Source organism: Brucella sp. HL-2, assembly GCF_025846885.2.
Taxonomy (GTDB): domain Bacteria; phylum Pseudomonadota; class Alphaproteobacteria; order Rhizobiales; family Rhizobiaceae; genus Brucella; species Brucella quorumnocens.
The window spans coordinates 1-57,443 of record NZ_JAOYTK010000018.1 but is presented as its reverse complement, the minus strand read 5'-3'; the positions used below and the strand labels follow the sequence as shown (position 1 = coordinate 57,443).

The window sequence follows — 57,443 nt, the reverse complement described above, 5'->3', positions numbered from 1 at the left end:
CTTGGCTGAACTTGGAGAAGTTGTCGGTCATCTGGCCGCGAGACGCGGTAAGGAAGCTCGCAAGGCGGCCGCGTATCATGTGATGAATGCGGGTAAGGTGGCAATTGCCATTCTACGTGAACGGCTGGCCGAAGAGGCTGACGCTTGATTGAGAGCACATCCCGACAAGTTTAAAATGGTTGTCGGGATGCGGCCTTATTTCTAGGCGTGATTATACTGCAAATTCTGCAAAAACTTCTATTGTCGCCGATTGTCATTGGCGAATTGCTTTTTGGGACATATGAACCAGGGGTTGGCCGTTCGCGGATTTGTGTCCGCTCGGCAATCTGCACATCGACATGTATGAGGGGCGCTCTGTACGGTCAGAAAATGTGTGCGATCTGGAGAAGCCGGGCTTATCTATGGATGGGCTAGTGTTAAATTCTGCCTAAACTAGAACCATGACTTTGTCTCGCTCTGACTCGATTGCTAGACGGAAATCGGTATTCTCAGCGTGAACAGTAGCTTATTTTCTTTATAATTCCTCATTCCATTTGGTAACTTTCCCAATCCTCAGCTGAAATTCCCACAACGTTCTTGCGATTTGATATAATGAAGTCCGCCCGACATTTTTCGGGCACATTTGTTGGTGAACAGCCGCGCTCCTTATCCGCCACCATCCGGTGAAGCGCATGGAACGCCAACAAACAAAGGCTGGAGGCAACATGGACCAATCAGCAGATGCCGTGCATAAAGCAGCGGTCGGACACATACCCGTATTTATAACGTCCCCGGGACAAACCGATGTGCTTTTGAACATCGTCATTATTTTCCTTATCTGCGTGGTTTTCTTAACTGGAATTCTCTATCTGAGACTTCATGCTCTCCCTGAGCACATCGCTCATAAGACCAACAAAATTCAGCTTCAGCTTGTTGCTGTATTGGGTTTGATAGCGCTCTTCACCCACAATCAGCTCTTCTGGATTGCAGCGCTTTTGCTGGCAATGACGGATCTTCCGGATTTTCTGTCGCCGGTAACATCCATGGCAAGGTCTCTGCGTACCATTGCACGGCGAGGGCTTCACCTGACAATTCCGCCCTCTGATCCAGCGCCAACTGTTGGCGGCAGCGATAATGTTGCACCACAAACGATATCGCCGTCCTCGCAAAGCGTGACCTCGTCAACAGTTGTGCCCGACACGGCATTGCCCCTTGATCAGAACAAGCAGGAGCAGAAATAATGTTTGAATTCCTGCTTTGCTCAATGATCACTATCTTTCCGGATTATCTTTACCGCCGGTATCGTCAGGGAAAACGGATCGGGCACGAGATCACGATCTACTCCATGTGGTTCGAACTCAGGTGGGGGATCACTGCGTGCCTCATCCTCACAATTTCCCTGATCACGATGATCTTCTATTATCATCCGTCTACATCTAACGTAACGGCTGCATTTCGAACCGTTACCATCCTTCCGGAAATAGGTGGACGTGTTGATGAAGTGTATGTCTCGCGAAACCAGAAGGTGAAAGCTGGCGAACCGCTCTTCAAACTCGATGACAGCAAACAAAAGGCTGCGCTGGAAACAGCCCGTAAACGCATTGCGGAAATCGACGCCGAAATGGTTGTCGCCAAAACCGATCTTGTGGCTGCCGATGCCCGGATTAAGCAAGGTGAGATTGCGTTCGTTCAGGCACAGAACGATGTAAACACGCAACTCGAGCTGCAGCGCCGCAACTCAAACATCGTCGCCCGTAAGGATACTGAACGTCTGCAATCCATAGCCGATGGCAAAGGTAGCGAACTGGCAGCAGCAACCGCCAGCAAGCAGACGCTCGAAACCAAAATCACCTCATTGCTTCCAGCGCAGAGGGCAAGCATTGAGGCTGCAGCTACCGAGGCGGAAGTTGAACTGAATAAATCGATCGTGAAGGCGGGCGTTTCAGGAACCGTTCAACAGTTCACGCTGCGTGCCGGTGAAGTTGTCAATCCGTTGCTCCGCCCGGCCGGCATATTGGTGCCGGAAACGGCAGGCCGAACGGCCCTTATCGCAGGCTTCGGGCAGATCGAAGCGCAAGTCATGAAGCCCGGCATGATTGCCGAAGCAACATGTATCGGTAAGCCATTCACGATTATTCCGATGGTCGTAACTGAAGTGCAGGATGTTATTGCAGGCGGGCAGGTACGAGCCAGCGATCAACTGGTCGACATCCAGCAATTGGCAAAACCGGGAACAATCACAGTTACCCTGGAGCCTCTCTATGAAGGGCAACTTGCAGGCATTCCCCCCGGCAGTAGTTGTGTGGCCAACGCGTACACAAGCAATCATGAGGAATTGGAATCCGGTAAAGCGGGTACGCTGCGGTCTATATTCTTGCACGCCGTCGATGCAACCGGCCTCGTTCACGCCATGATCCTGCGAATACAAGCCGTGATGATGCCAGTGCAGACACTTGTCCTATCTGGGCATTAGAGCGTGTTTTGATCTGATTGAATCAGATCTGCGCTCTAATATTTCCCAATAAATCATGAAATAGGGGGCCGATTTAGGATCCCTATTTTCCTCGGGCGTTTAACGCCGCTGTCATATCCCCGGCGTTGCGCCACCGTCCACATTAATGACCGTTCCATGCACATAGGCAGCGGCCGGGCTACACAGGAAGCGCACAACGTCAGCAACTTCATCTGCCTCGCCATAACGTTGTATGCCTTGGGCTTCGCGAATTTCTTCGCGCGCAGCTTCAATGGAAATATTGCGTTCTTTTGCCAATACTTCTATCCGGCGCCCGAGGCGGTCAGTCACGATATGACCGGGACAGAGCGTGTTGATCCGCATGCCTGTTCCCTGCGCACGCTTGGAAATCGCCTTTGTAAAGTTGATGAGCGCCGAATTAACCGATCCACCAATGGTAAAATCCGGCTCAGGCGTATGCGCTCCAACGCCCGATATGTTCACAATAGTACCTTTGCTCTGAGACAAGGCATCCCATGCAGCCCGACAAAACCGAACGGTCGCATGGAACTTGAGTGCAAATCCCTCATGAAAATCTTCGTCGGTCAGCGATAAGAAATCACCTCGTTTGGTTGCGCCAGCGTTGTTGATCAGGGCATCAATTTGTCCGGTCGCGGCGAGCGTTTCAGATACGACTTTTTCAGCAGCTCCCGCCTTAGACAGATCGGCGGCAATGAGAATGATCTGAGGCGAACCTGCCGCGCTGGCGAGTGCTGCAGTCTCTTCCAACGCCGCCATATCACGAGCACAAAGGCTCAGTGCGAATCCGTCTTTTGCCAGTCCAATGGCAAAGGCCCGACCCAGTCCACGGCTTGCTCCAGTCACAATTGCAGTGCGCATTTTTTACTCTCTCGTGGATGCTGCTGACGCAATCTTAGATTTTTCTATTTAAATACAACGAATTAAGAGAATAATCGTAAAATCGCCCCGAGTTGATTTTTCATTATTGTATTACGGTATGATCATGCTATCGTATTCTCGCGCTGTCAATCGGGGTTGCGGTTTTTGAATTACTGGGGTCGCGTGAGCGATCTGCTTCAAAGACCGTCCCTTCCGGAACTGAGGAGTCAGATGCAAGGCTGTGGTGGATTAAAAATCAGCCGGAATGGGTTCCGTTACGAGGCGGTGCATCGGGTTGTCGTCGCGACTGCTGCGCAGCGCAAGCGGATTGGATCCGGACTGACGCCAGCACGGCGTTCCATAGGAATTTCTGCTCGGGTTGCCCAGTCACTGCCTTTGTGGCCGCACCAGATGCGCTGCACTGCCATTTCGTTACCCACTGAGTTCAGCTGGAAGACATTGCCCGTTTTTACGTCGACGCCAAAGCTGAATGATCGGCTGGCGCCGGGGCTGACTTCACCAAGGTCGGCTGAAAACCAATGCGCGATGGAAGCAGAGCATACCAATGCGGTTTTGCCACTGTTTTCGACCGTAATATCAAGCGACTGGTCGTTAACCGCAGCAGATGCTGCGTTTAGGCCAAGAATTGCTGTAGCAAGAAAGGTGAGGTGAGTTTTCATTTTGAATTCTGCTCCGGGTTATACTTCAAAAATCATCCGGTATTGAGTAAATAGTCAATAAAAATCTATAAAAGGGAACAATAAAATGAGAAAAAAAATAACAGGAACAGTCAGTGGTGCTGTGCTGGCTCTTGCCTTTAGTGGTTGGATGGCAAGCCGTGCTTTGGCCGAGGAGATTACATCCATCGCCATTCTGGCCCCGGAAATGGGGACCGATATGGGCTGGAACCAGCAGGGTGTCGATGCTGCGAAGGCCGCAGGTGAGGCCGCTGGTGTAAAGGTGGTTGTTGCTGAAAATCTGGGTTATGGCGATGTTCGCCCGACGTTGCGCGAGCTTGCTGAAGATGGCGCTGGTCTGTTGATTGCCCACGCATCCGGTTACAACACAGCCGCACCAGAAATCAGTGCCGAAATGAATATTCCAGTCGCTATCGTCGACAGCCCGGACAAGCTTGCTGAAGGCAAGATTGCTGATTACACGGCGGCTGGCAGCGACGGTGCTTATCTCGCAGGACGACTGGCCGCCAAGACGAGCAGAACCAAGGTTGTTGGTATTGTGGTATCCGGTGAGCCGCCATCGTGGAACAATATGTCGGTTGCTTTTGCGCAAGGCGTGAAGGCAGAGAACCCAGCCGTTGAAGTTCGCTATGCCGTGATCGGACCGGCTGCTTATGCTGATGCCGCCGGTGGTAAGCGTGTGGCTGAAACCGTTATAGCCTCTGGTGCCGACATTATCTTCGGACAGGGCAACGGTTCGAGTTTCGGCATGTTGCAAGCCGTTGAAACGACGCCGGCCACCGATGGCGGAAAAGCCTATTTCATCGATGTTATCGGCGATAAGACGTCAATTGATAAAGGCAATCTTCTTTCATCCGTTATCTGGGATCTGACGCCGGTTTACGTCGACATGATCAAGGATCTGAAGGACGGAAAGTACGGTAGCCGCAACTATAACATCAAACTCAGTGATGGTAGTCTTCGTCTTCTGAAGACCAAGAACATACCGGATGATGTCTGGAAAGAAATGGAAGCCTTGCAGGCCGAGGTTGTTTCTGGAGCCATAAAGGTAGAGCCGAAGTTTGATGCGGACAGTGTTCATGCACTGGTAAAAACTGTCGCCTCCAAGTGAGCCAGCCTGCTCTTAAACCCGTCTCATTGCGTTCGCCATACTGCCATTAAAATGGGTCGAATGATGGCGTGCGCAATTCACGAAAACCGTGTTGGATCGCATTTTTAGTTGATCCAACACGGTGTGATGAGGCTGATTTGCATGAAGGATATTGAAATGCAGACGTCAGTGACAAACGCGGCCTTTCCTCCGAATTCCAGTACAAAGCCATTTGTTGGGCTGCGTGGTATTACCAAGCGCTTTCCCGGCGTTATAGCCAATGACAATGTCAGCACAGATATTTGGCCGGGCGAAGTTCATGTTCTGCTTGGCGAAAACGGTGCTGGAAAATCTACATTGGTCGGCATGTTATCGGGGCTTCAGCAGCCAGATAACGGCTGTATCGAGATTGATGGTTCAGCCGTCAATATAACGTCTCCCCGCTATGCCCTCGCATTAGGAATAGGCACGGTGTTTCAGCATTCGATGCTGGTGCCAAGCCTGACGGTTGTCGATAATTTCACCCTTGGTGGGGTATGGTGGCGTAAGCCGGATCGCAGCGGCATTGCAAAGCGTATAGATGAAACTGCAAGCCGCATTGGTCTGCGCGTTGATCCTTTTGCGCTGGTCTCCAGCCTTTCCCTAGGTGAGCGTCAGCAGGTCGAAATTTTGCGCGCTTTGATGCGCGGCAGCCGGTGTCTTATTCTTGATGAGGCGACCGCTATGCTGACCCCCAATGAGGCTGTTTCTCTCGGAGAGTTAATGCGCCGACTGGTTGCCGAGGGGCTTGCGGTCATTTTCATCACGCATAAGCTCAACGAAGCACTGGCATATGGCGACAGGATTTCGGTGTTACGCCTTGGTAAAAATGCCGGCGCTATTACACCTGACGAACTCAATGCGAATAGCGATCAGCGGAATACGGCCAATATAATCCGTTTGATGTTCGGCCAGTCTGCGACTGATGATAGCGCCAGCGACTATCGCGCCACCCGTGAATTGGGTTCCGTGGTGTTGGAGGTTTCAAAGCTAAATTCGAATGCGGGACGTATTCCAGTTCGTGATGTTTCAATTGCGCTGAGATCGAAAGAAGTGCTCGGCATTGCCGGCATCGATGGCAATGGTCAGAAAGAGCTTGCGGAAGCCTTGGCCGGGCAGACGCCTTCCTCGGGAAGTGTGAAGCTGCATGGTGCCGAAATCGGTTCTCTTACAGTGGGAGAACGCCGCGCAGCAGGGCTGCGTTATGTAACTGACGATCGGTTGGGCGAGGGTACTGTCGGTGCATTCTCCGTCGCGACTAACTTTTTGCTCAAGGATATTGGAGCCTCACCTTTCTGGAAAAAAGGTATCGAAAAGCCGCAATCCATTCGTTCGCAGGCTCAGGAACATGTGCGGAATTTTGATATTCGCACGCCGGATGTCCAGACGCCCGTAGGAACATTGTCTGGGGGAAACATTCAGAAAGTTTTGTTGGCGCGTGAGCTGACCGGCTCGGCGGAGGCGGTTATTTTTGCAAAGCCGACTTACGGTCTTGATGTAAAAAATATTCGTGCCACCCGCCAGCGTATCAGCGATGCAGCAGACGCAGGCAAAGCAGTTTTGCTGATTTCGACAGACCTTGATGAGCTGCTTGAACTTGCTGATCGGGTCGCTGTGATTGATCAGGGCAGGTTGGTAGGCACGGTTCAAAATGGTGTGGGCGCACGAGATGCAATCGGCCGCCTTATGAGTGCCGGAGAAGAAGAATGAGCGACCAACAGGCTGGTACGGCGGGAGTGGCGAGCCCGACTATCCGTTCGCCCTTTGCGGCCTGGGGCAAAATACTGACTGTCAGCATTGGCCCACTGATTGCCGCGCTGGTTTTAGGAGGGCTGATCCTTCTTGCCATGGGCGTCAATCCCCTGAGCTACTATGCCTATGTTGTGGAACGGGCAATATTGTCGCCGTCGGGCCTGTCGGCAACGCTGACCCGTATGGGACCGTTTCTCCTGATCGCAGCGAGCCTGATTGTCGCTTTCCGCGCGGGCATCTGGAATCTGGGCGGTGACGGGCAATTTTTGCTGGCGGCTGTTATTGTTGCCGCCACAACGCCGCTGATGCATGCGGCAGGCGTTCCGATCTGGCTTAATCTGGCGCTTGGTCTTCTGATAGGATTGATTATCGGCGCGCTTTGGGGGCTGCTCCCCGCAATGCTGAAAGCCTGGCATGGCATCAATGAAATCATCACAACATTGATGATGAGCTTTCTTGGTGTCTCGCTCGCCAATGTGCTGGTGAAGCTGGCATTTCTCGATCCTTCAACCACCACACCGCAAACCCGTACATTGCCAGTGGATGCGCGACTGCCAAAACTGTTTGATACGACTATCTCTTCGGGGCTGATTGTTGGTTTGGTTGTCATCATTGCCATGCACCTGATGATGACCAAGACCTCTTTTGGCATGAAACTGCGTCTGGTTGGTGCTAATCCACGAGCTGCCGTTCATGCGGGTCTGTCAGTGCCTAAGCTGACGATTGCGGTCTTTGCCATTTCGGCCGGGTTGGCCGGTCTTTCCGGTGCGGTCGATATTCTGGGCACACAAGGCAATGTACGTGCAGACTGGAACCCGGCTTACAGCCTTACTGTCGTGCCTCTGGTGTTTCTTGCCCGGCTTAACGGCTTTGGATCAATCGCCTATGTCTTCTTGTTTTCTGCGCTGACGATTGGCGGCGAGAGTGCCGCACGTCGTCTTGGAGTGCCGAGCTTCTTCTCTCTGGTCATCGTGGCCCTTCTGCTGATCACGCTGGCACTGGCTGAGTATTTCGATAAAAACCGCCAATACCGCGCGGAAATCTGAGGAGACGACAATGTCACTTTTTACCGAAAGTTTCATCATCACCTTGTTCCTCGGAGCGATTGCTGCGGGAACGCCGCTGCTGTTGGCAGGGTTAGGTGAGCAGCTTTCCGAGAAGGCCGGTGTGCTCAATATTGGCCTTGAGGGCATGATCCTCGCGGGCGCATATGCAGGCTTTCTCGTTGCATGGAGCACCGGCAATATGGGGCTTGGCTTCATTGGTGGGGCTCTGGCTGGTGCCTTTGTTGCGACATTTATGGCTCTGCTTTGCGTTCGGCTGGGTCTCAATCAGATTGTTATCGGCATCGCGCTTACCTTGGCGGTGCAAGGCCTGACTGCACTTCTGCATTTTGTGCAGTTTTCAAGCAGTTATCCTCGCCTTGATGGTGCTGCCAAATGGCCGATCTGGCCCTTGTCTGAGATTCCAGTGGTAGGCCCAATCCTGTTTAACCACAATCCGATTGTCTATCTGGCTGTTGCGCTGGTGGCTGTTTTTGCCTGGATTTACAGAATGACGCATTGGGGCACGGCATTGCAGGCGGCGGGTGATAAACCAGCGGCTCTGGATGCAACGGGCGTGGACGTCGTGCGCACCCGTAGCACTGCAGTATTGATAACCGGAGCACTTGCCGGACTTGGCGGAGCCTTCATGTCTGTGGCAGTTGCCGGTGTATTTATTCCGTTCATGAGTCACGGCAATGGCTTTATCGCGATTGTGCTTGCAATGCTGGCACGTGGTAAGCCTCTTTGGGTATTGGGAGGAGCCCTCATATTCGGCGTAAGTCTCTCTCTGGCAACTGCCTTGCAAGTCGCAGGTGTCAATGTACCGACAGATGTTGTTCAGATGCTACCATTTGTTATGGTGATGTTGGTTCTGTTGATTGCAGGTCGAAAGGCTAGTCTTCCGCAGTCATTGGGCGAAAGCTTCGTGCGTGGTGCACGCTGACGAGAGAGCAGAGATATGTAAATCGATAGTGCTTTTGTCTCTCCGTCCGTTATAAAGCCGACAGCAGTGATGAATTTCAGGTCAAACTTCTAGATCGTAGAGGCCATAGGTAGTTGGGCACAGGGCTTAGGCGGAGTCATACCTTTCGCATATGCCGAGCTAGAAAATGTAATTCTGATTTAGGCACATTGCTAGTCCTGCTGCTGTTGAGGGAAAAACACTGACCCCAGCGTATCATCATCTTTATTGGGGTGGGTTGCTTTCGGTTTTTCAGCTGACTTCAAGATTATATCGTTAATGCCAACTCAGCCGGAATTCTGGTGAAAGCTGCTTTAAAATGAATGCAATTGCATGCAACGTGTTGTTCGTTTGATCAAAATTGCGACAGTGATCTATGTTCTTAACTGGACGTCGCAAACAGCCAGTTCATATGCGTGAGAAAACCTCCACGGCTATGTATGAGATTCTCGCGATTAACGATCACAGTCACTGCATTTTCTTCCGCGCCAGAGACGAATGTGTTGGAACGGCTGATCTCTGTCTTGCCGGTTCCGCCCTGATTGGAGATTGACTGGAACAAATTGATTGCAGGTTTCATGAAAGCCTCTTTCAGAATCCGCTTGAAAGTATGGCTCACAATTGCGCGTTAGGTTTACCAAATCTGAGCAAAAAGCGAGGATTGCAACGTTAACGGGTTGTGGCTATTCGCGATCCGGCATGCGCAAGAAATGTTCCATTGTCTCGTCGAGGGACACCCATTCATGTTTCCATTGCTCGAATACGGATAGTGAGGGCGTTACAAAAGCCGGATCGGCAAACGAACCGACTGCCACTCCGATCACGGAGGGAGCAGCTTCGGGCAACCAATAAACGGTTGAGCCGCAATTTGGACAGAAATGCATCCGGACCTTGCGGCCGCTTTCGGCTGTCCGAATGAAATCTGTTGATGCGCCGGAAATTTCAACGCAGTCTATCGAATAGAAGGCATTCGCACTGAACGGCGAACCTGTCCGCCGCTGACAGGCTAAGCAGTGACACAGTGCCGTCAATTGCGGTGGCGCGTGGGACGTTACTGTCAGATTTCCGCAAGCGCATTGAGCATAGGTCATGGATTTCTCCTGATGGTGAGATCGCTTCGATTGAATTGGAATTGGAACGGATCCCGAATGGTCAGAGTGACTCGGGAAGAAGCTGGCTGAGGCTCTGTCTTTGACGAGCAGCCGTTCGGTGCCAGCCCCATCTTGGGTTTCAGCTGCAACATTGGCAGCATCTGAACCAATACTGAACATTATTACCGCTTGACGCTCTATCCGCAACCTCGAATGGAAAGAATTTCTCACGCTTGATTTTGCGCAAGATATTGCAGACGTTGTTGTCTAGGCTCCCAATTGGGAGAAAACATGGGAGGAAAGACATGCAGCATTACAGACTGAAATCGCTTTCCCTTGCCGCTGCTATTGCCGTTGTTGGCCACCTGCCTTCGGCCTACGCGGCATCACCAGCCCCGGCGGAAGGCCAGAACGGCATGGTGGTTACGGCCCAGCATCTTGCCTCGCAGATCGGTGTCGATGTGCTCAAGAACGGCGGCAATGCCGTGGATGCGGCTGTCGCGGTAAGCTATGCACTGGCGGTCGTCTATCCGACTGCTGGAAATCTCGGCGGCGGCGGTTTTATGACGATCCGCTTCAAAGACGGCAAGAGCACCTTTCTTGATTTTCGCGAGCGCGCACCGCTGGCCGCCACCAAGACCATGTATCTGGACAAGGACGGCAAGCCTGTCGAAGGCGCCAGCACAGAAACTTATCTGGCCATCGGCGTACCGGGTACTGTGGCGGGCCTCGAGGAAGCACGCGAAAAATATGGCAGCCGCAAGCGCGAGGAGTTGATCGAGCCGGCACTGAAACTCGCCAAAGAGGGCTTCGCGCTCGAGCTGGGCGATATTCTATCCTTTGCCGATGGCAATGAAAGACTGGCGAAAGACCCGGCCGCTGCGAAAATCTTCCTGAAGGACGGAAAGCCGCTTGGCTTGGGCGAGAAGCTTGTTCAGCCGGATCTGGCAAAATCGCTTTCGGCTATTTCGGAAAAGGGGGCATCGGCCTTCTATCAGGGTGATATCGCCGATCTGATTGTCAAATCGAGCAAGGAAAATGGCGGCATTCTAGCCAAAGCCGATTTCGAGCAATACAAGATCCGAGAGCTGGAGCCGGTCAAGTGCAGCTATCGCGGCTATGAGATCGTCTCATCGCCACCGCCCTCGTCGGGCGGATTGATTATCTGCGAAATCCTGAATGTTCTCGAGGGCTATCCGATTTCCTATTTGGGCTATGGTTCCGCAGAAACCACGCGTTTGATGGTGGAGGCGATGCGCCACGCTTATGTCGATCGCAACACGGCTTTGGGCGACCCAGACTTCATCGACAATCCAATCGAGAAGCTGACCAGCAAGGCCTATGCGGCAGAAATCCGGGGCCGTATCGATCCTTATCGTGCTGGTGTCAGCGAGGCTCTCAAGCCGGCCGAATTCAAGGAGTCTAACGAAACCACGCATTATTCCATCGTGGACAAAGACGGCAATGCGGTCGCCGTGACCTATACGTTGAACGGATCATTCGGCACGGCCAAGGTGGCTGAAGGCACCGGCATTCTTCTCAACAACGAGATGGACGACTTCACCATCAAGCCGGGCGTGGCCAATCTCTATGGTCTCATCCAAGGTGAGGCCAATGCCATTGAACCGCGCAAGTCGCCGCTTTCCTCGATGAGCCCGACCATCGTGTCGAAGGATGGCAAGCCATTCATGGTCATTGGCAGTCCCGGCGGTTCGCGCATCATCACGATCACGTTGGAGGCGATCATGAATGTCATCGATCACGGTATGGACATTCAGGAAGCGATTGACGCTCCGCGCATCCATCACCAATGGCTGCCCGACCGGGTCTATATGGAAGCGAATGCGCTTTCGCCTGATACAATCCGGCTGCTGACTGGCATGGGCTATACGGTCGGAGAGGACAATGACTGGCCGGTCTGGGGTGAGGCAGCAGGCATTCTTGTCGGAGGCAAGGATATGGCGGCCATCGAAAAGGGTGGTGACAGCCGCTATTATGGTGCCATCGACAGCCGTGCCGTCGCTGGTGCCGCGATAGGTTACTAAAGCCGAACCGCACTTGCGGTAGCGAGTCGGCAGACAGGAAGCGAGGAGACGTGATGACTTCACGTCTCCTCGCTATTCAGTCTAATTTTGATCAATCTGCGCTTCTGTCGGGTATTCGCGCAGTTTTCAGTATTTCGACAACCATCTCTGACGCCTTATTGAGCGAACCAACCGGTAGAAATTCGTAAATCGAGTGGAAGTTGTGTGCGCCGCAGAACAGGTTAGGACATGGCAGCCCTTTTTCGGACAGCACCGCACCGTCATAGCCGCCTCGCATCGGTAGCGGTGTCGGTGCAACGCCTATTGCCTTCATGGCCTGAAGGGCAAGCACGACCGGATAACGGTTCTCGCCTTGCAGGCTTTCGGCAGCGTTTCGATAGACGGCCTTGTAGTCTACATGAACTGTGCCGTCGCCATGGAGTTGGTTGAAACTCTGAGCAAGGTTCTCGATAAAGGCACGACGTGTTTCGTAGCCGTCCTTCGTGAAATCGCGAATATCGATAATCAAGCTTGTCTCGGCAACGGTCCCATGAATGCCCTTGGCCCAATAATAGCCTTCAGTGCCTTCAGTATATTCCGGGCGTTCACCACCTGGCATCATTGCAATGAATTGCTGGGCATAGAGAATGGCATTGCGCAGCTTGCCCTTGGCTGACATTGGATGGGCTGGCTGCCCTTTGAAGGTCAGGCGAAATTCGCCTGCGTTCCAGTTCTCATACACGATTTCGCCAATGGCACAGCAATCGAGCGTATAAGCGAAATCGGCCTTCAGGGAATTAACGTCTAGCGCCTTGGCTCCGAGCAGTCCGATTTCTTCATCGGGAACGAACACGACCTTAACTGTGCCGTGCTCAATCTCGGGATGGGTGATCAGGATCTGCATGGCATGCATGATCTCGGCGATGGCGGATTTGTTGTCGGCACCCAGCAGACTGGTGCCGTCCGTAACAATGATCCGCTCACCGACATAACGTTCCAGTTCCGGGAACTCCGCAAGTCGCATGACTGAGCCGGTCGCTTCGTTGAGAAGAATATCCCCGCCCCGGTAGTCCACCACATGAGCGCGGGTGTCAGTCGTATATTCGCTTGACGTATCGAGATGGGCGACCCATGCAATTGTCGGGAATTGTTGATTGGCATTCGGGATATTGGCGGGTAACGTTCCGACAACGATCGAATGATCGCGTTCTTCAACTTCCATGCCCATGGCGCGCATTTCGTTGGCGAGCAGCTTTGCCAGATCGGTTTGTCCCGCGCTCGATGGGAGTTTGTTCGCATTGGGCACAGCGGTTGTGTTGATGCGGGTATAGGCTAGAAAGCGGTCTACGATATCCATCTTATTTTCTCGGCTATTGGTCAACTTGGCTCGGATTTCATCTGAGCACCAAAGAAGAATAGCGGGCGTTCCTGCCCGCTATCCAGAATTCAACGCCAGGGATCAAACCGGCGGGGAGGAAGGTCTATTCGTCGATATCGACATCTTCGAACAGATAGCCACCGAAGGGATCGATGCGGAAGTCTTTAACTTTCTTGCTGATGGGCTGCTCGACGATCTGATGGGCGATTGTCAGCCAAGGAGCCTGTTCCTTGAACACGACCTGTGCCTGTTCGTAGAGCTTGGTCCGTTCTGCCTGGTCGGTTGTCAGTTTGGCAGCCTGAATCAACTTCTCAAAATCCTGATCGCACCAGTTTGCGCGATTGGCACTACCTATAGCCTGGCAGCTCAAAAGTGCGGCAAGGAAATTGTCGGGATCGGCTATGCCACCGGTCCATCCAAGCATAACGGCGCCATCGCGATCTTTATCCAGCGAACGCTTGAGATATTCACCCCAGTCATAGGTGGCGATTTCCGCCGTTACGCCCACTTTGGCGAAGTCCGACTGAATGAGCTCGGCTGCGCGGCGCGCATTGGGCATATAGGGCCGCTGCACAGGCATCGCCCAGATCTTCATCTTCAGATCTTTGACGCCCGCTTCGTCGAGCAACTTGCGTGACTGTTCGAGATCGTAAGCGTCGTCCTTGACGTTCTTGTTATAGCCCCAGACACTTGGCGGCAGCGGGTTGACCGAAACAACTGCTGAACCCAGATAGACTGCATCAATGATTGCAGCCTTATTAACCGCCATGTTCAGCGCCTTGCGGACGCGTACATCGTCAAACGGCTTCTGTTGGGTGTTGTATGCGAGGAAGGACAGGTTCAAACCTTCCTTATTCAGCATTTCGACGGCCGGATCTTTCTTCATCTCCGCAATATCGGCGGGATTGGGAGCGGCAATGACATGACACTCGCCCGACTTCAGTTTCTGATAGCGCACCGCGGCATCAGGCGTGATCGCAAAAATGAGATTATCGATCTTCTGCTTGCCTGCCCAGTAATCGGGATTGGCCTGATAGCGGATGGCGCTATCCTTCTGATAGGCGACGAACTGATAGGGCCCGGTTCCAACAGGTTGCTGGCTGAACTCTGCAATGCGGCCTTCCGCGACGAGCTTGTCAGCATACTCCTTGGACTGAATGACTGCGAATGTAAGTGACAAGGTAGAGATAAATGTTGCTTCTGGATGCGCCAGCACAAACTTGACGGTGTGATCGTCAATCTTTTCGATTTTCTCGATCAGGGAAGGAAAGGAATAGGCCCCGAATTGCGGCCATGTGCCCTGGTTGTAGTAAGGATTATCCTTGTTTCCCTGACGGTCGAAAGTGAAGATCACATCATCTGCATTGAATTCACGCGTCGGGGTGAAAAAACTTGTGGTGTGAAACTTCACGCCCTTTCGCAGGTGAAACGTATATTCCTTGCCATCGGCAGAAACGTCCCAGCTTTCCGCGAGGCCGGGTTCCAGCTCCGTTGAGCCGCGCTTGATCTTGATAAGCCCATTGGAAACATTGCGCGCGGATGCGTCATACACGGCACCGGATGTCGTCTGCGCTGCATCGAACATTTCAGGAGATGCCTCGGAGCAATAGATCAATGTCTTGGCAAAGACTTGTCCAACTGCCGTGCTGTTGAGAGCAGCCGCTACCAGTGCGGCTGAAAATAGTTTTCCATATGTATTCATGAGGCTGCATTCCCTTGCTGGCGACGCGACCGACCTTCGGCGGTGTGTTGTTCAGGATCGATTTTTTCAGATGATTCTAAACAGCGGTGCAGTTTTATATGAGCGCGCAAAGGCTTGTGAAGCAAGCTCAAAAGGCCCTAGCTCGCGCTGCCCGTTCCGGGAATTTCGGGGATCATCTGGCGAAGCAGGTTCCGCAAGATCGAACGCACGGCGGCGGTGGCTGCCGATTGTTCGCGGTCACGAGGCGTGATCAGGCGCACCTCGCGCACAATGGCGGGGTCCGTCAGGGGGCGGGCCACGATGCCGCGACCGCGCAAGGCGGTGAAAGCATAGGCGGGTAGAACTGCGATGCCGGCATTGACCTCCACCAGTGACAGTACCGTATGAATCTGGTTGGCTTCCATATGCGGTCGAAGTGCCAGTTTTGCCTGTTCGAAGCCGATTTCGGTTAAAAGCCGGATATTGCTCTTCTGCGTGAGCGTGATGATCGGCTGATTGTCGAGTTCGGACCAGCCGACCTGCTCATATCCGGCGAAATCGTGATCGGGCGAAACGAAAATCATCAACTGATCGCGTAGTGCCGTCTGGCTTTCAACGTCCGAGTCTTCACCGGAAAAGGTGCCGACACCCAGATCACAACGCCCGTTGCGAACCTGTTCGATGACGATTTCAGGCCCGACATCCTCGATCTTGATGACGAGGTTGGGGTGTTCATCGGCCACACGGCGAACCAGACGCGGAAGCACTGTCGTGCACAGCAATGGCGGGGCGGCGATACTGACCTGTCCGCGCCGCAACTTTCCCAGATCACGCACGACTTCGGCAGCACGATCAATTTCTGCAAGACCGGCAAGTGCACCTTCTGCAAAGGCGCGCCCCGCATCGGTCAGACTGACGCGGCGTGTCGTTCGGTCGAAAAGCCGTGCGTCCAATACTGTCTCTAGGTCGCGGATGGTGTGGGAAAGATTGGCCTGGGTCGTCCTGACACGCTCGGCTGCGCGGGAAAAATTTCCCAGTTCGACCACGGCCTGAAAACATTCGATCTGGCGGAGAGTGGGGCGCATCGGCTCACTTATGAGTTTTTGTTTATGAATATATTCTACTTACAAGACTTCCCGAATGAAAGAAAGTCAGGCTCGATCAGGAAGACGCGGGTATGGAGTGACCCGCCCCCGAAGTGAGGATTCCGATGAAGTATGACCGTCAGAACGCCAAGGCCCATTCGCGCGCTACGATGCGCGGTATCTGGGCTGCGGCAAACACGCCTTTCAACGAGGACGGATCGATCGATGAAGGCGGCTTTCGCAAGAATGTCGACCATTGGATCAACGATCTAGGGATTGACGGACTTTTCGTCGCGGGAAAGCAGGGCGAATTCTTTTCAATGTCGGTTGACGAGCGCAAACGCATGTTCGATCTGGCTGTCTCGGCAGTCGGTGACAAGGCGCAGACGATCATGTCCTGCTCGGACCAGAACATGGATGTGGTTATCGATCTGGCCAAGCATGCGCAGGCCAGTGGTGCCGACTATATTGTCGTCCACGCTCCCGTCCTGCATTTCCTGCGTGCGCAGGACGAAACGCTGCTACGTTACTACGAAACAATTGCCTCGAAGGTGGATATCGGCCTTGCGCTCTGGTCGCATCCCGACAGCGGCTATCTGATGAGTCCAGACCTCTGTAACCGTCTGGCCGATATTGAAACGGTCGTCGCGATCAAATATTCGGTTCCGCGCGAGATGTATCGCAAGCTCACGGAATTGGCGGGTGACCGTATTCTGGTCTCGACCGCATCGGAAGATGAGTGGCTGGACAATATTCTCGAGCTGGGTTGGCAGCTTTATCTTTGCTCTTCGCCGCCCTATACCCTGCAGACCAAGGTTGATCGGCGCATGCGCGATTATACCGATCTGGCCTTTGCGGGCAAAGCTGACGAAGCGCGTGCTGCCTGGCAAAGCCTGGACCCTGTCCGCCATGCCTTCAAGTCGACGCGACCGGCTGAAAAACCCACTTCGCATCAAAAATACTGGCAAGAGCTGCTCGGTCAGGTTGGTGGACCTGTTCGTGCGCCGATGCTTGAACTGACCGACACCGAAAAGCAGGCAATCCGGGAGGCCTTTGATAGCTGCGGTCTCAAACTGTCCTGATCGAACCGAAAAGGGGAACAAGAATGACAAAACTAAGTGCTTTCAATTTTCAAAAATGGATCGATGAACACAAGCACCTACTGAAGCCTCCTGTTGGCAATCAACTGGTGTTCAAGGATGCGGACCTGATGGTCACCGTCGTCGGCGGTCCGAACAAGCGTACCGATTATCACGATGATCCGGTCGAGGAGTTTTTCTACCAGCTCAAGGGCGACATGCTGCTGAAGCTGCACGATACGTCGACGGGCGAATTTTACGATGTGCCGATCCGCGAAGGCGACATCTTCCTTCTGCCCGCGCATATCCGTCATTCGCCGCAGCGCCCGCAGGAAGGCTCCATCGGTCTGGTGATCGAACCGGCTCGCCCTGAGGGCGCTCTCGATGCCGTCGAATGGTATTGCTTCGAATGCAGCGGCCTCGTTCATCGCGCAGAAGTGGATCTGGAATCCATCGTCGACGATCTGCCGCCGCTCTACGCCGCTTTCTACAATGACGAGAAACTGCGGACCTGCCCACATTGCAACACCGTTCATCCTGGCAAGAACCCGCCGGAAGGTTGGGTCGCGCTTTGATGGCGTGCGCCCGGCGAAACAGTCGGGCGTCCATGCATAAGCATAAAAAGACAAGGGGAAATGAAATGAGAAACAAACTTCTGATGATCGGTCTGCTGGCGGGGCTGACGACTGGCGCTGCTGCCGCCGAGCCGGTCAAGATTGGCGTGATTACGACCTTATCGGGTCCGGGCGGTTATCTCGGTCAAGACGTGCGTGATGGCATGAAGCTTGCCATCGATGCAGAAGGCGGCAAACTCGGTGGCGTGCCGGTTGAACTGAAGGTCGAGGACGACGCGGCCAAACCCGGAAACGGACGGCAGATCGCCGAGCGGTTCATGTCGGAAGACGGCGTCAAGCTGTTTACTGGCATCATCTTCTCGAATGTTGCCGGTGCAACGGTGCCGGATATCATCGACAATGGCGGTATCTATATCAGCGCCAACGCCGCGCCGTCGAACATGGCGGGCAAGGGCTGCGATGCGAATTACTTCGTCGTTTCATGGCAGAATGACTCGCTCCATGAGGCATCGGGCATTGCGGCGGAGCAGGAAGGTTTCAAGCGCGCTTTCATTCTTGCGCCGAACTATCAGGCGGGCAAGGATGCGCTGGCGGGCTTCAAGCGCCGGTTCAAGGGCGAGGTTGTCGGTGAAATCTACACCCAGCTCGATCAGACCGATTATTCGGCAGAGATGGCCCAGATACGCGCTGCCAACCCCGATGTGGTCTTCCAGTTTCATCCGGGCGGCATGGGTATTGCGTTTATGCGTCAGTATCAGCAGGCCGGTCTTCTCGGCAAGATTCCGATGGTTCTTTCCGAACCGTCCAGCGATGCTGTGATCCTTAAATCTCTGGGTGATGCTTCGGTCGGGCTCATGGCCACCAGCCACTGGAGTCCGGATATGGATAATGCCGCGAGCAAGGAACTCGTGGCAAAGTGGAAGGCCGCTTATCCTGACCGGCCTTTGACCTATTACGGCACGCAAGGCTACGATGTGGCTCGCCTGATTGCTTCTGCCTTGAAGCAGACCGGCGGCGTTGATGATATCGATGCGGTGCGTGAAGCACTGCGGAAGGCGGATTTCCAGTCGGTACGCGGCAATTTTGCCTTCGGTCCGAACCAGCACCCGCGGCAGGACTGGTATCTCCTTGATGTCGTTAAAGGTGAGGATGGCAATCCAACCACCAGGATCAAGAAGAAGCTGATCGAAAATTACGGTGATTCCTATTCTGCAGAGTGCAAGCTCTGACAGCCACCCTCCGGCGCGCGTGAAAGTGCGCGCCATGCTTCTTTTCATTTCTTATGAAGGTCGTTTCCTCCAATGACACTCATCTTCGAGCAACTTTTGAATGGCCTTCTCTATGGTGTCATGTTGTTCCTTCTGGCGGCAGGGCTGACGCTGATCTTCGGGATCATGGGCGTCATCAATCTCGCTCACGGCTCGCTCTACATGATCGGCGCTTTCATCGGCACGTGGGTGGCCGTGCAGACCGGAAATTTCTGGCTTGGTCTGCCCGCAGCAATTCTGGCGGCGACGATTGCCGGCATCGTGATCGAGCTTGGCATCATGCGAAAGCTCTATCAGCGTGACCATCTGGATCAGGTGCTTGCGACGTTCTCGCTCATTCTGATTTTCAATGAACTGACCGTGCTGATCTTTGGCCGCCAGCCGATTTTCACGCAGTTGCCCGCATCGCTCTCGCAGCCGATCGAGCTGTTTTCAGGCCTCAGCTATCCGCCGTTCCGGCTGCTCATTATCGTGACCGGTTTGCTGGTCGCTGGCGGTCTTTATCTGCTCATCAACCGCACCCGCATCGGTATGCTGGTCCGAGCAGGTTCGACCAACCGTGATATGGTGCGTGCGCTCGGCGTGGATATCCGTCTGCTCTATACTCTGGTGTTTGCACTTGGCGCCGCTTTCGCGGGCCTTGCCGGTTTCATGACCGGGCCGATCCTCGCCGTTCAGGTCGGTATGGGCGAGCAGATCCTGCTTGCCACTTTCGTGGTCGTAGTTATCGGCGGCGTCGGCTCGATTAAGGGAGCCTTCATTGCCGGGATTTCGCTTGGCATCATCGATACCTGCCTGCGCGCCTTTCTGCCTTCCATTCTGCGCCACTTCATGGCTGGGGCCGAAGCCGACGCGCTTGGTGTGGGCATCGCCTCCATGGGCATTTATCTGCTGATGGCCATCGTTCTTCTGTTCCGCCCGAGAGGCCTCTTTCCGGTGGGAGCCTGAATCATGTCATACCGCTTTTTGTTCGTTCTTCTCGGCTGCGTGGTGCTCGCATTATTCCCTTTTGGAGCGGAAGCGCTGGGTCAGACTGCCGCGTCCAGCCTTGTCGCCCGGGTTATGATCTATGCTATCGCCGCAGCCAGCCTCAATCTGATCCTCGGCTATGGCGGGATGGTTTCCTTCGGTCATGCTGCATTCTTTGGAATCGGCTCCTATGTCGTGGGCATCCTTTATTTTCACCACGCTGAGGAGACACTGCTTTTCGGCTTCATTCCGGGTTCTGACCAGTTCCTGATAACCGTGCCAGCGGCAATGCTGGTGGCAGGCCTTGCCGCGTTGGTCATTGGGGCGCTTGCATTGCGCACTTCGGGCGTGCAGTTCATCATGATTACGCTCGCATTTGCGCAAATGCTTTTCTTCCTCTTCGTTTCGCTCAAAACCTATGGCGGTGAAGATGGTATCATCGTTCGTCGGGCAAACGATCTTTTTGGTCTCAGCCTGCGTGACAAGACGACGATGTATTATGTCATCCTCGTCTCGATGATCCTGTATTTCGGCTTCCTTTGGCGGGTTGTGCATTCGTCCTATGGCACGGTGCTATCGGGCATTCGCCAGAGCGAGCGGCGCATGACAGCCATGGGGATCGAAACTTATCGCTACAAGCTCTACGGCTTTGTCCTCGCCGGAATGGGCGCTGGTCTGGCTGGAGCACTTCTCACCATTTTCATGCGTTTTGCGAGCCCCGATACGCTGCACTGGACCAAATCGGGCGAGTTGATGGTGATGGTCATTCTGGGTGGTGTGGGCACCTTCTTCGGTCCTATCTGGGGAGCGGCCGCGTTCCTAGTCCTCCAGACCTATCTCGCCTCCTGGACCGAACATTGGCAGCTCGCCATGGGCATCATTCTGCTTGTCGTCGTTTTGGGAACTAAAGGCGGAATTGTGGGTGGTTGGCGCGCATTTTACCGGCAGTTTCGCAAGGACCGCAAAGTGGAGGTGCCGGCATGACTACGATATTGCAGGTCCGCGATCTGGTGAAGCGCTTTGCCGGACTGGTCGCGACGGACCATGTGACGCTCGACGTCACCGAAGGGCATATCCATGCCCTGATCGGCCCGAACGGGGCAGGAAAATCCACGCTCATCAACCAGCTTTGCGGTGAGCTGACGCCGACATCGGGGACAATCAGCCTGATGGGAGAAGATATCACGAAACTCCCAGGGGCCACGCGTGTTGAACGCGGATTGGGGCGTACATTCCAGATTTCGACGCTTCTGAACGATATGAGTGTGCGCCAGAACATCGCAATGGCGGTGCAGGCGCGAGAAGGGCACAACTTCCGGATTCTCGATAGTCTTAAAAACCGCCGCGCCATCTGGCGTGAGGTTGATGCAATACTCGCAGGAAGCCGCCTGGCCAATCATCCAGAAAAACTGGCAGGGGACCTGTCGAGCGGGGGGCGCAAGCAGCTGGAACTGCTGATGGCGCTGGCCGGAAAGCCCAAGCTCTTGCTTCTCGACGAGCCGATGGCTGGTCTCGGCCATGTTGAAAGCCAGGAAATGATCGAGCTTTTGCAAGGGTTGCGCGGCAAGGTTTCGATGCTGCTTGTCGAGCATGACATGGAGGCGGTGTTTGCGCTCGCCGACCGCATATCGGTGCTGGTCTATGGCCGCGTCATCCTCACGGGTACCGTGGAAGATATACGGGCAAGCGAAGCTGTGCGCGAAGCCTATCTCGGCGGGGAGGAGGAACTGTGCTGAAAATCGAAGGACTTCAGGCCGCTTACGGGCATTCGCAAGTATTGTTTGACGTCTCGTTGGAAGTCAATGAGGGAGAACTGGTAACCCTCATGGGCCGCAACGGTATGGGCAAGACAACCACCATACGCACTTTGATGGGGCTGCTGACCGCCAAAGGCGGGCAGGTCCAGATCGCAGGGCGCGACACGACCAGCTACAGCCCGGAAAAAGTAGCACGTCTTGGTGTCGGTCTTGTACCGGAGGGACGGCAAATTTTCCCGACATTGACGGTGCGGGAAAATCTGGTCGCAACTGCATCGAACCGCTGCAAGCGGCAGTCTCCATGGGATCTTGGCAAGATATATGCGCTTTTCCCACGCATGCAGGAACGGGCGGACCAGACGGCGGGCACGCTTTCGGGCGGCGAGCAGCAGATGCTGGCCATCGGGCGTGCGCTGATGACGAACCCGCATCTTCTGATCCTTGATGAAGCGACGGAAGGTCTTGCCCCTGTCATCCGCACGGAAATCTGGCACTGCATCCTGCAATTGCGCGAAATGGGCCAGTCGATCCTCCTGATCGACAAGAACATAGCCGTTTTGAAGCGGCTGGCGGATCGGCATTATATCGTTGAGAAGGGCCGAACCGTCTGGCGTGGGACAAGTGCCGACCTTGATCGTGACCGTGACCAGGTGCATGCCTATGTCGGAATCTGAGGTAGTCGCGTTCGTTGGATGGGGCGCTATCAGCAAGCGGGTTGCAGAGCTTCTGGCCGAACGGAAAAGTTGCGTAAAAATTGGTGCCATCGCAGTGCGCGACAGGTCTGCTTCTCGTGAAGGAATACCTGCTGGCGCAGTGCTTATTGAAGACCCTGCAGAGCTTGCTGCCACCGGTGCAAGTCTCGTCGTGGAGGCGGCAGGCCGCCCCAGCGTCTTGCCATGGGGCGAAGCAGCTTTTGCTGCCGGAATGGATTTCGCGGTTTCGTCGACATCGGCTTTCGTCGACGATGCTTTGTTTCAAAGGCTGAAGGACGTCGCAGCGGCCAGTGGTGCGAAACTGATTATTCCACCCGGTGCGCTGGGCGGTATTGATGCGCTTTCGGCAGCAAGCCGACTTTCAATTGCAAGCGTCGAGCATCGCATCATCAAGCCTGCAAAAGCCTGGGAGGGGACACCGGCGGCCCAACTGATACCGCTCGATGAAATCAGTGAAGCCACGGTCTTCTTCACGGATACCGCTCGCAAGGCCGCGGATGCCTTTCCGCAAAATGCAAATGTCGCCGTGATTACCTCGCTAGCAGGGATTGGTATCGATCATACCCGTGTCACATTGGTCGCAGATCCAACAGCGCGCCTCAACACACATGAGATCATTGCCGAAGGCGCTTTCGGCAGGATGCATCTGCGTTTCGAAAATGGTCCGCTGGCGACCAATCCGAAATCATCCGAGATGACGGCACTCAATCTTGTGCGCTTGATTGAGAACCGGGCTGTTACCACGGTGATCTGATGCGCCTACCGCAAGTGAAAGGCCCCGTATAGCGGCGGGGCTTTCTACTCGGTAAATCCTATTCCGCATCCATCTTGCATTGCGCGGCATAGATATCACCATGCGCGGTCAAGACTTTTTTCTCGGTCTTCAGATAGGGCTTGCCGTTGCCATTCTCGGCGACGCCGAGCGCGTACCAGTCCTGAACGGGATGCTGGTTTGGTCCCAGTTTGAATTCTCCGCGTACGGAAGGGATTTGCGCGGAAAGCAATGCCTTGCGGAACGCCTTTGCATCAATGTCATCGCTGGAGACGCCCGCAAGACCAGCACCCATCATTAACGCTGCGTCATAGCCTTGTGCAGCATAATAGGTGATCGGGCGGTCCGCGAATTTCGCTTTCCAGGCTGCAACGAATTTCTTGTTTTCCGGGTTGTCGAAATCGTCGTTCCAGTGGCTTGTCACCCGCACGCCGTCGGCTGCTTTTCCCACCACATTGACGATGACCTGATCGAGCGATGCCGGATGAACAACCATCGGGATTTCTGTCAGCAGGCCTGACTGCTGATATTGCTGCAAAAATGCAATGCCCATGCCACCCGGTTCAAATTCATAGACCATAGCTGGGTTTGCGGCGCGTATTTGGGCGATTTCTGCGGCAAAATCGGTCTGGTCCATCTGAGTATAGACTTCCCCTACGATTTTGCCCTTGTAGAAGCGCTTGAAAGCATCCATCGTCTCGCGACCGGCCTGATAGTTAGGAGCAATCAGGAATGCCGATGGATAGTTCATCGATTGCGCCAGCGCGCCGGCACTTTCGCCCTGGCTGTCATCCTGCCAGGAGCTGACGAAGTAATTTGGATGACATTCCTTGCCTGCAAATTCGGCAGAGGCGGTGTTTGGGCTGACATAGATGCCACCCTCATCGAGAATATCGGCGAGAGCTGCACCAGCGACATTGGCGAAGACCATGCCGGTAAAGAGCTTTACACCCTGTTCGGTCAACATGGCTTCGGCGATCTGCTTGGCATTGCCCGGCTTGAGGCCGTCATCCTCGACCTTGAGCGTGACTGATTTTCCTCCCAGTTCACCGCCATTCTGATCGATTGCCAGCTGGAAACCGTCACGAATATCCTGCCCGAGGTAACCAGCAGGGCCGGACAGGGTGGTGATCATGCCGATAGTAACGGGTTCCTTGGCGAAGGCAGCAACTGTCCCGGCCAACGTTAGATAGAGTGCCGAAGCACCAAGCAGCGAAAGCTTGAGCATGAAAGTTCCTCTCTTGATTGTCCTTTACGACCTTTTCTCTGTCCCGTGCTTGGATGCGCGGTTTCGGACAGGAGGTCTTGCCGGTCATTTCATGCTGAAACTTGAAGCCCGTAAACTGAACACTCTTCGCACTGCTATGAAGCTTGGGAATATCAGAATGGGGTGCACAGATATTGTTGGTGGGAGGAGGCTTGTCGTTAGCTCGTCCGTGCAATCTCCCGAAGCGCCTGAATAAACAGATCTGCAGTGGCGGAACGGTTACTTTCAGGAAGAGTGGTAATCCCCAGAAAGCCGGAAGTGGCACCAAGCTGGACAGGCAGGATGGCAAGCTGACCGGAGGCTTCTTCAATCCGCGCTACCTGTGCGGGCATCACGCAAATATAGTCCGCCTGCAAAAGCAGGCCCTTGTTGATGAGTGGAGAGACGGATTCGACGGATTGCGCGGGTGGTGGCACGCCTTCCTCGCGGAAGGCACGGTCGATCTGAAGGCGTAAATTGGTTTCCTTGGGTGGCAATATCCAATCCCATTCGATCAGATCGTGGAGACGAGGAGTGGGGCGCAGCGTCAGGGGATGATCGCGGCGTACAACGACGACCGCGTTATCCGGAATCAGGACTTCCTGCACGAGGTTGACCGGCTCATGTCGCTCGGAAAGGCGGCCTATCACCATGTCCAACTCACCGGCCCGCAGCGCGCGCAATACTGCGCTCCTCCTCGATTGCATCGATGATGCGGATGTACCGGATCGTCAGATGGTTGGCGAGCAATGCCATATCGCCTCCTCAAGGATATGTCTCCCCACAGATATTCTATTTCCTCATATCTGTCGCGGTTAGAATTCACTTTCCTTTGTCGGCAGGACTTGAAAATCTCTGCTGGGAATGGGTTGAGGAGAATAGGAATGACGAAACGTCACGCAGAGATTGCTGGCGCGGGAATTGCGGGGCTGGCTTCTGCTGCAGCACTTGCACAGCGCGGGTGGAGTGTACGGGTGCATGAGCGTTCGCCCAATCTACGCACTTTCGGCGCCGGAATTTATATCTGGAGCAATGGCCTGCATGTACTCAAGGCCATAGGTGCTTATGATGAGGCCGTGATCGGCGCTCATGAGGGACCGGAGTTCCATACGCGCAACCACCTCAATGAAACGATGGAAGAAATTCCGATTAATGGCAATGGACCCGCGCGTCTCATAACAATTCTGCGCGAGACGTTGTTGACGGCATTGCTCAATGCTGCGCGTGGTGCTGGGGTCGAGATCGTTACTGGCACGGAGGCTATCGGTGCGACGCCCGAAGGTGAATTGCTACTGGCCAACGGTGAGCGATTTGCAGCCGATCTGGTCATCGGGGCTGATGGAATCAACTCGAAAGTCAGGGATTCACTCGATCTCATGATGTATCGCAAACCGCTCGGCTATGGAGCCGTGCGCATGATGATAAAGCGTGACGCAGCAGATGCACCAAGTGAAGATCTGCCACGCTACATTGAGCATTTTTCAGGCTCACGCCGTATCCTTTATACACCGGCCAGTGAGACAGATCTCTATATAGCGCTTTGCGCTTCGGTCGAAGACGAGATGGCCTATCGCACGCCTGTCGATATGACGCTCTGGACTGAAAGTTTTCCGCATCTGGCTCCTTTGATCGCTCGTTTCGGCGATGCAGGGCGATGGGATGCATTCGATATTCTGAAGCTCAAATCATGGAGCAAGGGGCGAGTTGCAATCCTTGGTGATGGCGCTCATGCAATGCCGCCCTATCTCGGGCAAGGCGGCGGTTGCGCTCTAATGAACGCGCTGGGGCTGGCCGTTGCGCTGGATGAACATGCGGACGTGACCAAAGCGCTGGCCGCCTGGGAGGCGCGAGAGCGTCCGATGACCGAACATACGCAGGACACTGCGGAGCGGCTTGGCGACATGAATTACTGGCCCGATGATATACGGTCGCAAGTGCTGAAAATTACCGGGAAATGCGCTCAGCTTGGTGCGGAACGTATGAAGACCGCGTTGCATATTCCAACAGGCGCAGCCTGAAACACCGGACAATGGAGATTTCTATGAACTCGATGAAAATTGGAAACAATGTTTTTTCATGGGATGAAACCGGAAGCGGTCCGGCTATCGTGTTGCTTTCTGGATGGTGTCAGGATCACCGTTTGTTCAAGACACTGGTGCCCGAATTGGCGAAAGATCATCGCGTAATCCGCTTCGACTGGCGCGGTCACGGTGACCATCGCGAACACGACGGCGATTTCGATATCAACCAGCAAGCCGACGATCTTGTCGCTTTCGTCGACGAACTGGGGCTTGAAACCTTCCTTCCAGTTTCGACTTCCCATGGTGGCTGGGCCAATATCGAAGTCACTGATCGGCTGGGGGTCAGCCGCGTACCGAAATCGGTCGTTATCGACTGGATCATGAACCAGCCGAACGAAACCTTCTTCGAATTGATCGACGGTATTCAGGACCGACAAGTCTGGGAGAATGGACGTACCGGCTTCTTCGATTATTGGATCGGTGATATCAAGAATACCGATATCGTCAATCACGTGAACAACGAGATGGCGGGTTATTCCTATGAAATGTGGGCCCGCTCTGGACGGGAGATCGGCAAAGCCTATCGCAAATGGGGCAGCCCGATGCAGCGCATGGCGGCCATGGTCAAAACCCGACCAATCACTCATATTTATTCGCAGCCATTCGAACCAGAGTATACGCAGGCACACGTGGATTTTGTGGCACGTAATCCGTGGTTCCAGCCTAAGAAGCTGCCTGGTACGACCCATTTCCCGACACTTGAACAGCCAGCTAATGTGGCAAGTGTTATCAGCGGGTTCAACGCATGATAAACTTGGCTGAAGAAGCGGGTTTCGACCCTGCCAGACTTGATCGCGATTACAATGCCAAGGCTACCGTTTCTGCCGAGGCCTTCGCCGCTGAAATGGTGCGCTATCGCGAGGCAAGTGTCGCGCCTCGGGCCGATTGGGGCCGGCATTTCAACGTGGTTTATGACGAAGAAAGCGGACAACGGATTGACATTTTCGGCCCATCTTCCCCACGCGGGCTAAGTCCGGTTTTCGTGTTCATTCACGGCGGCTACTGGCGGGCTCTGTCTAAGGAAGATTCTGCAATGATGGCCTCAATGCTTGCGATCGAAGGTATTGCCACTGTCAGTGTCGATTATCGTCTGGCACCGGAAGTATCACTCGCGGAAATAACTCGGGAGGTGCGTGCTGCTCTTGCCTTCGTCTGGCATCACGGACGGGAGTACGGCCTCGACCCGGATCGGATATCGGTTGGAGGAAGTTCGGCGGGCGGCCATCTTGCCGGTGCGCTTCTTGCGGAAGGCTGGCATACCGATTTTGGTTTGCCGTCGGATATTGTGAAGTTTGCTATGCCGATCAGCGGGCTTTTCGAGCTTGCGCCACTGGCTGCAACTTTCCCGCAGGAATGGTTGAAACTCAGTCCTGCTGATGTCCATCAGCTGAGCCCGATACGGCACATCCCGGCACGCGGTTGTCCGATTACGGTGGCATGGTCGCAAGCTGAGGCGGACGGCTTCAAGCGCCAGTCGCGCGCTTATGCCGATTGCTGGTCTGCAGCGGGTGGAGAGGTTAAAACAATCGAGGTGGCAAACCGGAACCATTACAATATTCTGATGGACTGGTGCTCGCCTGAAACCGAAATGTCGCAAGCGCTACTCATCGGTATTCGCAACATCGGTTGACTGGATGCCAGAAAGCAATCCTGCAGCCGCGTGGCAGTACGCGGCTGGCGGTTTCGTACGTGCCAAGTCCACCAATGCACAGTCTAAATCATGTGATATTCCTCATGGATATATGGTTTTAAGATGAATTGTCGCATGAATTAAAACATCCCATTCTGACTGTAACGATGATCTGGGCGTGGGCCCGAATTTTTAGATTGCAGAGGCTTTCTGATGCATAAATCCGACGTGCGGCTTTTCATAGGCGGTGAGTGGCGTAAGACCGCCAATACGCTTCCCATTATCAATCCTGCGGATGAGACCGAAATCGGGCAGGTTGCGGTCGCGGAGCGGGAGGATCTGGAGGCAGCACTTCAGGCGGCGTGGAATGGGTATCAGATCTGGCGCAATATTGCGCCTGCCGCTCGTGCTACGATAATCATGAAGGCGTCGGCGCTCATGCGCGAACGGCAGGAAGAGATCGCGCGCGCGATCACGCTGGAAAACGGGAAACCGATCACCGAAGCCCGGCTTGAGGTTATTCGCGGCTGCGAATTCTTCGAATGGGATGCTGGCGAATGCATTCGTTTCTATGGTCGTGTGATTCCGAGCGAACCCGGTATCCGTTATATCGTTATGCATGAGCCGATCGGTCCGGTTGCGGCGTTCGCACCCTGGAATTTTCCGATGAGCCAGCCAGCGCGCAAGATTGCGGGGGCTCTTGCTGCTGGTTGCTCCATCATCTTGAAAGCTTCCGAGGAAACGCCTACCGCCGTTACTTATATCGCGCGTGCGTTCGAAGATGCAGGACTGCCAGCCGGTGTGTTGAATCTGGTTTTTGGCGTGCCTGCAGATATTTCGCAGTTTCTCATTCCGCGACCTGAAATCCGGGCAATCGCGTTCACTGGATCGACTGCCGTTGGCAAACATCTGACCGAGATCGCTGCGCGCCACATGAAACCGGCGCTGATGGAACTCGGCGGCCACGCTCCCGTCATCGTTTGCGAGGATGCCGATCCGGTCGTCGCGGGTATCGCCTCGGCACGTCGTAAATACCGCAACTCGGGACAGGTCTGCACATCGCCGACGCGCTTTTTTGTTCATGAAAGCCATTATGAACGTTTTACTGCTGCTTTCATCGAGACGGCGCAATCAATCCGCGTCGGTAACGGCATGGATGAAGGGGTTCAGATGGGCCCAGTCGCCAATGATCGTCGCGTCATGGCGCTGGAAGAACTGGTCGGTGATGCTGAAGCCAAAGGTGCAAAACTTCTTTTCGGTGGCAGGCGCCTGAAGAACAATGGTTATTTCTTCCCGCCAACGGCTCTGGCCGAATTGCCGGACGATGCCCGTGCTATGTCGGAGGAGCCATTTGGTCCCCTTGCGCTGATCAATCCAGTTGCGTCTCTCGATGCGGCCATTGAAAAGGCAAACGCACTTCCGTTCGGTCTTGCGGCTTACGGTTTTGCCAATTCGGCGGAGAATGTGGACCGCCTTATGTCAGGACTGGAAGCCGGGAACGTCTCGATCAACACGCTTGAGGCTTCAGTTGCCGAAACCCCTTTCGGGGGTGTTAAGGACAGCGGGCTTGGCCGCGAGGGCGGAGCCGAAGGACTGCACCATTATACGGTCATAAAAAACGTATCGCATCGTCTGGTGAACAGCCTTTAGTTGGGGCACACCATTTCTTAAACCCGTCGCTTCCATTACCGGCGACGGGCTGACGTTGATCAGCGAGAAGTAAGTGCCAGAGCTCGGATCGCTTTCAAATGAGCGTACATGGCGTGATGCGCTCGGTCGCTTTGCCGAGCTTCAATTGCATCAACGATTGCCAGATGCATCTCGCTTTGCTCGGTTGCGTATTCACGCTTGCGGGCCTCGCGAAAGATCGCATCATGCCGCCGCTGCCAGGTCGAACGTCCCCTGACCGAGGCCAGGGAGCTGAAGATTGCAGCGAGCAGGGCATTTCCGCTCGAGCGTGCAACTGCTTTGTGAAAGGCATCGTCCAAACGTTCATATTCCCGCCAGTCGCGGGCTGTACCAGTCGCCAGAGCAAGCTTGCGCACGGTGGCGAGGTCATCTTGCGTGGCATTTTGGGCCGCCGCCGCGGCAAGGGCTGGCTCATAGACGAGTCTAGCATCCATGAGGTCCTGAGCGGACGCGGATTCGATGATCCGGTCTATTGGCCGTTCGATGTTTGACTCGGGAGGGCCCATGAAGGTGCCTTTGCCCTGATGACGCCACACCGCGCCTTCGATCTCGAGCTGACGCAGTACCTTTCGCGTCGTTTCGCGGCTGCAGCCGAGTGTCGCCGACAAAACCCGCTCGGGCGGGATCTTATCCTGCGGCCCGAAGTTCTTCTCCACGAGCAGCCTCCGCATGCGTTGCATCGCTTCGGCGGTCGGAATACGATCTGTCATCCGGCAGCTATCCATACCAATTTGTAGACCAATTGCGCAAAGACCTATCCCCCAAACAACGGTCGGTCAAGCCGACGAACGAATAGTGGATGAATAGATGCGCCTTGATCCTTTTTTGATTTTAATGATTGCCGCGGTTGTTCTGGCAACGCTTTTCCCCGCGACCGGCAATGCGGCCGATTTGGTCAGTATGCTGGGAACTATTGGCGTTGGCCTGCTATTTTTCGGGCACGGAGCGGCGCTGTCTCACAGGGCGATTGTTTCGGGTTTGAAGCAATGGCAGTTGCATGGATTTATTTTTGCGACGACTTTTGTCGTCTTTCCGTTGATCGTTCAGCCTTTGCGGCTCGTTTCCGAATGCATCCTGCCAACGGATCTTGTCCTTGGTTTCATCTATTTGGGCGTTCTGCCTTCCGCAATTTCCAGTTCGATTGCCTACACCGCCATGGCAAGGGGCAATGTGCCAGTCGCGGTCTGCAATTCGGCTGGGTCGAATGTTTTCGGATTGTTGCTGACGCCGCTTTTGATGACGATTTTCATGCGTTCATCCGGATCAATCGATTTGGGACAGGCTTTGCGCGACGTGGTGGTTGAACTGCTGCTGCCGTTCGGTCTGGGACAAGTCTGTCATCACTGGCTCGGGCCGTTCCTTTCGACGCGCAAGCACTGGCTGGAGAATTACGATCAGTCGGTGATTGTGCTGATCATATACTCGGCATTCTCCCAATCGGTCACGGCCGGGCTTTGGCAGGTCTTGCCACCGTCGGGGCTCATCATGGCAATTGTGCTTTGCGTTGTTCTTCTGGCGGGCGTGATCGGCTTTACGATGTTTGGTTCACGCTGGTTGGGCTTTGCCCGTGAGGATGAGATTGCGGCTGTGTTCTGTGGCTCGAAGAAAAGCCTTGCATCTGGACTGCCACTGGCTCAGGTCTTGTTCGCCAGTTTGCCAGGGTTCGGCATGATCGTGTTACCGATCATGCTCTATAACCAGATCCAGATTCTGGTGGGGGCTGTTCTGGTGCGCCGTTATGCAATCCAGGTTTCCAAATCTGACGCTGCCACGCAGACTGGCTGAGCATGGAAAAAGACAAAGTGGCACACGACAGGCCAGTAGAATGGTTGCGCCCGCTAGACAGACAGCCGCTTGCGATTCAAGTCGCGGAGAAAGTGCGGCTTGCAATCCTTGGAGGGCAGTGGCGCAATGGTGAACGTCTGCCAAATGAATCCGATCTTGCCGACGATCTGAAGGTTTCCCGCGCAACCTTGAGAGAGGCGATCGGCATGTTGGTATTTGCCGGGATTGTCGCGCGTCGGCATGGGTCGGGAACCTTTGTCAGGGAGGATTGGAGGAACGGCGAGGCTTCCTGCGCGCCTAAGAGCTGAGCGCATCGATGACACTGGCAAGCTGCATGTCGTACTCACCCGCCTCGATGGTGCGCTTGAGCACTTCGGATACGGTGGCAGCGGCGCTGCGCGCTGCCTCGACCAGTGTGATGCCCTGCGTAAGTTTGGCGGTCAGAAGTCCTGTGAAAAGGTCGCCGGTTCCGACTGGTACGATCGGCAGGCGCTGTGACGTCAGGCGCGTGCAGGCCGTGCAGTCCAAGATGATATTCTCCAGCGAGCCTTCAGGTGTGTCGGCCAGATTGCAGCCTGTCACGACCAGTTTGGCGCCGCGAATTGCCTGCACTTGAGCAGCCGCGGCTTCAAGTGCGGGCCAGGCCGTCGTATCAGTCTGTGCAATGAGACCCAACTCGAACTGATTGGGTGTCAGGAGATCGGCCAGTGGAACAAGCCTTTCAACAATGCATTCCACCACCTGATCGGCAACGAAAATACCGAGATTGGTATCGCCCATCACCGGGTCGCAAATGTATTTGATGTCGGGATTGATCCGGCGCGCGCGCTCGACGAACGCTGCGACCACATCCCCGTTCGCCTGAGAACCGAGATAGCCGGAAACGATATAGCGGCTTGTTGCAATCAGCCCGCGTTCTTCGACGCCGCTTAGGAGATCGCCGACCAGCTCGGATTCGAGAACACGCCCGCGCATGGTTTCAAAATGCGGATTGTTGGATAGCAAGGTCGTAGGAACCGCGGCAACACTCAACCCATGGGCTTGCATCGGCAGAACGGCTGCGCTGTTGCCAACATGCCCGTAAACGACCTGACTCTGGATTGAAATAATGGAGGTGGTCATTTCATCGCTCCTTCGCTCACGCTCAGTTCGACTCCTTCACGACGCGGCAGGCGACCGTTGAGAACGATATGTGCAACCAGCCCAATTATCAGACCCCAGAAAGCGCCGCCGATGCCGAAGAGATTGATGTTTGCGGCCGAGGCCAGAAAAGTGATCAACGCGGCCTCACGATGTGCGGGGTCTGACATGGCGCCAGCCAGGCTGCTGCCTATCGTGCCCAGCAGGGCCAGACCTGCGAGCGTTGTGATGAAGCTTGCCGGAAATGCCATGAAGACTGCAGCGAGTGTTACGCCGAACACGCCGACGAGAACGTAGAAGATACCCGCCGCAGTGCCGGCGATCCAGCGCTTTGATGGGTCCTCGTGTGCTGCGGACCCGGTCGCGATCGCCGCCGTAATTGCCGCAATATTGAAAGCATGTGATCCGAAAGGTGCCATGATGAGTGAGCCGAGACCTGTTACGGTAACGATTGGATTGGCGCTGGTCTTGAAACCGTCATTGCGCAGAACCAGCATTCCCGGCATGTACTGCCCCGTCAGGGTGATAAGAAACAAGGGCAGTGCGACGGACAGCAGCGCGTTGAGTGAAAACGCCGGCATGGTGAAGATCGGAGCTGCGAATTCGAGCTTCAATCCAGACAGGTCGACCCGATTTTGCAGAAGCAGAAAAGCAAGTCCGAGCACGAGAATGCCAACCACGGCATAGCGGGCGGATAGACGTTTCAAAACGAGGTAGGCGACAATCAGCAGCCCGACAAGCAATGGTTCGACGGTGGTGCCGCTGAAGGCCCCGATTCCGAATTGCAACAAAATGCCAGCCAGCAAGCCTGACGCTATGCCTGGCGGTATCAGCCGGATGACTTTCTCAAAATAACCCGACACACCGAGGATGACGAAACCGAGCGCCGAAATCATATAGGCGCCGATTGCCTCGGCGTAGGAGGTGGTAGCAAGGGCTGTGACAAGAAAAGCCGCGGCTGGCGTCGACCAGGCGGTAATGATCGGCTCGCGATAACGCCAACTGAGATAAAGACCACTGAGCCCGACGCCGATCGAGACCGACCAGACCCAGGAGGCAGTCAGTTCCGGACTCAATCCCGCAATCTTTGCAGCCTGAAAAACCAGGATAAATGTGCCGCCATAATTGACGACAACGGAGATCAGGCCTGCCACGATGGGGTGGGTAAGATCTCTCAATCGGATCGGTGACGTTGAAGCATGGGATGATATCATCCTGAGAAACCTCCTGGGATTCGGGGCGCATGGCCGACAAGACGTCTTGACAATTAATCGTTTAATGGCCTGATGGCCCCATCCATTTTGCCAGTCAGGATCAGTCCATTTGTTCAAGCACGCCCAACTTGAATCTGTTAAGGCTTGGATTGCCCATCCCGCCCATGCGGCCATGCCGCTCCATGCCCGCATTCAGCGATCAATCCGGCAATTGATCGTCGATGGCGCACTCGGGCCGGGAAAAACACTCCCGTCTTCGCGTAGTCTCGCCAAATCGCTAGGCGTGTCCAGGGACACGATCGAAGCGGCTTATGCTCAGTTGCATGCCGAGGGTTTCATCGACCGCCGGGTGGGCAGCGGAAGTTTTGTGGCGCAGATAACGGAATTTACGCCCGGACACAGCGTTTCCCAGCGCGATGCACTTTTGCGCAATCAGGCACCCAATCTGAGCAAACGCGGAGCGGTCATGTTTCACAGCGGTGGCGTGCGCGAGCGCCTTTCGCCACGGCCTTTCGCCCACGGCGTTCCGGAAACCCGGAACTTCCCGCTTCAGCTTTGGGAGCGTTTGGAGCGGCAGGTGTTAAAGGAAACCGGTACGCAGGTGCTTTTGCATGGCGATCCGCAGGGGATAGTGCCCTTGCGGCGCGCTGTCGCCGAATACGTGAACCTGGAACGCGGCGGCCGCGCGACACCCGACAGGGTGCTGATCCTCACCAGCTCGCAACAGGCACTGAATTTATGTGCAAACGTGCTGTTCGATCCCGGTGATCGGATCTTCATCGAGGATCCTGCCTATTATGGCGCACGCAAGGCGTTCGATGCCGCTGGACTTGAAGCCATCCCGATCGGTGTGGATGACCAGGGCATTGTGATCGAGCGGATGGTAAGCGAAACGAGCAAAGCCAAGGCCGTGTTTCTCACACCTTCGCATCAGTTTCCAACCGGTGCGACCCTGTCGCTGGATCGTCGCCTGGCACTGATCGCATGGACTGCCCGCCAGCAGACATGGATTATCGAGGATGATTATGACAGCGAGTTTCACTACGCTGGCAAACCGATGGCCTGCGTGCAAGGCCTCGACCGGCATGATCGGACAATCTATATCGGTACTTTCACCAAATCACTCTTTCCGGGCCTGCGTATTGGCTACATGGTATTGCCGCCGCAACTGGTCAAACCGATGACCGTCGCGCGCACACTGCTCGACGGGCATTCTGCACCAATAGCGCAGTTGACGCTTGCCCGGTTCATGGAGGGCGGACATTTCGGTGTATATGTCCGGTCTATGCGCGGCATCTATGCCGAACGGCGCGATCTGCTGGCCGAGTTGATCGAAGGGCATCTTGCAGATTTTGTCGAACCGCATGTACCTGCCGGGGGGCTGCAAATGTCTTGCCGTCTCACGGGCGATCTATCGGAACGCAATGCCGTAGCGGCTGCCCAGCGCGTCGGAATCCAGCTCCTCGGTTTGTCCGGGCTTTATGCTACAGGTGGAGGAAAGGCTGGTTTTCTGATGGGATTTGCAGCGTATACACCGACGGAAATGGAGATCGCGGTCAAAAAGCTGGCGGCGGCTTTTCGCACAGTTGCGAAGCCATAGGCCCTTCCACCGACGCTGCATTTGCCAGCCTTGCCAAACTCCAATAACGTCACAAGACTTGTTCGAATTATGATTGTCAGCTGGGTCGATATTCCGTCTGAACAGCGGCTGATACCGGGATGTAATTTATGAACCTCCACAATAGAAGCATCCGGTCTGCCGCACTTGCGATCCTCATGTGGTTACTGTTCAATCTTCTGGCGATAGGTGGCCTCGTTGTCTATCAGCGCGCCGCCCTGTTGTCCGAACTTCAAGCGGCCAGCTTTACTTTGCACCGTGAGGCTTCGCAGCGCGCTGACCAGCACGATGCCCATCTGACTGCGCTTTCGACGATTGCTCAATCCAAGGCGCGAACTGCCGATATCTCTCAGGACGATGTTTTCCTTGAAGTGGCGGCAACGATCGTTCGTTTCTATCCGCGCATAGACGAGATTCAATTGGTGCCGATGGAGTCAACCGTCCCAGTGACCGGCACCAGAAAGCTGGAACCGGAACTGGCCGATGCCATACGTGCGGCGGCCCTTTCATCACGCGGTGTTCCCGAACTGCTGGCACCCACAGCACGGCCGGGACACTATTTGATCGTAAAACGGAGTCCGAATACGGATAATCTTCACGACGGCCTGGCGCTGGCGATCAATGCCGGCAGTCTGATTACATCTGATGACGCATTCTGGAGCCGTAAAGGTGTTGCACGACGCGTCCTGATGCCCGATGGAACGGTTCTGTTCAGTAGCCTGGTCTCGTTCGGCGAAGCGCGTTTTTCCAAGAAACTGGGTAGCGCCACGCAGCCGCTTCTTTTCCAAACTGCGCTCGCAATGCGCTGGACCGATCTGTTGCCTTTTGACCAGTTGATCCCGATTTTTGTCCTCACCAATCTGCTGTTCTTCGGTGGGTTGGTCATCGTCCGCCAGACACAACGCACTCGCTATGCAGAACGCCGTGCAGAACTGAGCGGCCTTGACGCCCGTTTGGCCCACGCCTCGCGGGTCAACACGATGGGGGAGATGGCAAGTGGCATGGCGCATGAACTGACACAGCCTCTGACGGCGCTTCTCGCTGGTGCGCAGGCAGGGCGCCGCTTGTTGAACCGCAACAATACGGAGGCTCTCGCTGGAGCGCTGGACGATATGGTGGACCAGACGCGCCGTGCATCGGCCATTCTGGATCGACTACGCAACTGGTCTCGCCCACAGCGTCGGCAGACGACACCCGCCGATCTTCGCCTGTCGCTTCAAAATGTGCAGACCTTGCTGGCTTCGGACGCGAACCGGCGAGGCGTCAAAGTTGAACTTGTGATGCCTGAAACACCTTTGATGGCTGCGGTCGATCCCGTGGAAATGGAGCAGGTGATGTTTAATCTTCTCCGTAATGCGATTGAATCCTTTCATGACGGAGATCAGGACTGGCGGGTCAATGCATCCCTGAAAGCTGATGGGCCGATAGCCATTCTGGAAATTGCGGATAATGGTCCGGGCGTAGCATTGGAACTATTGCCGCGCCTATTTACTCCGTTTACCACAAGTCGCCCTGAAGGAACCGGCCTCGGTCTGGCACTCAGTCAGCGGCTGGTCGAACGTTTTGGCGGCGAGATTTCCTACACTCCACAGGAGCGCGGTGCGCTGTTTCGCGTTGTGCTCCCAATCGCTCAAGACACGGGAAGTTAAGAGGATGATTCAGCCGGTCTATCTCGTTGATGACGATGAAGCAGTAAGAAAGTCGCTCAGCCTTCTCCTGTCGACCATAGACATCGAGGTCAGGAGTTTTGCTGATCCTTCTGTGTTTCTGGGGCAGCTACCACGACTGAAGCCGGGGTGCATGATCTTCGATATTCGCATGCCGGTCTTGACAGGCCTGAAACTTCAGGAGCTGTTAGCCGAACAGGAAATTGACTGGCCGGTGATCATCATTTCGGGCCACGGCGATATCGAAGCCTGTCGTCGCGCCTTTCGAAATGGCGCGGTGGATTATCTTTCCAAGCCGGTCGATGAGCAGGATTTGATCGATGCAATCCAGAAGGCTCAGCAATTGCTTGACCATAGGCTCGGGAGCAAGGCGCTAAGAGCCGAAACGCTGGCACTGCTGGACACGTTGACGGCGCGTGAACGCGAGGTGCTCGATCGTATTGCGCGAGGTTTCACGACCAAGCAAATCGCTGATGGTCTTGAAGTATCGCCACGTACGATAGACAGCCATCGTGCGTCTATAGGGGCGAAACTGGGTACGACTTCGCAAGCGGAAATGACGCGTTTGTGGCTGGAGGGGCAGTCGAATCCGTAGAACTACGGATAAGATCGTAAATGTTACGGATTCCGTTTCTCGCTGGTGGAAACTAATTGTTTCTTATCACAACCGAGGAACGACCATGATCCGCAAACTTGCAATTATCGCCCTGTCGGTGGCTCCGGCTACCGCTTTTTCTCAGACCCTTCCCACCATGCCCTATTTACCGCTTGATATGGCAACCAAGGCTGCAAAGGCTGCGCTGAATGCCTGCGTTGCCAAGGGCAACAATGTGAGCGTCGCAGTCGTAGCACGCGATGGATCGACCAAGGTTCTGCTCAAGGCCGATCTTTCTGGTCCGCATACTGGCAATAGCGCTGAAGGAAAAGCATTCACGTCAGCAGCTCTGGGTCGCGGTTCCGGTGAACTTGCAGAGTTTATCGCGTCGAAGCCAGCCAATAACGGCATGCGGGATATGGATTCTCGCTTGGTTATTCAGGCAGGCGGACTGCCGATCAAGATCGGCGACGCTCTCGTTGGAGGAATTGGTGTCGGTGGCGCACCTTCAGGTGCAACCGATGCAGAATGCGCTCTTGCAGGTCTTCAGGCAATCGAAGCAAATTAACACAGACCGTTGGGGTTAAAATTAAGTTTTGGCCTCAACCCAAATCCATACTGTATGCTCGTAGCCTTTTTTGACATCGCCTGATAAAGGGAAGTCGAGTTCGGGTTCTTCTAATGAGCCAGTGTAAGAAAACTAGCTGTCACATGAACAATGCGATAAATCTTCTTAACCAATTCAGGCGACGGAATTGCTACTCTTCTGAATAATGAGCTATTGTTAGCTGCGGACTTACTTTTGAGGGCGGGGAATCGTTCTTACAATTAACTGCGTATCAATAGAGGATTATCCAAGGTGAAGCGATTTCTATTGGCCGGGATGGTTATCTTTACAATGTTGCATTCGTCGGCGGCGTTTGCTGAATTGAATGCAGCCGATCGCCGGTTGAATGATATCTACGCACAGGTCATCAATTCTCTGTCTGTTTCAAACCAGGCGCAGCTCAAGGAAAGTCAACGCAATTGGATCAAATGTCGCGACAGTGAATGCCGTTATCAGCAGCTAAACTACGCGATCATGGTTTCGGAAGCAGATTGCAAGGAACTTTTGACGAGACAGCGTATTGGTCTCTTGAACCAGCAGTTGGGCTAGCTAAAGAAGGCGGGTCAAAAGGACGATCCTGCCACGGCAGTTGATTGCAGACAGGAGATAGGCAAGAAAGCTGCTGAGGTCCTCGTCAAACAATGCAAGGAAATCTCTCCAGCAACACGTCCGCCATGCAATTCGAGCAATTAATGCGCAATGATCAAGGATGAAATCAAACGCGGCTGCGATATCGCGGGAAACGATAAGCCATCCTACTGCGAATAGCGACAACTGCTATTCTTACATGTAAACCCATACGCAGCGGCGATAACAGTGTAGCCGCCAATGGCCGTGAAAATGATTCTCTCACAAACACGATGCCAGACCTGGCGCCTCTGCCGACGATGCGGCCTGTAATTATGCTGTTTGTAACCGGGGTGTGGATTGTTGTCTTTTTCTGATACGCAAGGACTACGGTGCTGAAATAGCAAATCGCGTTGCACGCCGTCTGGTAGTCGCACCGCAACGGTACGGCGGTTAATCGCAATACATTGAAATGCCCGTCATCAAAACCGAGCGAACGGATTCATCGTCCTTGGCAATGGATTGGGCAATCAAACACCTCAATGAACCTTTGAACTTTGAAGAGTTGGCGTCGCGTGCAAATATGAGCAGACGCAGCTTCATTCGGCATTCCAAGCAAAAGACAGGAATGACCTTTGTTCTGTGGATACTTTATCGGCGCCTGGGCGTTGCGCCACAGCTTTTGGAGACAGGAAGCTGCTCCTTAGACGACATTGCCGAGAGAGCTGGGTTCGGATCCACCGTTTCGTTCAGATTGCAGTTTTCCAAAAATTTTTCGGTCTTTCCGGCAAGTTATCGCAAACAGTTTCGGTTTAAATCGCAACCTGACTTATAAGAGGTTCACACTTTTAACAGCCCGAGTGCTCCACGACATCAATCTGTTGAGAGTTATAATTAACTAGAAAACATAAGGTTAGCTCGGTAATTTGAAGAACCGCGTCACGTTTGGGGGCGTTGAATTTAGATAACCTTGAAGGCTTATCTGCCTCAAAATTGGGACAGACCCAGACTTGCAACTCGCTGAGATGTTTCAGTTGCTGATACTCGTGACCGGATATCAGCGCCGGACTTAGTAAGGGCGATTGAAATGATATTACTTTTAGGCGTTGGGAGGCCGTGAATCCATACAAGCGGAATAGCTGACGTTTGGTAAGATGTTGCTTACTCTGGGTCGGCAGGACAGCGCAATCACTTAAAAGGCCGTAGTCTTGTTTGTACTTGCTTATTAGGGCAGTGAACATTGTGCGGAAATGGCTCTATCGCTTTTTATGACGAATACTTCAAAAATTACATAATCTCACTTTCATGGTATTTAGCGGAAGAATTATGGGCTCGAACAACAGTCTTGCGGGAGACTAGGCTATAGACTACCGGGACGACAAACAGAGTTAGCAATGTTCCGAAGGAGATGCCACCAACGATGACCCAACCAATTGCCTGACGGCTTTGGGCACCCGCACCGGTGGCGATGGCAAGAGGTACGGCACCCAATACCATCGCTCCGGTTGTCATCAGAATTGGGCGCAGGCGCATAACAGCTGCCTCTGTTACGGCTTCAGCAATGTCGTGGTCCTTGTCGCGCATATGATTGGCAAACTCGACAATAAGAATACCGTGCTTTGTGATGAGGCCGACCAGTGTCACTAACCCAATCTGGCTGTAAACATTCATGCTGGCACCCGCAAACCACAAGGCGAGTAAGGCTCCGGCAATGGAAAGTGGCACTGTCAATAGAATGATAAATGGACTTACAAAACTTTCGAACTGTGCTGCCAGAACCAGATATATAAAGAGAATAGCGAGACCAAACACAAACAGAATGCTCGAACTTGAACTTCTGAAATCACGAGATTCGCCTTCAAAGTCGTACTGAGCGTAAGAAGGAAAGCTTTCTCCTGCGGCTGTTTCCAGATAAGTCAGGGCTTCGCCCAGAGAATATCCGGGAGTAAGTCCCGCACTCACAGTGGCTGAACGCAGCCTGTTGAAGCGATAGAGATTTGCGGGTTCGACGCTTTCCTTCACCGTTACAAGGTTTGATAACGGGATGAGCTGTCCTGAAGAACCCCGCATGTTTACCAGATTAATGGAGTCGGGCGTGCTTCGATCACTTGGGTCGAGCTGCACCAGAACATCGGATTGTTCTCCATCGCGATCGATACGTGTGACCTGACGGCTACCGAACATCGTTTCAAGCGTCTGACCAACTTCGGAAACCTGGAGACCAGCTTCGCGGATCTTTTCCCGGTTCATGTTGATTTCCATACGTGGCTTGTTCAGGTCGAGATTGGATTCAATATTGGTAAGGCCCGGATTATCGCGGATTTTGGCTACGAATTCTGTGACGAGTTGATTAAGGTCCTCAAAACTGGACGATGATTGCACGACAAATTGGACTGGATTATTGGCACCTGCACCGCCGCCGCGGGCGGTAGTCAGTGATGGCATGTTAAAAGCAAAAGCACGTACGCCTGGAATAGCATTTATTTGAGGTCCGATAGACTGAATTATCTCTTGTTGGCTGCGTTCACGTTCATCCCAATCCTTGAGAAGTCCAAACGCGCCCAAATTTGTGACTTGCGGAAAACCATAAACAGAGAAGTAAGTGCTGATTTCTGGAATATCTGACATAATGTTCTGAGTAGCCTTGCCATAACGCTCAGTGAATTGAAGTGTAGAGCCTTCCGGAGCTGTTCCGGCTATTCGAACGACGCCCCGGTCCTCAATAGGTGCTAGTTCGCTTGGCAGATTGACATACAGAAATCCTGCCAGAGCGGCCGTCGACGCTGCGCCCAAAACTACAATCCACCTGTGCCGCATGGCGAAAACAAGTGTGCGACGATAGCTTTCGTTGAGACGATTAAGAAAACCTTCGAGTGCGCGTGAAAGGCGGCCATCTTTTTCATTGTGACGCAATAGCTTGGCGCACATCATAGGGGTTAGTGTCAGTGCTACGAAGCCGGAAACAATTACCGCACCAGCAAGAGTCAGCGCAAACTCAATGAAGAGCTGCCCGGTTCTGCCTTCTGTGAAGGCGATTGGGATGTAAACGGCGGCAAGTGTCAAAGTCATCGCGATAACGGCGAATGCGATCTCGCCGGTTCCGGCGATGGCGGCATGAAGCGGTGTCTCTCCTTTTTCAATGCGTCGATGCACGTTTTCCAGAACCACAATAGCATCATCGACAACAAGACCAATAGCGAGAACCAGAGCAAGTAGAGTCAGTGTATTGATGCTGAAACCGAAGGCAAACATAATCGCGAGTGTTGTAATCAGCGATACGGGTATCGTTACAATCGGGATAAGACTGGCACGAATGGAACGGAGGAAAAAGAAGATTACCAAAATGACGAGCACGATTGCTTCGCCGATCGTGTGAAACACGGCTTCAATAGAGCGATCAATGAAGATTGAGCTGTCGTAGGTGATTTCTGCTTCCATACCTTGCGGCAAACTCTCCTGAATGGCGGGCAGGACAGCGCGTACATTGTTTGCCACATCCAGCGGATTGGCGGTTGCCTGTTTTACAATTCCGATGGAAACGGCGGTTTGTCCTTGCTTTGTGGTCGCTTGCCTTTCGTCCGCTGCGCCTAATTCTGCCCGTCCAATATCGCGTAATCGAATGGGATAGCCATTCACCACATTGATAATGATGTCGGCGAACTCTTCGGGTGTGGTAAGCGCGGTATTGGCAAGCAACGTGAATTCCCGGTCCTGACTTTCAATTCGGCCTGCAGGAACTTCTACGTTCTGGCTTGAAAGGGCGGTTTCGACGTCTTGAACAGTGAGACCGTAGCCAGCAAGTTTGCGGGCATCGATCCAGACGCGCATTGCATATTCTCGAGCCCCCAGAATGCGGGCCTCCGATACGCCAGGTAGGTTCTGAATGCGATCTACGACCGTACGGTTGAGCGTATCGGTAATTTCAAGGCTTGATTGAGTATCACTCGTGAACGCTACATACATTATAGGTTGTGCATCCGCTTCCACCTTGGCGACAATCGGTTCATCAATCTCGTCGGGCAAGTTTCGTCTAGCACGCGACACACGATCACGAACTTCCGCCGCGGCTACTTCGGGATCGGTCCCAAGTGTGAAGCGCACGGTAATTGCACTAGTTTCTGCACGACTTGTTGAAGTCACCACATCAATACCGGCAATACCAGAGAGTTGAGTTTCCAAAACCTGTGTGACCTGACTTTCAACAATTTCCGCATTTGCACCCGGATAGGTTGTTGAAACCGAAACAGTCGGTTCTTCAACATCTGGATATTCACGTGTGGTCAGCCGCTCGTAGGACACGACTCCAAGTAACACCAGAACGAGGCTAAGAACTGTCGCAAGCACAGGGCGGCGAATGCATACTTCCCATAACGACATTAAATTGAGCCCTCCAGTTTCTGTTCCTGCACCTTGCTGCCAGCCTGCAGTTTCTGCTGACCAGCGGTGACAACGCGAGCTTCCTTGTCCAGACCTTCGAGGATTTCGACCTTACCATCCAGTCTCTGGCCGAGTGTCACTGGAACAATTTCAACCGTCTCTTCCGTGTTGATACGATAAACATTCTGGCTCTCGCCGCTCGGCACGATCGCGCTCTCCGGTACCAGAATGGCATCGCCTTTGGTGCCCGCCGTTACTTCTATGCGCGCGAAAAGTCCGGGGCGAAGCTGTAGATCAGGGTTGTCAACCATTGCTCTGATGCGGATCGAGCGCCCAGCCTCTTCGATTGATGGTTCTATGGCGTAGATTGCCCCCTTAAATGGCTGGCCAGGTAGAGCGTCAGTGTTAATGGAGACTTCCTGCCCAACAGAAAGATTGGTGAGTGCGACTTCAGGCAACGTAAATTCTGCAACGAGGGGATCAATCTGGTCGAGTTTTGCCAGGTCACTGGAGCCTGCCGTCACGTAAGCGCCTACGCTTACAGAGCGTAGGCCAATAACGCCGCTGAATGGTGCCCGAATAGCAGCTTGCTCAAGTTGCGCTTGCGCTAAGGCGAGAGCAGCCTCGGTACTGTGTAAGTTAGCTTGCGCTTCGTCCAGTGTTTGTGTCGCGCTGATGCCGCGTTTTGAAAGAGATTCTGTTCGTTCGAATGTTGAACCGGCAAGTTCGTATGCAGCGCTGGCAGACTGCACTGATGCATTCAAAATTGTAGTGTCGAGCTGAAAGAGAATTGCTCCGGCTTCAACCGGACGGCCTTCCTCGAACAATATCTTTTCAACGCGGCCGCCGATCTCCGAGGCCAGTGTGACGGATTCCTTGGCGCGTAAAGTACCAACTGCTGAAATAAGCTTTTTCAGATCCCGTGTTTCCACCGTTGCCGCCTCAACAATGATCGCACTTGCAGGAGCGGACATACTTGTTTCTGGAGATGTTTCCACCACTGTCTGACGTAGCAATCCTTGCCATCCAAAAAAAACCGCGCCTGCAGCAATCCCAAGCGCAAATATTCCTCTTTTTCCAAGTTTCATACGCAAGCCTCTTTCTTAAGCCGAGCCGCGGCTGCTCTGCTGGGGGTCTATTCTCCTAGAATATTTGACTTTACAGTAAAGTAAAATTAAAACTCCGTAATGTCGCCTAAAGCTCGAATGAAGGGAGGAGGAAATGGATCGGAAAATGAATGTGAGCACTGCGTCCGTTCTAAGCGCCACTCGAAAAATGCTAACCAAGCATGGTTCTGCTGTCAGCCTCGAACTGGTTGCAGCTGAAGCAGGCCTGACCCGTCAAACCCTTTATAATCGTTTCGGCAGCAAGCAGGTTCTGCTCAAAGCGGCTTTTGACGACATACGCGAAAAAATCCGCAACCGGCTCGATAATGCGCCATGGAAAAGCGAACCGGAAGTTCTGTTGCCTGTAGTTGCGGGCATCGTTGTGGACAATTTCCTCGACTTGGAAATGGCCAAGCTATTGCGTGCTATGATCCAGGCAGTGGAGGAGATGCCTGAAATTGGGGGGGACCTGAAGTCAGAGAAAAGCGGTCAGGTACTGGGTCGGCTTGCGGCATATATTGAGCTACGCACTGAAGCCGGAGAATTTCAGGTGGCCAATCCAGAAATACAGGCAATGCTATTTCTTGGCAGCATCAGCGGATTTCTTTTCCCCCGACTTCTACTCGGAACGGCGACTCCAGATAAAAAACTCAATGGTGAATTGCTGGACGCTGCAGTTAAGAGCTTTATTCGCCTATGGCGAACATCAAATTGACTATTCGAAATAAAGTCAGAGGTCAAACATGTCCGAGATTTATCTAAAATTGGGTTTTATTGTTTGCTGCTTTAGTGCCGTTTTGGGTGCGCAAGCGTTTTCAAATCATACATATGCAGCAGAAAATACAAGAGATATCGCGAAGGAAGAAAGCAACCGCTCCATCGTACTCGAATTTTATGATGGTGTGTTCAATAAGCATGAAGTTGAAAGATATTCTCACGTAATCGTGGATCAGTACATTCAACACAATCCTAGTGTGCCTGACGGGAAAGCTGCCTTTGTAAATTTCTTTACGCAACGGTTCAAGGATAATCCAGAGGCGACATCACGCATCGTCAGGAGTGCAACAGACGGGGATCTTGTGTTTATTCATGTGAATTCGAAGGAAAATACCAACGATCCTGGTCGGGCAATTGTCGACGTTTTTCGCATAGATAACGGTAAAATTGTTGAGCATTGGGATGTGATCCAGAAGGTTTCCGATACCGCGAAGAACAACAATACAATGTTCTGAATTCCTGAAAGCGACAGCCAATTTATTCATGTTGCGTAAGGATGATCTGTTGTTAGTTGCCACGGCCTCGACAGGGTATCTACATCCGCAAAGACGCCCGGTAATCCCCCCGTAATTAACGGGGCTTGGCAGTAGAATTTACGCAGCCATTTTCAGTTTCTGTGCGGGCGTTATGCCGCCGATACCCATATTGGGCCGTTCGTTGTTATACGTCCAGAGCCATTGTGTAGCGAATTCCTGAGCCTCTTCGATGCTTTCAATGATGTGTTGGTCTAGCCATTCGTGCCCAACAGTTCGGTTATAGCGTTCGACATATGCATTTTGTTGCGGCTTTCCAGGTTGGATGTGACTGATAGTAACCCCTTGTTTTTCAGCCCATTCCATGAGCTTGCCACTGACATACTCAGGCCCATTATCCACACGAATTGTGCGGGGTTTGCTGCGCCATTCGATGATCTGGTTGAGGCAACGAATGACACGCTCAGCTGGTAGTGAGAAGTCAACTTCAATGCCGAGCCCCTCGCGACTAAAGTCGTCCAGGACATTCAACAGCCGGAATTGCCTGCCGTCTTCCAATCGATCCACCATGAAATCCATGGACCAAATCAAATTTGGCGTTTCGGGTACGGCCAGCGCATCGGGTTTGTCGCGCTTCAACCGCTTGCGTGGCTTAATCCTGAGGTTCAGTTCCAGCTCACGGTAGATGCGGTATATGCGCTTGTGGTTCCAGCGATGCTCCCGAACAATGCTGAGAAAATTCTACTTTTAAACCCTGTTAATTGCCGGGGGGTTACCTAAGGACCCTAATAATTGATGGGAATGCCGTCGGCACTTTAGTTAAACTGTAGGAAAGGGAGCCTTACTTTGCGACTGAAGCTGTAATCTCAATCTCCACTTTTGCTCCGCGCGCTGGGATTTGGCAGATCAGAAATGTGCTGGTCGGACGAATGTCTTTGAACACTTCACCAAGCACTGGCGTTACAGCATCGGCGGCTTCAAGATCGGTGACGTAAACCCGGCTGGCGACGGCGTGAGCAAGGCTTGCCCCAGCCTTCTTTAAAACGTCGTCAATATCAGCGAGCGCATTGCGTGCCTGTTGCGCTGCATCCGAAGGGAAGGTGCCCGTTGATTTATCGCGGCCAGTAGTGCCGGAGACATAGATCGTGCTTCCATGGATAACGGCTTTGGCATATCCGGCGATTGCTTCCGAAGGTTGACCGGAAAAAATTCTCTGGGCCATTCTTGCGTCTCCAAGTCTTTTATAATTCATTGTGTTGTGTAGGGGGTGGCGGTTCTGGTTGCACCCAGATGGTTAGAAACGAGCAGGCGACAGACCCGCTATATCTACTGAAGACGGGCGTCCTTGAGCCAGCTCCGCCATGACTTTTCCAGCCATTGGCCCCAACCCGAAACCGTGTCCGCTGAAGCCCGTCGCCACCAGAAGTCCATCGACGCTCCCCACATGGCCCATAACCGGGATCACGTCAGGAAGTGTGTCGATGATGCCGGCCCAGACCGCTTCGATTTCGAGATCAGCGATCGCCGGTATGAAGCCCCGTATTTCGTCATGCGCCTGCTGCACACGATAATACGCAGGTTCAACCGCCTCGCTCGTCGGTGCAATATCAGCAATCGCCAGCACAGGCCGCGAGGGCGCAAGTTTTTGCAGTGGGCCGAGATAATTGATGCGTGCTGCGTCGGGATTGTTTTTACGTGTTTCTTTGTAGTGACGCATGGTGCGCCAGGAATCGAGGCGCACGTCATATTCGCCGCCCGCCACCGAAAAGACGAATGCTCCACGCGCATCCTGACGAATGCCGGTCAGTGGCAGTGAAATGCATGGATTGACGGTGAGGCTTGCTGCCGGGACCGTGCGTGCCACGGTCGCTCGTATTCTTTCCTGCGGGAGATTGTATCCAACAGCGCGTAATAGCTTGGCGCTTTCGGTGCCCGCAGCACACAGCACCTGATCCGCGCGATAAAGCTTGCCATCAATCCAGACGCCTTGGACATGTCCAGCCTGAAGGTCTAGCCGCGTCACGCGTCCACCAAGGATCACGGAAACACCGGCTTCTACTGCTGCTTCAAACATGGCTCGGCTTGCCCGGCTCGGTTCGGCACGCCCGTCTGATGCCGTAAACATCGCCCCGCGCACGTCAGCCTTGTCTGAGATAAGCGGGAGTTTTTCGCGAATTTGCGCTTGTGTGAGCAGAACCGTGTCCAACCCAAACTGTGTGGCTTTGGATTGCCAATCGGCCTGGTTGGCAAGGTCACTGTCACTGGTGGCAAGGACCGCGTTGCCGCCACGAAGCCAGCCCACTTTGCGGCCCAGATCCTGCTCCAGCCCTTCCCACAGGTTGAGAGAAGCCATGGCCAGCGGAAGCTCGCGAAAGTCACGGCCCTGCTGACGCACAAAGCCAAGATTTCGGCCGGATTGTCTGGATCCCGGTGTATCACGCTCGACAATCAGCACACGCAAGCCTGATCGTGCGGCATAAAGAGCCGTTGAACATCCGACTATACCGCCGCCAACGATGATCAGGTCCCATTTGTCCGAAGAATGCGCCTTGTGCGGAACAGTCATCTAGTGAACCTTAGAAAGGAAAGAGCGGGTTCGCTCAAATGCGGGATTATCCAATATTTCCGCCGGAGCGCCACATTCAACAATCTGGCCCGCCTGCATGAATGCAATCCGATTGCAGACATCGCGTGCAAACGACATTTCGTGCGTCACCACCATCATTGTCAGGCCATCTGCTGCCAGCGACCGCATGACGTCCAGCACTTCCCCCACCAGTTCGGGATCAAGTGCACTGGTCGGTTCATCGAAAAGCAGGACCTTGGGCTTCATTGCCAAGGCGCGTGCAATGGCAACGCGTTGCTGCTGCCCACCAGACAACATGCGGGGATAATGGTTTAATTTATCGGCCAGCCCCACGCGGGCTAACAGATCGCTTGCCTGTTTCACGGCTTTGCGTTTTGCGATTCCCAACACATGGACGGGCGCTTCGATGACGTTTTCGAGTGCCGTTTTATGTCCAAAGAGGTTGAAGTTCTGAAATACCATGCCGATCCGGGCGCGTTGGCGTGCAATCAGCTTTTCTGGTAGCTCGTGCGCAAAATTGCCTTCGCGCCGGTAGCCGATCAACTCTCCGTCCACCGTGATGCTGCCTTGCTCAATGCGCTCCAGATGGTTCACGCAGCGTAGCAGCGTTGATTTTCCCGATCCCGACGGGCCAATCAGACTGATCACCTCACCGGCGGCCACTTCAAGGTTGATGTTACTGAGGACAGTCATGCTGCCGTAATTTTTCGACACCCGGTCAAAGACAATCATCGGATCGGACATTTTATCGAGCTTTCTGACCAAACAGGCGACGGGTTGGGGTGTTATTGGTCTGCTGATTGGAGCGACCAAAATGCCGCTCGATGCGAACCTGCGCAGCACTCAGAATGGTTGTTGCCGCCAGATACCAGATGCACGCCACGATCAATAAAGGGATGGTCTGAAAGTTGCGGGAATAGATGGTTTGCGCTGAATAGAGCAGGTCAGCCAGCGATATCACACTCACCAGAGACGATGTTTTCAGCATACCGATCGTCTGATTGCCGGTCGGCGGAATGATGACCGGCATCGCCTGCGGCAGTATAATGCGCCACAAAGCCTTGCCGTTGGTCATGCCAAGTGATTTTGCCGCTTGTTTTTGACCGGGCTCCACCGACATCAGGCCGCTCCGAATGATTTCGGACATGTATGCGCCTTCGTTCAAGCCCAGACCAAGGACGGCAGCCGTTACCGGCGATATCAATGAATTGGTGGGAACCGAAATCCACCATGATGTGAAAGGCAGCCCGATCGACATTTCGGGAAAGAGGGCACCGAGGTTGTACCAGAAGATCAACTGAACCAGGACGGGGGTTCCACGAAAGAACCAGATATAGGCATTGGCTACTTTCGAGATGGCGATGTTATTGGACATCGCCATGATGGCGAAAATGGTTCCCAGTACAACCCCGATAACCATAGTGACTACAGTCAGCCATAGCGTGAGAGAGAGCCCCGACAAGATGCGGCTATCGAACAGATATTCTCCAACTACATTCCATCCAAAGTTAGGATTAGCCGCAATCATCTGGGCGCTATAAAGTATGAAGATGATAAGCAGCGTTGCAGCTATCCGCGTCTTCCAGGCGCTGGCCGGAACATATATCAGCATGGGCCGGTCAGGTGAAGGCGAGGGGGCGAGAGTTGAATCATCCGACATAGTAGCTGTCTCTCAATCATATTCGCATTGATGCGGCCGATGAGCCCGATCTTGAGTTATATCACCGGCCGAGATTGCTATTTTGAAGTTGGGATCGTTGCCAGATTTATACCTGGCTCGTGTTCCATCGCCATTGGCGAGACAGTCCATTTTGCGTAGATTTTGTCGTAATCGCCGCTGGCCTTGACTTCTTTCAGGGCTACGAGCAGGGCTTCGCCGAGATCCGCTTCATTCTTGCGAAATGCGATGCCACTGGGCATTCTTGGCAAAATCTGCATGGGAATGACTTTGACGGGATGCGGTGCAGACTTCTGAATTTCTCCGGCAAGGGCCGCAGAGGTCAAAACGAAGTCGCTGCGACCGGAATAAACCGACAGCAATGTCGCTTCGGATGTGCCGAATTCAGAAACGCTAGGTTTTTCCTTGCCGGCTGCAACGCAGGCTTCGCCGATTTCCTTGGTAATCATATCGACCCATTCGGTGCCGCTTTGCGCAGAACCTTTCAGCCCGCAAAGGCCGAGATGGTCGTTGATATCAGCGCCTTTTTGCTCAAGGACATAAGCTGATGATGTCGTGTAGCCGTAATCAACGAAACTAACAACTTTCTGGCGTTCGGCATTGTCGGTGATGCCTTCCATCGCAATATCCCAACGTCCGGATTGGACACCGGGGATGAGGGAATCGAAGGAAACCGATGTAACATCGACTTTGACGTTGAGACGGGCGGCGATCGCGTTCCAGAGATCGACTTCAAAGCCGACCATTTCGCCAGCGTCGTTCATAGACTGGAAGGGCGGATACTTCGCGTCGGTAACCAGCATGATAACACCGGCATCGCGATATTTCTGCGGCAGGCTGTCGGCTGCGATTTGCGCACTGACAGTGCCTGTGATCATGAGAAGGCTAATCGCCGCCCCGATGGTAAGCGCCATTGTGTTTTTGGAGCGCTTGGTTTTTACAACACTCATTTTTTAATTCCCCTTTGGCCGAGATTGTTTGCGATCCACCCGGCCTCAAATGGCTCGCTTGTTTTTTTAGGCTTGGTTATGCCGTTCCTTTTCAACCGATCACGAACGGATTTGCTATCTCCTCTGCGGTGGACAACCACACGGCTTTGGTCTGCAGAAACTCTTTAATTCCTTCTATTCCGTTTTCCCGGCCTATTCCGCTCTTTTTATAGCCGCCAAACGGGGTGGTGTAGGACACATCGCGATATGTATTTACCCAGACACTGCCCGCTTCCAGGCTTTCGGACATAAGGATGGCGCGGCGCATATCCGAGGTCCAGACACCTGCGGCCAAACCAAATTCGCTGTCATTGGCGATGGCTACGGCTTCTTCCGCATCATCGAATGGGATGGCGGCCAGAACAGGTCCAAAGACCTCTTCGCGGGCAATCCGCATATCATTGTTTACGCCTGCAAAAATTGTTGGCTCAACGAAATAGCCTGCCGCACATTCATCCAGATCAGGACGTTTACCGCCAAGGATGAGTTCTGCACCTTCCTGTCGGGCGATATCAATATAACCCAGCACTTTCTCATATTGCATGGCGTTGGCGATGGGGCCGATGCGGGTGTCGACGTGTTTGGGGTCGCCAATGCGTGCCGTTTTGGTGAAGGCTGTCAGTTTTTCCAGAAATTCATCGTAAATTTTGCGCTGCAATAATAAGCGCGAACCGGCGATACAGGTCTGACCGACGGCGCCAAAAATGCCGCCAACGACGCCGCGTACGGCGTTATCAAGATTGGCGTCTTCGAAAATGATATTGGGCGATTTTCCGCCCAGTTCGAGGCTGACCCGCTTGATGTCTTTGGCGGCCAGCGCATAAAGATGCGCGCCGGTGCGGGTTGATCCGGTAAAGCCAACGTGGCGGGTGAGGGGGTGCGTCACCAACGGTTCGCCGACTTCAGGTCCATAACCCGTCACGACATTAATCACACCTGCGGGGAAGCCAGCCTTTTCGACCAGTTCCATCAATTTGATGGCGGTAGCCGACGTATATTCGGCCGGTTTCATCACCAGCGTACAACCGGCTGCCAAGGCGGGAGCAGCTTTCAATGAAAACAGAAACAGCGGTGCGTTCCACGGCACGATGCCGACGCAGACGCCGACTGGCTCGTGCCGCGAGAAGCTGAGGGCCTTCTTATCGCAGGGGTGAACGGCACCTTCAATCTTGTCTGCAAGACCGGCATAATAGTGGTACCAGCGCGGAATATAGCGAATTTGATGACGCATTTCGGCGAGAAGGCGACCGTTGTCGCGCACTTCGATTTCTGCCAGCTCATCGGCATTCTGTTCAATGAGGTCGGCGAAGCGCTGTATAATGCGGCCACGCTCGCTGGGATGCAACTTTCTCCACGGGCCTTTGGTGAAGGCATTATGTGCTGCTTGTATGGCTCTGTCAGCGTCTTCGGCATTGCCGCGCGGCACCAGAGCCCACGGCTTGGCCGTAAACGGATCAATAGTCTCAATATAGTGGCCCGATGACGGCCCTACCCATTCACCGTTGATATACATAGCAAGTTTTTGCAGGTCGTGGGTCGACATTGCCCCTCCTCTTGGCGAGCCCTTGTGCTGGAAGCATGGCTTCCTTTTGCGTTGCGCGGCCCGGAATTATTCATTTCGATGCACTAAAGATATCGGTATCTATGCAAAGTGATATCACTTTAAAAGTCAATAGCAAAAAGTGACGACGTCGAAATTGCGCCATAACAGCGATAAAACCGCTGAATAGCCGTGTTTATGTTGACGCAGGCGATTTTTGTCCGACAAATTTATAGCAGATATAAATTTACGCACTTGATTATGATATCATAATGATTGAAATTCACTATCACATTGGCCTTTTTATGAGTGCGTATCGTGAACACTGACCAGCATCTATACAAAAAAATCAAAAGCGAAATCGATCGCCGCGTTGAAACGGAAGAATGGCCTGCGAATTTTCAGGTTCCTTCGGAAGGTGATCTGGCGGCAGAGTTTGATGTTTCACAACTGACCGTGCGCCGAGCGCTACGCGAGCTGCAAACGGCGGGCGTGTTGATCCGTGTGCAGGGGCGAGGCACGTTTGTGCTGGGGCCGCGCACTCAGTGCGCCGTGTTCGACCTTCCAAATATCAGCGAGGAGATTGCAAGCTCTGGCGGCGCACACACCTGTCAGGTTCTGATTCACATGACTCTTACGCAGGACAATCCTGCACGCAACATTCTGCAATTGTCCGCAGATGCGGTGGTTTATTACAGCCGGTTTCTCCATCTGGAAGACGGCACGCCCATTCAGCTTGAAGAGCGTTATGTCAACGCCGCAGAAGCACCCGGATATCTGGATCAGACGTTTTCAGCGCAGGGCCCCGAGGCATGGTTTCGGCGCGAAACGGTGGTCACAACCGTTGATAATGCCATTCGCGCCATTCGCGCTGAAGACGACATACGCCAGCTTTTGCAGATCGATGCCAATCAGCCCTGTCTGCTTCTGGACCGTTCGACCTGGCGCGACGGGATTCCGGTCACGCGCAGCCGTTTTATCTATCCCGGAGACCGTTATCGGCTGCGTTCCGCGCACGACGCGCGCACCACCCGTATCGCATTAACAACCAATTTGGGCATTGTCCGCTGAATCCTAGAATGGAGTTTGAGATGAGAGATTTTATCAAAAAGCTTGAAAAGCGCGGCGATCTGCTGGTGGTTGATCGTGAGATTGACCCTGCGCATGAACTTGCAGCCGTCACGCAGCTTGCGCAGAAAAAATGGGCGAAGCCCGTGATGTTTACCAACGTAAAAGGCACACGGTTTCCCGTTGTCAGCAATGTCTACAGCACGCGCGACAGAATTGCCGAAGTGATCGGCATTGATGCAATGGATTTTTGCACCCAGTGGAGCCGACTTGCATCGCTTGGCACGTCAGAGATGAAAGAGCCGCTCAAACTTGCCGAGGACTGCGAGCTTCCCGAATATGAAGAAGTGAAGCTGTCCGATCTGCCGCTGATCACCTATTCTGACCGGGACGGGGCGCCCTATTTCACTTCTGCGATGTTTATCGCCAAAGATCCCGAAACCGGCGTTGGTAATTTGTCCTATCATCGCTCGATGTTTATCAGCGATAACGAGTTGCGCTGTCGCTTGGCACCTCGCCATCATCTGACGATCTATCATGAGAAGGCGGAAAAACTGGGCAAACCGCTCGAAGCCGCCATGTTGATTGGTACACCTTCGCATGCATTTCTAACCGCGGCAGCACCCCTGCCATATGATGTCGACGAATTGGAAGTGGCGGCGCGGCTGCGTGGACGACCGATTGCCATGCGCAAATGCACTCATATTGATCTTGAAGTTCCTGCAGAAACCGAAGTGGTTATCGAAGGGCGCTTTCTACCCAATGAACGTCGCGCCGAAGGGCCTTTTGGCGAGTTCATGGGCTATTACGTTCCTGTCGGACCGAATGCGGTTTTCGAAGTGCTGGGCGTCACCGTGCGCAAAGACGCGCTGTTCCATTCGATATTGTGTGGTTCACCTGAAGAAGTGCTCACACTCGAATTATCGGTTTCCGCGAATATCTATCAGCGTCTGAGTGCGGCGCTTCCCGGTATCGTCAATGTAACCTGCCAGCCATTCGTCAATCACGCCATCATCCAGATCGAGCCGCACTTCGAGGGACATGCGCGTCAGGTCATGCTGGCAGCTATCGGGGCGGAGCCCATATGGTCAAAGCAGATCACGGTGGTGGATGCCGACGTGAATATCTACGACATGGATGATGTTCAATGGGCCATTCTAACGCGTTGCCGCCCAGACAAGGACATGCTGATCATCCCGGATACACCTTCATTTTATCGGGATGAACAGAAGGACCATTGGGGCAGGCTGCTCGTGGATGCGACCAAGCCATGGGGGCGTGAACAGGAGTTTGAACGAAAACGATTGCGACTTGGCGACAGCGTCAAGGCCAGTGACTGGTTTGAGGGAGCTTAACCGATGAGCGTTCAACGCCTGGTGATAGGAATTTCTGGCGCTTCAGGTGCAGCTTATGGGCTCAAAGCACTGGAACTGGCGCGATCAGTAGGCGTTGAAACGCATCTTGTCGTTTCGCGCGCAGCGCTTCTCACGCTCCATCAGGAGCTTGGCCTACAAAAATCAGAGCTGTCGCATCGCGCCGATGTCGTTCATTCGGCCGCTGATGTCGGCGCCTCGATAGCATCGGGATCGTTCCGGACAATGGGTATGCTGGTTGCTCCGTGTTCGGTCAAAACCATGTCCGAGATTGCGTCGGGGGTGACGTCTACACTTATGAGCAGGGCAGCCGATGTGGTTTTGAAAGAACGGCGTCGACTGGTTCTAATGGTGCGGGAAACGCCGCTGCACCTCGGGCATTTGAAAACGATGACAACGCTCACTGAAATGGGGGCGATCATCATGCCGCCCGTTCCAGCCTTTTATTCGCATCCCAAAAGCATTGATGAGATAGTCTGCCATTCCGTGGGCCGCGCTCTTGATCTGTTCTATATCGAAACCGGCACTGTCAAACGTTGGGACGGACTGAAGTCTGGATCTTAAAGGCAGAGGAACACGCCAGTGGACGATGCAGAACCTCATTCAGCACTTTGGAGCTTTATGCTTGAGCTCTATGCTAAGCCCGGAATCCCGGCTGCCTTGCTGGGCTTGCAGGACAATTACGCCATCGATGTGCCGTTTTATCTGGCGGTTCTGCACGCGGTGACGACAGATCATCATGTCACGGCAAAAGCGATCAGCGCTCTATACGCCGAGATACAAGAATGGCGGGAAGAGGTGGTAATCCCGCTGAGAGACGTGCGAAAGACGCTGAAGGTGCATGCGTGGGCGACACGTTTTGAAAATACGGGTGCCTTCCGCGAAACTATCATAAGTGCTGAGTTAAACGCCGAAAGAATTGAAGTTGTGGTTCTGGAAAAACTGATCCCGATCTATTTCGGGGTGGATTTCATTGATGACAAGCCAGACATTCTCGCCGTTTCGCTGACGCTCTTAAATGTCTGCGGCTCTCCGGCGCTAGACAATCTTCCCGCAGAAGCAGAATTTGTGGCCGGAACGATAGCTCGCAATCACCAGGGCTAAATTCCATGATTCATGCTATGTGTAATCTCGCAACTGGCCTTGACCCAACTAGGCTATGGATGTGATTATGCGCTATTAATAACATCATTTGTTGTAGAGATATGAACAGTTCAGACCAACCATTATATGCTCAAATAAAAAACGCTATCGACAAAAAGATCGAAACAGCAGAATGGCCGGCAAACTTTCAGGTGCCTTCGGAGGATGACCTTGCGGGAACCTTCAGCGCGTCTCGTCTGACAGTGCGCAGGGCGTTGCGGGAATTGCAGGCAGATGGCGTTCTCTTGCGCATTCAGGGGCGCGGAACATTCGTCATTGGTCCGCGGATGCAATGCGCAATTTTTAATTTGCCGGACGCGTCCGAGGAGGTGATCCTGTCGGGGGGCGCGCATAGCAGCCGTGTTTTGCAACATGAGGCTTTGAGTGCGGACAACCCGCGGCGGAACATGTTGCAGAGCTCACCGGAAAACGAGGTCTTCTATTCCAAGCTTTTGCACCTCGAAGATGGAACGCCGATCCAGATCGAAGAGCGATATGTGAATAGCGCTGAAGCCCCCGATTATCTCCAGCAGGACTTCACCCTCATTACCCCGAATTTCTGGTTGTTGCGCAATACGATTGTCACGACAGTGGACAATACCATCCGAGCAATACGCGCCGATGAAGATATTCGCGAAAATCTGCAGATAGACATCAGCCAACCTTGTTTGCTCGTGGACAGGCAGACGTGGCGGGACGGGATACCGGTCACACGCAGCCGATTCACATATCCCGGTGATCGTTACCGTTTGCGTTCTTCGCATGAGGCGCGCGCTACCCGGGTGACTTCTGTAAGCTCGAGCCGATAAATCTCACGGCTACTGACGGTTTCTAACTCAGCGGCACTGGTCATAGTTTGCGGGCTGCATTGGAGAAGTTGAGCGGATTGCCGGAAATACCTTGAAAAGTTAAGGCCCGATTTGCATTCAGCATGTTTTCTAGACTGGCTATCAATGTTGTCATCCAGTTGAATAGCTAAACGGTAGAGTTCAAAACCCGTGAAACGCCATATCTAGCGCGGATACGATCTCGTCGTGTGAAGCAGAAAGGTTGGTGACTGGGTTCTTTAGAGCGTCGGGCGCTAATCATGCAACACATTGAGCTGCTTTGAAGAAGTTTCGGCACTCTTGTGGCGAAAACAGATCGCAGACGGAGCCGAGGGCTCTCCACAGCTCGTCATAGGT

Annotated in this window: 55 protein-coding genes and 1 pseudogene (1 of these 56 running past the window's edge); 35 read left to right on the top strand and 21 right to left on the bottom strand. The window is 53.8% G+C overall.

Translation table 11 applies throughout. The features are described from left to right. The 3 genes from OIV19_RS17210 to OIV19_RS17200 all read left to right on the top strand — a co-directional run. Positions 1-148: the 3' portion of a GntR family transcriptional regulator gene (locus tag OIV19_RS17210; protein WP_051514977.1), read on the top strand. Its footprint begins 569 nt before the window's first position; 148 of the gene's 717 nt are visible here — the last part of the coding sequence; the start codon falls outside the window, past its left edge; its stop codon occupies positions 146-148. 523 nt (positions 149-671) lie between these two features. Then, complete coding sequence (locus OIV19_RS17205; RefSeq protein WP_319637608.1) at positions 672-1,220, top strand: hypothetical protein; 549 nt, start codon at positions 672-674, stop codon at positions 1,218-1,220. Beyond that, the gene (locus OIV19_RS17200; RefSeq protein WP_264232407.1) at positions 1,220-2,452 is read left to right on the top strand and encodes an HlyD family secretion protein; all 1,233 of its coding nucleotides are present in this window, start codon (positions 1,220-1,222) and stop codon (positions 2,450-2,452) included. The genes OIV19_RS17205 and OIV19_RS17200 overlap by 1 nt, the downstream gene beginning before the upstream one ends. Positions 2,453-2,563: 111 nt before the next feature. On the opposite strand, the gene OIV19_RS17195 is transcribed toward OIV19_RS17200, so the two are convergent. Both OIV19_RS17195 and OIV19_RS17190 read right to left on the bottom strand, forming a co-directional pair. Next, positions 2,564-3,331, bottom strand: a complete 768-nt coding sequence (locus OIV19_RS17195; protein WP_264232406.1) for an SDR family oxidoreductase — start codon at positions 3,329-3,331, stop codon at positions 2,564-2,566. Between the two features lie 275 nt (positions 3,332-3,606). Then, entirely contained in the window at positions 3,607-4,011 is a 405-nt protein-coding gene (locus OIV19_RS17190; RefSeq protein WP_264232405.1) for a hypothetical protein, read from the bottom strand. Between the two features lie 85 nt (positions 4,012-4,096). On the opposite strand from OIV19_RS17190, the gene OIV19_RS17185 reads away from it, so the two are divergent. The 4 genes from OIV19_RS17185 (at position 4,097) to OIV19_RS17170 (ending at position 8,899) form a co-directional block, all read left to right on the top strand. Further along, entirely contained in the window at positions 4,097-5,140 is a 1,044-nt protein-coding gene (locus tag OIV19_RS17185) for a putative B6 ABC transporter substrate-binding protein (protein ID WP_264232404.1), read from the top strand. A gap of 141 nt (positions 5,141-5,281) precedes the next feature. After that, complete coding sequence (locus tag OIV19_RS17180) at positions 5,282-6,868, top strand: putative B6 ABC transporter ATP-binding protein (RefSeq protein ID WP_264232403.1); 1,587 nt, start codon at positions 5,282-5,284, stop codon at positions 6,866-6,868. Continuing rightward, positions 6,865-7,956 carry a putative B6 ABC transporter permease subunit 2 gene (locus OIV19_RS17175; protein ID WP_264232402.1) on the top strand — a complete coding sequence of 364 codons (1,092 nt, stop codon included), beginning with the start codon at positions 6,865-6,867 and terminating at the stop codon, positions 7,954-7,956. Before OIV19_RS17180 ends, OIV19_RS17175 begins: the two co-directional genes overlap by 4 nt. A 10-nt stretch (positions 7,957-7,966) precedes the next feature. Continuing rightward, on the top strand, positions 7,967-8,899 hold the full coding sequence (locus tag OIV19_RS17170; protein ID WP_264232401.1) for a putative B6 ABC transporter permease subunit 1: 933 nt from the start codon (positions 7,967-7,969) through the stop codon (positions 8,897-8,899). A 400-nt stretch (positions 8,900-9,299) separates the two neighbouring features. Here OIV19_RS17170 and OIV19_RS17165 read toward each other — a convergent pair whose 3' ends face one another. Together OIV19_RS17165 and OIV19_RS17160 are read right to left on the bottom strand one after the other, a co-directional pair. Next, positions 9,300-9,497, bottom strand: coding sequence for a hypothetical protein (locus OIV19_RS17165; protein WP_264232400.1), 198 nt, complete (start codon positions 9,495-9,497; stop codon positions 9,300-9,302). 103 nt (positions 9,498-9,600) lie between these two features. Beyond that, positions 9,601-10,008: a GFA family protein gene (locus OIV19_RS17160; protein WP_264232399.1), complete on the bottom strand. Its 408-nt coding sequence runs from the start codon at positions 10,006-10,008 to the stop codon at positions 9,601-9,603. Positions 10,009-10,313: 305 nt separating this feature from the next. On the opposite strand from OIV19_RS17160, the gene ggt reads away from it, so the two are divergent. Then, positions 10,314-12,053, top strand: a complete 1,740-nt coding sequence (gene ggt / locus OIV19_RS17155) for a gamma-glutamyltransferase (protein WP_264232398.1) — start codon at positions 10,314-10,316, stop codon at positions 12,051-12,053. 91 nt (positions 12,054-12,144) lie between these two features. Here ggt and pepT read toward each other — a convergent pair whose 3' ends face one another. From pepT to OIV19_RS17140, 3 genes are all read right to left on the bottom strand, one after another. After that, complete coding sequence (gene pepT, locus OIV19_RS17150) at positions 12,145-13,389, bottom strand: peptidase T (protein ID WP_264232397.1); 1,245 nt, start codon at positions 13,387-13,389, stop codon at positions 12,145-12,147. Positions 13,390-13,513: 124 nt separating this feature from the next. Next, entirely contained in the window at positions 13,514-15,112 is a 1,599-nt protein-coding gene (locus OIV19_RS17145; RefSeq protein ID WP_264232396.1) for an ABC transporter substrate-binding protein, read from the bottom strand. Positions 15,113-15,249: 137 nt separating this feature from the next. Then, positions 15,250-16,176, bottom strand: a complete 927-nt coding sequence (locus OIV19_RS17140) for a LysR family transcriptional regulator (RefSeq protein WP_264232395.1) — start codon at positions 16,174-16,176, stop codon at positions 15,250-15,252. A gap of 125 nt (positions 16,177-16,301) precedes the next feature. On the opposite strand from OIV19_RS17140, the gene OIV19_RS17135 reads away from it, so the two are divergent. From OIV19_RS17135 to OIV19_RS17100, 8 genes are all read left to right on the top strand, one after another. Beyond that, positions 16,302-17,258 (top strand): dihydrodipicolinate synthase family protein, encoded by a 957-nt coding sequence (locus OIV19_RS17135; protein ID WP_264232394.1) that lies wholly within the window; start codon positions 16,302-16,304, stop codon positions 17,256-17,258. A 23-nt stretch (positions 17,259-17,281) separates the two neighbouring features. Then, positions 17,282-17,830, top strand: coding sequence for a 3-hydroxyanthranilate 3,4-dioxygenase (locus tag OIV19_RS17130; protein WP_185919357.1), 549 nt, complete (start codon positions 17,282-17,284; stop codon positions 17,828-17,830). Between the two features lie 65 nt (positions 17,831-17,895). Beyond that, complete coding sequence (locus OIV19_RS17125) at positions 17,896-19,059, top strand: ABC transporter substrate-binding protein (RefSeq protein ID WP_264232393.1); 1,164 nt, start codon at positions 17,896-17,898, stop codon at positions 19,057-19,059. A 72-nt stretch (positions 19,060-19,131) separates the two neighbouring features. Beyond that, positions 19,132-20,046 (top strand): branched-chain amino acid ABC transporter permease, encoded by a 915-nt coding sequence (locus OIV19_RS17120; RefSeq protein WP_264232392.1) that lies wholly within the window; start codon positions 19,132-19,134, stop codon positions 20,044-20,046. A gap of 3 nt (positions 20,047-20,049) precedes the next feature. After that, positions 20,050-21,051 (top strand): branched-chain amino acid ABC transporter permease, encoded by a 1,002-nt coding sequence (locus OIV19_RS17115; protein ID WP_264232391.1) that lies wholly within the window; start codon positions 20,050-20,052, stop codon positions 21,049-21,051. Next, positions 21,048-21,803, top strand: coding sequence for an ABC transporter ATP-binding protein (locus tag OIV19_RS17110; protein WP_264232390.1), 756 nt, complete (start codon positions 21,048-21,050; stop codon positions 21,801-21,803). The genes OIV19_RS17115 and OIV19_RS17110 overlap by 4 nt, the downstream gene beginning before the upstream one ends. Continuing rightward, a complete protein-coding gene (locus OIV19_RS17105; RefSeq protein WP_264232389.1) occupies positions 21,797-22,498 on the top strand; it encodes a branched-chain amino acid ABC transporter ATP-binding protein in 702 nt (233 codons plus the stop codon). The genes OIV19_RS17110 and OIV19_RS17105 overlap by 7 nt, the downstream gene beginning before the upstream one ends. Next, positions 22,485-23,291: an aspartate dehydrogenase gene (locus OIV19_RS17100; protein ID WP_140021704.1), complete on the top strand. Its 807-nt coding sequence runs from the start codon at positions 22,485-22,487 to the stop codon at positions 23,289-23,291. Before OIV19_RS17105 ends, OIV19_RS17100 begins: the two co-directional genes overlap by 14 nt. Before the next feature lie 58 nt (positions 23,292-23,349). Here the strand turns inward: OIV19_RS17100 and OIV19_RS17095 are convergent, their stop codons facing one another. Together OIV19_RS17095 and OIV19_RS17090 are read right to left on the bottom strand one after the other, a co-directional pair. Continuing rightward, complete coding sequence (locus OIV19_RS17095) at positions 23,350-24,537, bottom strand: ABC transporter substrate-binding protein (RefSeq protein WP_264232388.1); 1,188 nt, start codon at positions 24,535-24,537, stop codon at positions 23,350-23,352. Between the two features lie 197 nt (positions 24,538-24,734). Next, on the bottom strand, positions 24,735-25,238 hold the full coding sequence (locus tag OIV19_RS17090; protein ID WP_264232387.1) for a LysR substrate-binding domain-containing protein: 504 nt from the start codon (positions 25,236-25,238) through the stop codon (positions 24,735-24,737). Positions 25,239-25,439: 201 nt separating this feature from the next. Between OIV19_RS17090 and OIV19_RS17085 the strand changes: the two genes are divergently transcribed. The 4 genes from OIV19_RS17085 to OIV19_RS17070 all read left to right on the top strand — a co-directional run bounded on the left by OIV19_RS17085 (position 25,440) and on the right by OIV19_RS17070 (position 29,916). Next, on the top strand, positions 25,440-26,573 hold the full coding sequence (locus OIV19_RS17085; RefSeq protein ID WP_264232386.1) for an FAD-dependent oxidoreductase: 1,134 nt from the start codon (positions 25,440-25,442) through the stop codon (positions 26,571-26,573). A 23-nt stretch (positions 26,574-26,596) separates the two neighbouring features. Beyond that, positions 26,597-27,385 (top strand): alpha/beta fold hydrolase, encoded by a 789-nt coding sequence (locus tag OIV19_RS17080; protein ID WP_264232385.1) that lies wholly within the window; start codon positions 26,597-26,599, stop codon positions 27,383-27,385. Then, a complete protein-coding gene (locus tag OIV19_RS17075; RefSeq protein WP_264232384.1) occupies positions 27,382-28,266 on the top strand; it encodes an alpha/beta hydrolase in 885 nt (294 codons plus the stop codon). Before OIV19_RS17080 ends, OIV19_RS17075 begins: the two co-directional genes overlap by 4 nt. 213 nt (positions 28,267-28,479) lie before the next feature. Further along, a complete protein-coding gene (locus OIV19_RS17070) occupies positions 28,480-29,916 on the top strand; it encodes an NAD-dependent succinate-semialdehyde dehydrogenase (RefSeq protein ID WP_264232383.1) in 1,437 nt (478 codons plus the stop codon). Positions 29,917-29,975: 59 nt separating this feature from the next. Here OIV19_RS17070 and OIV19_RS17065 read toward each other — a convergent pair whose 3' ends face one another. Continuing rightward, positions 29,976-30,665, bottom strand: coding sequence for a FadR/GntR family transcriptional regulator (locus OIV19_RS17065; RefSeq protein ID WP_264232382.1), 690 nt, complete (start codon positions 30,663-30,665; stop codon positions 29,976-29,978). Positions 30,666-30,762: 97 nt separating this feature from the next. Here OIV19_RS17065 and OIV19_RS17060 point away from each other — a divergent pair, with 97 nt between their 5' ends. Beyond that, entirely contained in the window at positions 30,763-31,740 is a 978-nt protein-coding gene (locus OIV19_RS17060; RefSeq protein ID WP_264232381.1) for a bile acid:sodium symporter family protein, read from the top strand. 2 nt (positions 31,741-31,742) lie between these two features. Beyond that, entirely contained in the window at positions 31,743-32,048 is a 306-nt protein-coding gene (locus tag OIV19_RS17055) for a FadR/GntR family transcriptional regulator (protein ID WP_264232380.1), read from the top strand. Here OIV19_RS17055 and pdxY read toward each other — a convergent pair. Both pdxY and OIV19_RS17045 read right to left on the bottom strand, forming a co-directional pair. Then, positions 32,038-32,862 carry a pyridoxal kinase gene (gene pdxY / locus OIV19_RS17050; RefSeq protein ID WP_264232379.1) on the bottom strand — a complete coding sequence of 275 codons (825 nt, stop codon included), beginning with the start codon at positions 32,860-32,862 and terminating at the stop codon, positions 32,038-32,040. The two genes, OIV19_RS17055 and pdxY, sit on opposite strands and share 11 nt — an antisense overlap. Then, a complete protein-coding gene (locus OIV19_RS17045; protein ID WP_264232378.1) occupies positions 32,859-34,094 on the bottom strand; it encodes a benzoate/H(+) symporter BenE family transporter in 1,236 nt (411 codons plus the stop codon). The genes pdxY and OIV19_RS17045 overlap by 4 nt, the downstream gene beginning before the upstream one ends. Before the next feature lie 109 nt (positions 34,095-34,203). On the opposite strand from OIV19_RS17045, the gene pdxR reads away from it, so the two are divergent. The 6 genes from pdxR to OIV19_RS17015 all read left to right on the top strand — a co-directional run bounded on the left by pdxR (position 34,204) and on the right by OIV19_RS17015 (position 39,983). Further along, complete coding sequence (pdxR, locus tag OIV19_RS17040; RefSeq protein ID WP_264232377.1) at positions 34,204-35,694, top strand: MocR-like pyridoxine biosynthesis transcription factor PdxR; 1,491 nt, start codon at positions 34,204-34,206, stop codon at positions 35,692-35,694. 128 nt (positions 35,695-35,822) lie between these two features. Continuing rightward, entirely contained in the window at positions 35,823-37,361 is a 1,539-nt protein-coding gene (locus OIV19_RS17035; protein ID WP_264232376.1) for an ATP-binding protein, read from the top strand. 4 nt (positions 37,362-37,365) lie between these two features. Next, complete coding sequence (locus OIV19_RS17030) at positions 37,366-37,974, top strand: response regulator (protein WP_264232375.1); 609 nt, start codon at positions 37,366-37,368, stop codon at positions 37,972-37,974. 85 nt (positions 37,975-38,059) lie between these two features. Beyond that, a complete protein-coding gene (locus OIV19_RS17025) occupies positions 38,060-38,542 on the top strand; it encodes a GlcG/HbpS family heme-binding protein (RefSeq protein ID WP_264232374.1) in 483 nt (160 codons plus the stop codon). A 291-nt stretch (positions 38,543-38,833) separates the two neighbouring features. Beyond that, on the top strand, positions 38,834-39,130 hold the full coding sequence (locus tag OIV19_RS17020) for a lysozyme inhibitor LprI family protein (RefSeq protein ID WP_264232373.1): 297 nt from the start codon (positions 38,834-38,836) through the stop codon (positions 39,128-39,130). Positions 39,131-39,620: 490 nt separating this feature from the next. Next, the gene (locus OIV19_RS17015) at positions 39,621-39,983 is read left to right on the top strand and encodes a helix-turn-helix domain-containing protein (protein ID WP_369698104.1); all 363 of its coding nucleotides are present in this window, start codon (positions 39,621-39,623) and stop codon (positions 39,981-39,983) included. Positions 39,984-40,435: 452 nt separating this feature from the next. On the opposite strand, the gene OIV19_RS17010 is transcribed toward OIV19_RS17015, so the two are convergent. Next, positions 40,436-43,525: an efflux RND transporter permease subunit gene (locus OIV19_RS17010; protein WP_264232372.1), complete on the bottom strand. Its 3,090-nt coding sequence runs from the start codon at positions 43,523-43,525 to the stop codon at positions 40,436-40,438. Continuing rightward, complete coding sequence (locus OIV19_RS17005) at positions 43,525-44,499, bottom strand: efflux RND transporter periplasmic adaptor subunit (protein WP_264232371.1); 975 nt, start codon at positions 44,497-44,499, stop codon at positions 43,525-43,527. The genes OIV19_RS17010 and OIV19_RS17005 overlap by 1 nt, the downstream gene beginning before the upstream one ends. Positions 44,500-44,746: 247 nt before the next feature. Between OIV19_RS17005 and OIV19_RS17000 the strand changes: the two genes are divergently transcribed. Next, the gene (locus OIV19_RS17000; protein WP_264232370.1) at positions 44,747-45,346 is read left to right on the top strand and encodes a TetR/AcrR family transcriptional regulator; all 600 of its coding nucleotides are present in this window, start codon (positions 44,747-44,749) and stop codon (positions 45,344-45,346) included. Between the two features lie 28 nt (positions 45,347-45,374). Then, positions 45,375-45,863: a nuclear transport factor 2 family protein gene (locus tag OIV19_RS16995; RefSeq protein ID WP_264232369.1), complete on the top strand. Its 489-nt coding sequence runs from the start codon at positions 45,375-45,377 to the stop codon at positions 45,861-45,863. A gap of 138 nt (positions 45,864-46,001) precedes the next feature. Here OIV19_RS16995 and OIV19_RS16990 read toward each other — a convergent pair. The 7 genes and pseudogenes from OIV19_RS16990 to OIV19_RS16960 form a co-directional block, all read right to left on the bottom strand. Next, positions 46,002-46,607 (bottom strand): annotated as a pseudogene (locus tag OIV19_RS16990) (IS3 family transposase); the annotation flags it as partial. Between the two features lie 115 nt (positions 46,608-46,722). After that, positions 46,723-47,103 carry a RidA family protein gene (locus tag OIV19_RS16985; protein ID WP_264232368.1) on the bottom strand — a complete coding sequence of 127 codons (381 nt, stop codon included), beginning with the start codon at positions 47,101-47,103 and terminating at the stop codon, positions 46,723-46,725. Positions 47,104-47,175: 72 nt separating this feature from the next. Next, positions 47,176-48,447 carry an NAD(P)/FAD-dependent oxidoreductase gene (locus OIV19_RS16980; RefSeq protein ID WP_264232367.1) on the bottom strand — a complete coding sequence of 424 codons (1,272 nt, stop codon included), beginning with the start codon at positions 48,445-48,447 and terminating at the stop codon, positions 47,176-47,178. After that, positions 48,448-49,212 (bottom strand): amino acid ABC transporter ATP-binding protein, encoded by a 765-nt coding sequence (locus OIV19_RS16975; RefSeq protein WP_319637607.1) that lies wholly within the window; start codon positions 49,210-49,212, stop codon positions 48,448-48,450. Between the two features lies 1 nt (position 49,213). Further along, entirely contained in the window at positions 49,214-50,128 is a 915-nt protein-coding gene (locus OIV19_RS16970; protein WP_264232366.1) for an amino acid ABC transporter permease, read from the bottom strand. Positions 50,129-50,205: 77 nt separating this feature from the next. Further along, positions 50,206-51,096 carry an ABC transporter substrate-binding protein gene (locus tag OIV19_RS16965; RefSeq protein ID WP_264232365.1) on the bottom strand — a complete coding sequence of 297 codons (891 nt, stop codon included), beginning with the start codon at positions 51,094-51,096 and terminating at the stop codon, positions 50,206-50,208. 91 nt (positions 51,097-51,187) lie between these two features. After that, complete coding sequence (locus OIV19_RS16960) at positions 51,188-52,678, bottom strand: aldehyde dehydrogenase (RefSeq protein WP_264232364.1); 1,491 nt, start codon at positions 52,676-52,678, stop codon at positions 51,188-51,190. Positions 52,679-52,993: 315 nt separating this feature from the next. Here OIV19_RS16960 and hutC (OIV19_RS16955) point away from each other — a divergent pair, with 315 nt between their 5' ends. The 5 genes from hutC (OIV19_RS16955) (at position 52,994) to hutC (OIV19_RS16935) (ending at position 57,068) form a co-directional block, all read left to right on the top strand. Then, the gene (gene hutC / locus OIV19_RS16955) at positions 52,994-53,746 is read left to right on the top strand and encodes a histidine utilization transcriptional repressor HutC (protein ID WP_498831060.1); all 753 of its coding nucleotides are present in this window, start codon (positions 52,994-52,996) and stop codon (positions 53,744-53,746) included. 20 nt (positions 53,747-53,766) lie between these two features. Beyond that, positions 53,767-55,098: a UbiD family decarboxylase gene (locus tag OIV19_RS16950; RefSeq protein ID WP_264232363.1), complete on the top strand. Its 1,332-nt coding sequence runs from the start codon at positions 53,767-53,769 to the stop codon at positions 55,096-55,098. 3 nt (positions 55,099-55,101) lie between these two features. Next, entirely contained in the window at positions 55,102-55,680 is a 579-nt protein-coding gene (locus tag OIV19_RS16945) for a UbiX family flavin prenyltransferase (protein ID WP_264232362.1), read from the top strand. A gap of 18 nt (positions 55,681-55,698) precedes the next feature. Beyond that, on the top strand, positions 55,699-56,220 hold the full coding sequence (locus OIV19_RS16940; protein WP_264232361.1) for a TIGR02444 family protein: 522 nt from the start codon (positions 55,699-55,701) through the stop codon (positions 56,218-56,220). 101 nt (positions 56,221-56,321) lie between these two features. Continuing rightward, positions 56,322-57,068, top strand: coding sequence for a histidine utilization transcriptional repressor HutC (gene hutC, locus OIV19_RS16935; protein ID WP_264232360.1), 747 nt, complete (start codon positions 56,322-56,324; stop codon positions 57,066-57,068). Positions 57,069-57,443 lie beyond the last annotated feature (375 nt).

Coding starts and splice junctions, on each gene's coding strand:
- OIV19_RS17205 (WP_319637608.1), top strand. CDS start 672: ATGGAACGCCAACAAACAAAGGCTGGAGGCAACATGGACCAATCAGCA.
- OIV19_RS17200 (WP_264232407.1), top strand. CDS start 1,220: ATGTTTGAATTCCTGCTTTGCTCAATGATCACTATCTTTCCGGATTAT.
- OIV19_RS17195 (WP_264232406.1), bottom strand. CDS start 3,331: ATGCGCACTGCAATTGTGACTGGAGCAAGCCGTGGACTGGGTCGGGCC.
- OIV19_RS17190 (WP_264232405.1), bottom strand. CDS start 4,011: ATGAAAACTCACCTCACCTTTCTTGCTACAGCAATTCTTGGCCTAAAC.
- OIV19_RS17185 (WP_264232404.1), top strand. CDS start 4,097: ATGAGAAAAAAAATAACAGGAACAGTCAGTGGTGCTGTGCTGGCTCTT.
- OIV19_RS17180 (WP_264232403.1), top strand. CDS start 5,282: ATGAAGGATATTGAAATGCAGACGTCAGTGACAAACGCGGCCTTTCCT.
- OIV19_RS17175 (WP_264232402.1), top strand. CDS start 6,865: ATGAGCGACCAACAGGCTGGTACGGCGGGAGTGGCGAGCCCGACTATC.
- OIV19_RS17170 (WP_264232401.1), top strand. CDS start 7,967: ATGTCACTTTTTACCGAAAGTTTCATCATCACCTTGTTCCTCGGAGCG.
- OIV19_RS17165 (WP_264232400.1), bottom strand. CDS start 9,497: ATGAAACCTGCAATCAATTTGTTCCAGTCAATCTCCAATCAGGGCGGA.
- OIV19_RS17160 (WP_264232399.1), bottom strand. CDS start 10,008: ATGACCTATGCTCAATGCGCTTGCGGAAATCTGACAGTAACGTCCCAC.
- ggt (WP_264232398.1), top strand. CDS start 10,314: ATGCAGCATTACAGACTGAAATCGCTTTCCCTTGCCGCTGCTATTGCC.
- pepT (WP_264232397.1), bottom strand. CDS start 13,389: ATGGATATCGTAGACCGCTTTCTAGCCTATACCCGCATCAACACAACC.
- OIV19_RS17145 (WP_264232396.1), bottom strand. CDS start 15,112: ATGAATACATATGGAAAACTATTTTCAGCCGCACTGGTAGCGGCTGCT.
- OIV19_RS17140 (WP_264232395.1), bottom strand. CDS start 16,176: ATGCGCCCCACTCTCCGCCAGATCGAATGTTTTCAGGCCGTGGTCGAA.
- OIV19_RS17135 (WP_264232394.1), top strand. CDS start 16,302: ATGAAGTATGACCGTCAGAACGCCAAGGCCCATTCGCGCGCTACGATG.
- OIV19_RS17130 (WP_185919357.1), top strand. CDS start 17,282: ATGACAAAACTAAGTGCTTTCAATTTTCAAAAATGGATCGATGAACAC.
- OIV19_RS17125 (WP_264232393.1), top strand. CDS start 17,896: ATGAGAAACAAACTTCTGATGATCGGTCTGCTGGCGGGGCTGACGACT.
- OIV19_RS17120 (WP_264232392.1), top strand. CDS start 19,132: ATGACACTCATCTTCGAGCAACTTTTGAATGGCCTTCTCTATGGTGTC.
- OIV19_RS17115 (WP_264232391.1), top strand. CDS start 20,050: ATGTCATACCGCTTTTTGTTCGTTCTTCTCGGCTGCGTGGTGCTCGCA.
- OIV19_RS17110 (WP_264232390.1), top strand. CDS start 21,048: ATGACTACGATATTGCAGGTCCGCGATCTGGTGAAGCGCTTTGCCGGA.
- OIV19_RS17100 (WP_140021704.1), top strand. CDS start 22,485: ATGTCGGAATCTGAGGTAGTCGCGTTCGTTGGATGGGGCGCTATCAGC.
- OIV19_RS17095 (WP_264232388.1), bottom strand. CDS start 24,537: ATGCTCAAGCTTTCGCTGCTTGGTGCTTCGGCACTCTATCTAACGTTG.
- OIV19_RS17085 (WP_264232386.1), top strand. CDS start 25,440: ATGACGAAACGTCACGCAGAGATTGCTGGCGCGGGAATTGCGGGGCTG.
- OIV19_RS17080 (WP_264232385.1), top strand. CDS start 26,597: ATGAACTCGATGAAAATTGGAAACAATGTTTTTTCATGGGATGAAACC.
- OIV19_RS17075 (WP_264232384.1), top strand. CDS start 27,382: ATGATAAACTTGGCTGAAGAAGCGGGTTTCGACCCTGCCAGACTTGAT.
- OIV19_RS17070 (WP_264232383.1), top strand. CDS start 28,480: ATGCATAAATCCGACGTGCGGCTTTTCATAGGCGGTGAGTGGCGTAAG.
- OIV19_RS17065 (WP_264232382.1), bottom strand. CDS start 30,665: ATGACAGATCGTATTCCGACCGCCGAAGCGATGCAACGCATGCGGAGG.
- OIV19_RS17060 (WP_264232381.1), top strand. CDS start 30,763: ATGCGCCTTGATCCTTTTTTGATTTTAATGATTGCCGCGGTTGTTCTG.
- OIV19_RS17055 (WP_264232380.1), top strand. CDS start 31,743: ATGGAAAAAGACAAAGTGGCACACGACAGGCCAGTAGAATGGTTGCGC.
- pdxY (WP_264232379.1), bottom strand. CDS start 32,862: ATGACCACCTCCATTATTTCAATCCAGAGTCAGGTCGTTTACGGGCAT.
- OIV19_RS17045 (WP_264232378.1), bottom strand. CDS start 34,094: ATGATATCATCCCATGCTTCAACGTCACCGATCCGATTGAGAGATCTT.
- OIV19_RS17035 (WP_264232376.1), top strand. CDS start 35,823: ATGAACCTCCACAATAGAAGCATCCGGTCTGCCGCACTTGCGATCCTC.
- OIV19_RS17030 (WP_264232375.1), top strand. CDS start 37,366: ATGATTCAGCCGGTCTATCTCGTTGATGACGATGAAGCAGTAAGAAAG.
- OIV19_RS17025 (WP_264232374.1), top strand. CDS start 38,060: ATGATCCGCAAACTTGCAATTATCGCCCTGTCGGTGGCTCCGGCTACC.
- OIV19_RS17015 (WP_369698104.1), top strand. CDS start 39,621: ATGCCCGTCATCAAAACCGAGCGAACGGATTCATCGTCCTTGGCAATG.
- OIV19_RS17010 (WP_264232372.1), bottom strand. CDS start 43,525: ATGTCGTTATGGGAAGTATGCATTCGCCGCCCTGTGCTTGCGACAGTT.
- OIV19_RS17005 (WP_264232371.1), bottom strand. CDS start 44,499: ATGTCCGCTCCTGCAAGTGCGATCATTGTTGAGGCGGCAACGGTGGAA.
- OIV19_RS17000 (WP_264232370.1), top strand. CDS start 44,747: ATGGATCGGAAAATGAATGTGAGCACTGCGTCCGTTCTAAGCGCCACT.
- OIV19_RS16995 (WP_264232369.1), top strand. CDS start 45,375: ATGTCCGAGATTTATCTAAAATTGGGTTTTATTGTTTGCTGCTTTAGT.
- OIV19_RS16985 (WP_264232368.1), bottom strand. CDS start 47,103: ATGGCCCAGAGAATTTTTTCCGGTCAACCTTCGGAAGCAATCGCCGGA.
- OIV19_RS16980 (WP_264232367.1), bottom strand. CDS start 48,447: ATGACTGTTCCGCACAAGGCGCATTCTTCGGACAAATGGGACCTGATC.
- OIV19_RS16975 (WP_319637607.1), bottom strand. CDS start 49,212: ATGTCCGATCCGATGATTGTCTTTGACCGGGTGTCGAAAAATTACGGC.
- OIV19_RS16970 (WP_264232366.1), bottom strand. CDS start 50,128: ATGTCGGATGATTCAACTCTCGCCCCCTCGCCTTCACCTGACCGGCCC.
- OIV19_RS16965 (WP_264232365.1), bottom strand. CDS start 51,096: ATGAGTGTTGTAAAAACCAAGCGCTCCAAAAACACAATGGCGCTTACC.
- OIV19_RS16960 (WP_264232364.1), bottom strand. CDS start 52,678: ATGTCGACCCACGACCTGCAAAAACTTGCTATGTATATCAACGGTGAA.
- OIV19_RS16950 (WP_264232363.1), top strand. CDS start 53,767: ATGAGAGATTTTATCAAAAAGCTTGAAAAGCGCGGCGATCTGCTGGTG.
- OIV19_RS16945 (WP_264232362.1), top strand. CDS start 55,102: ATGAGCGTTCAACGCCTGGTGATAGGAATTTCTGGCGCTTCAGGTGCA.
- hutC (WP_264232360.1), top strand. CDS start 56,322: ATGAACAGTTCAGACCAACCATTATATGCTCAAATAAAAAACGCTATC.